Annotated in this window: 32 protein-coding genes and 7 pseudogenes; 12 read left to right on the top strand and 27 right to left on the bottom strand. The window is 67.1% G+C overall.

What is annotated here, in order from left to right; all coding sequences use genetic code 11:
* The first annotated feature begins 598 nt into the window (after nt 1-598).
* From Ae717Ps2_RS37650 to Ae717Ps2_RS36850, 3 genes are all read left to right on the top strand, one after another.
* A complete protein-coding gene (locus Ae717Ps2_RS37650) occupies nt 599-877 on the top strand; it encodes a hypothetical protein (RefSeq protein WP_158071606.1) in 279 nt (92 codons plus the stop codon).
* Between the two features lie 14 nt (nt 878-891).
* Nucleotides 892-1,071 carry a replication initiation protein gene (locus Ae717Ps2_RS37645; protein WP_158071605.1) on the top strand — a complete coding sequence of 60 codons (180 nt, stop codon included), beginning with the start codon at nt 892-894 and terminating at the stop codon, nt 1,069-1,071.
* Between the two features lie 213 nt (nt 1,072-1,284).
* A complete protein-coding gene (locus Ae717Ps2_RS36850) occupies nt 1,285-1,860 on the top strand; it encodes a hypothetical protein (RefSeq protein ID WP_143510821.1) in 576 nt (191 codons plus the stop codon).
* A gap of 229 nt (nt 1,861-2,089) precedes the next feature.
* On the opposite strand, the pseudogene Ae717Ps2_RS40685 reads toward Ae717Ps2_RS36850, so the two are convergent.
* A pseudogene (locus tag Ae717Ps2_RS40685) lies at nt 2,090-2,702 on the bottom strand (DUF3631 domain-containing protein).
* Between Ae717Ps2_RS40685 and Ae717Ps2_RS39665 the strand changes: the two are divergent.
* A complete protein-coding gene (locus tag Ae717Ps2_RS39665) occupies nt 2,658-2,951 on the top strand; it encodes a hypothetical protein (protein WP_233147874.1) in 294 nt (97 codons plus the stop codon). The pseudogene Ae717Ps2_RS40685 and the gene Ae717Ps2_RS39665 overlap by 45 nt on opposite strands.
* Nucleotides 2,952-3,723: 772 nt before the next feature.
* Here Ae717Ps2_RS39665 and Ae717Ps2_RS32160 read toward each other — a convergent pair.
* From Ae717Ps2_RS32160 to Ae717Ps2_RS32145, 5 genes are all read right to left on the bottom strand, one after another.
* Nucleotides 3,724-4,161: a hypothetical protein gene (locus Ae717Ps2_RS32160; RefSeq protein WP_075334744.1), complete on the bottom strand. Its 438-nt coding sequence runs from the start codon at nt 4,159-4,161 to the stop codon at nt 3,724-3,726.
* 134 nt (nt 4,162-4,295) lie between these two features.
* Nucleotides 4,296-4,898, bottom strand: a complete 603-nt coding sequence (locus Ae717Ps2_RS36845; protein WP_143510819.1) for a hypothetical protein — start codon at nt 4,896-4,898, stop codon at nt 4,296-4,298.
* 609 nt (nt 4,899-5,507) lie between these two features.
* Entirely contained in the window at nt 5,508-6,761 is a 1,254-nt protein-coding gene (locus Ae717Ps2_RS32155) for a hypothetical protein (RefSeq protein ID WP_075334743.1), read from the bottom strand.
* Entirely contained in the window at nt 6,758-8,044 is a 1,287-nt protein-coding gene (locus tag Ae717Ps2_RS32150; RefSeq protein WP_075334730.1) for a hypothetical protein, read from the bottom strand. Before Ae717Ps2_RS32150 ends, Ae717Ps2_RS32155 begins: the two co-directional genes overlap by 4 nt.
* Nucleotides 8,045-8,098: 54 nt before the next feature.
* Nucleotides 8,099-8,341, bottom strand: coding sequence for a hypothetical protein (locus Ae717Ps2_RS32145; RefSeq protein ID WP_075334729.1), 243 nt, complete (start codon nt 8,339-8,341; stop codon nt 8,099-8,101).
* 3,674 nt (nt 8,342-12,015) lie between these two features.
* Here Ae717Ps2_RS32145 and Ae717Ps2_RS32135 point away from each other — a divergent pair.
* Together Ae717Ps2_RS32135 and Ae717Ps2_RS40680 are read left to right on the top strand one after the other, a co-directional pair.
* Nucleotides 12,016-13,032, top strand: a complete 1,017-nt coding sequence (locus Ae717Ps2_RS32135) for a replication initiation protein (RefSeq protein WP_158071604.1) — start codon at nt 12,016-12,018, stop codon at nt 13,030-13,032.
* An 83-nt stretch (nt 13,033-13,115) separates the two neighbouring features.
* Entirely contained in the window at nt 13,116-13,400 is a 285-nt protein-coding gene (locus Ae717Ps2_RS40680; RefSeq protein WP_369804894.1) for a helix-turn-helix domain-containing protein, read from the top strand.
* A gap of 108 nt (nt 13,401-13,508) precedes the next feature.
* Here Ae717Ps2_RS40680 and Ae717Ps2_RS39660 read toward each other — a convergent pair whose 3' ends face one another.
* From Ae717Ps2_RS39660 to Ae717Ps2_RS32105, 7 genes are all read right to left on the bottom strand, one after another.
* Nucleotides 13,509-14,048: a DUF3631 domain-containing protein gene (locus tag Ae717Ps2_RS39660; protein WP_075334741.1), complete on the bottom strand. Its 540-nt coding sequence runs from the start codon at nt 14,046-14,048 to the stop codon at nt 13,509-13,511.
* Nucleotides 14,041-14,805 carry a DUF3631 domain-containing protein gene (locus Ae717Ps2_RS39955; RefSeq protein ID WP_255407985.1) on the bottom strand — a complete coding sequence of 255 codons (765 nt, stop codon included), beginning with the start codon at nt 14,803-14,805 and terminating at the stop codon, nt 14,041-14,043. Before Ae717Ps2_RS39955 ends, Ae717Ps2_RS39660 begins: the two co-directional genes overlap by 8 nt.
* Before the next feature lie 34 nt (nt 14,806-14,839).
* Complete coding sequence (locus Ae717Ps2_RS37640; RefSeq protein WP_158071603.1) at nt 14,840-14,989, bottom strand: hypothetical protein; 150 nt, start codon at nt 14,987-14,989, stop codon at nt 14,840-14,842.
* Between the two features lie 184 nt (nt 14,990-15,173).
* On the bottom strand, nt 15,174-15,539 hold the full coding sequence (locus Ae717Ps2_RS32120; RefSeq protein WP_075334738.1) for a hypothetical protein: 366 nt from the start codon (nt 15,537-15,539) through the stop codon (nt 15,174-15,176).
* 363 nt (nt 15,540-15,902) lie between these two features.
* A complete protein-coding gene (locus tag Ae717Ps2_RS32115) occupies nt 15,903-18,227 on the bottom strand; it encodes an FtsK/SpoIIIE domain-containing protein (protein WP_075334731.1) in 2,325 nt (774 codons plus the stop codon).
* A complete protein-coding gene (locus Ae717Ps2_RS32110) occupies nt 18,224-19,510 on the bottom strand; it encodes a hypothetical protein (RefSeq protein WP_075334730.1) in 1,287 nt (428 codons plus the stop codon). Before Ae717Ps2_RS32110 ends, Ae717Ps2_RS32115 begins: the two co-directional genes overlap by 4 nt.
* Nucleotides 19,511-19,564: 54 nt before the next feature.
* A complete protein-coding gene (locus Ae717Ps2_RS32105; protein ID WP_075334729.1) occupies nt 19,565-19,807 on the bottom strand; it encodes a hypothetical protein in 243 nt (80 codons plus the stop codon).
* Nucleotides 19,808-23,694: 3,887 nt separating this feature from the next.
* Here Ae717Ps2_RS32105 and Ae717Ps2_RS32095 point away from each other — a divergent pair.
* Both Ae717Ps2_RS32095 and Ae717Ps2_RS40675 read left to right on the top strand, forming a co-directional pair.
* Nucleotides 23,695-24,501: a replication initiation protein gene (locus Ae717Ps2_RS32095; protein ID WP_233147877.1), complete on the top strand. Its 807-nt coding sequence runs from the start codon at nt 23,695-23,697 to the stop codon at nt 24,499-24,501.
* A gap of 135 nt (nt 24,502-24,636) precedes the next feature.
* Nucleotides 24,637-24,906: pseudogene (locus tag Ae717Ps2_RS40675) on the top strand (helix-turn-helix domain-containing protein); the annotation flags it as partial.
* A 112-nt stretch (nt 24,907-25,018) separates the two neighbouring features.
* Here the strand turns inward: Ae717Ps2_RS40675 and Ae717Ps2_RS32090 are convergent.
* From Ae717Ps2_RS32090 to Ae717Ps2_RS32065, 5 genes are all read right to left on the bottom strand, one after another.
* Nucleotides 25,019-26,272, bottom strand: a complete 1,254-nt coding sequence (locus Ae717Ps2_RS32090) for a DUF3631 domain-containing protein (protein WP_083702707.1) — start codon at nt 26,270-26,272, stop codon at nt 25,019-25,021.
* 370 nt (nt 26,273-26,642) lie between these two features.
* Nucleotides 26,643-27,008 (bottom strand): hypothetical protein, encoded by a 366-nt coding sequence (locus tag Ae717Ps2_RS32085; protein WP_075334738.1) that lies wholly within the window; start codon nt 27,006-27,008, stop codon nt 26,643-26,645.
* 363 nt (nt 27,009-27,371) lie between these two features.
* On the bottom strand, nt 27,372-28,649 hold the full coding sequence (locus Ae717Ps2_RS36840; RefSeq protein WP_075334737.1) for an FtsK/SpoIIIE domain-containing protein: 1,278 nt from the start codon (nt 28,647-28,649) through the stop codon (nt 27,372-27,374).
* Nucleotides 28,650-29,691: 1,042 nt separating this feature from the next.
* Complete coding sequence (locus Ae717Ps2_RS32070) at nt 29,692-30,978, bottom strand: hypothetical protein (protein WP_075334730.1); 1,287 nt, start codon at nt 30,976-30,978, stop codon at nt 29,692-29,694.
* 54 nt (nt 30,979-31,032) lie between these two features.
* The gene (locus tag Ae717Ps2_RS32065) at nt 31,033-31,275 is read right to left on the bottom strand and encodes a hypothetical protein (protein WP_075334729.1); all 243 of its coding nucleotides are present in this window, start codon (nt 31,273-31,275) and stop codon (nt 31,033-31,035) included.
* A 3,870-nt stretch (nt 31,276-35,145) separates the two neighbouring features.
* On the opposite strand from Ae717Ps2_RS32065, the gene Ae717Ps2_RS32055 reads away from it, so the two are divergent.
* On the top strand, nt 35,146-35,628 hold the full coding sequence (locus Ae717Ps2_RS32055) for a replication initiation protein (protein WP_075334735.1): 483 nt from the start codon (nt 35,146-35,148) through the stop codon (nt 35,626-35,628).
* Between the two features lie 480 nt (nt 35,629-36,108).
* Nucleotides 36,109-36,240, top strand: a pseudogene (locus Ae717Ps2_RS40670) (helix-turn-helix domain-containing protein); the annotation flags it as partial.
* A gap of 211 nt (nt 36,241-36,451) precedes the next feature.
* On the opposite strand, the pseudogene Ae717Ps2_RS39950 reads toward Ae717Ps2_RS40670, so the two are convergent.
* The 7 genes and pseudogenes from Ae717Ps2_RS39950 to Ae717Ps2_RS32025 form a co-directional block, all read right to left on the bottom strand.
* Nucleotides 36,452-36,834 (bottom strand): annotated as a pseudogene (locus tag Ae717Ps2_RS39950) (DUF3631 domain-containing protein); the annotation flags it as partial.
* Between the two features lie 76 nt (nt 36,835-36,910).
* Nucleotides 36,911-37,060, bottom strand: a pseudogene (locus Ae717Ps2_RS39945) (DUF3631 domain-containing protein); the annotation flags it as partial.
* On the bottom strand, nt 37,000-37,305 hold the full coding sequence (locus tag Ae717Ps2_RS39645) for a hypothetical protein (RefSeq protein WP_233147873.1): 306 nt from the start codon (nt 37,303-37,305) through the stop codon (nt 37,000-37,002). The pseudogene Ae717Ps2_RS39945 and the gene Ae717Ps2_RS39645, both read right to left, overlap by 61 nt.
* 135 nt (nt 37,306-37,440) lie before the next feature.
* On the bottom strand, nt 37,441-38,481 hold the full coding sequence (locus Ae717Ps2_RS39640) for a hypothetical protein (protein ID WP_075334732.1): 1,041 nt from the start codon (nt 38,479-38,481) through the stop codon (nt 37,441-37,443).
* Between the two features lie 363 nt (nt 38,482-38,844).
* Nucleotides 38,845-41,169, bottom strand: a complete 2,325-nt coding sequence (locus Ae717Ps2_RS32035) for an FtsK/SpoIIIE domain-containing protein (RefSeq protein WP_075334731.1) — start codon at nt 41,167-41,169, stop codon at nt 38,845-38,847.
* Nucleotides 41,166-42,452, bottom strand: coding sequence for a hypothetical protein (locus Ae717Ps2_RS32030; protein WP_075334730.1), 1,287 nt, complete (start codon nt 42,450-42,452; stop codon nt 41,166-41,168). Before Ae717Ps2_RS32030 ends, Ae717Ps2_RS32035 begins: the two co-directional genes overlap by 4 nt.
* A gap of 54 nt (nt 42,453-42,506) precedes the next feature.
* Nucleotides 42,507-42,749, bottom strand: a complete 243-nt coding sequence (locus tag Ae717Ps2_RS32025) for a hypothetical protein (protein WP_075334729.1) — start codon at nt 42,747-42,749, stop codon at nt 42,507-42,509.
* Between the two features lie 3,613 nt (nt 42,750-46,362).
* On the opposite strand from Ae717Ps2_RS32025, the gene Ae717Ps2_RS40665 reads away from it, so the two are divergent.
* A complete protein-coding gene (locus Ae717Ps2_RS40665) occupies nt 46,363-46,869 on the top strand; it encodes a replication initiation protein (protein WP_369804893.1) in 507 nt (168 codons plus the stop codon).
* Nucleotides 46,803-47,435: pseudogene (locus Ae717Ps2_RS40660) on the top strand (replication initiation protein); the annotation flags it as partial. The gene Ae717Ps2_RS40665 and the pseudogene Ae717Ps2_RS40660, both read left to right, overlap by 67 nt.
* A 476-nt stretch (nt 47,436-47,911) precedes the next feature.
* Here Ae717Ps2_RS40660 and Ae717Ps2_RS39635 read toward each other — a convergent pair.
* Together Ae717Ps2_RS39635 and Ae717Ps2_RS39630 are read right to left on the bottom strand one after the other, a co-directional pair.
* The gene (locus Ae717Ps2_RS39635) at nt 47,912-48,547 is read right to left on the bottom strand and encodes a DUF3631 domain-containing protein (RefSeq protein WP_233147875.1); all 636 of its coding nucleotides are present in this window, start codon (nt 48,545-48,547) and stop codon (nt 47,912-47,914) included.
* A pseudogene (locus Ae717Ps2_RS39630) lies at nt 48,468-49,172 on the bottom strand (hypothetical protein); the annotation flags it as partial. The pseudogene Ae717Ps2_RS39630 and the gene Ae717Ps2_RS39635, both read right to left, overlap by 80 nt.

Below are 49,172 nucleotides of genomic sequence, written 5' to 3'. Positions count from 1 at the left end.
TGTCTGGTCCGGACACCGCCAGGCTCAGCCGGACCAGACACAGTGCGTCCGCCGGTGCGTCCGTCGCCGTTCAAGATCAAGACCCACAGGACCTATGCATCATCTGATGATCTTCGGTGCGGGTGCCGGTCTGGGGTCTGGTGGTGGGCTCGGTCCGGGGCGGGGGGTGGTCTGGGTGCCGCCGCCTGCGGCGGAGCAAGTTAGGTGTTTTCTCGGAGAAAACACTCGGCCCGTCCGCCCGTCCGCCCGTCCGGCTGGTACTGGAAGGTGCGCTGGTCGAGTCCCCGGGGTGGGGTGGTGTCGGGGTGGGTGACACGCCCGGCTGACCTGGGAGTTCGAGACAGCCGGCCTGCGACCTGGAATGATTCGAGTGCCACAGCAGCAGCAACAACCAAGTCAGTGTTTCGCCCGAGCGCCCGCGAGGGCGGGCCGTTCGCGGCTAGCCGCGAACCATCAGACACAGGGCGAAGCTCAATGCCTTGAAGCCTTGAACCGGCACCCCTCCGAAGGTGCCTCGGACCCCCCTGGGAGGGGCCTCGTGCCCGCACCGCCGCTACTCGCTCCTCCCACGGCCAGCCAAGAAGCCCTCAGAGGCTCTGTGAGCGACGAAAATCTGGGCCCGGGCTACCTAGTCGGGGGTCTGCCGTTTGAGGCGGCTACGGCGATCTGGGAGCGTTTGTGGACGTCGCGGTACCCGCTGGCCGCGGACGCCTTCGACGACGGCGTGTGGCGGCAGACGAGGGGCGAGGCGATGACCCGTCAGCACGTCGAGCTGCACCCGAAACACGTGTGGGGTCTGATCGGTGTCGATGTCGATCACCCCGACGCGGTCCTGCGGATGGTCTCCACCGTCGACAACCACCCGCCACGAACGTGATCATCGAGAACCCCGTGAACGGTCACGCACACGCCGCCTGGGCCATCACGACCCCCATCAAGGTCACCAACTACGGATCCCGCCGATCGGTCCGCTACGGCCTGTCCATCGAAGAAGCACTACGCCGCGCCGTCGGTGGTGACCCGCACTACCCGGCCCGGCTGATCAAAAACCCGTTCCCCCCCGCTGGATGACCCACTTCATCCACGCAGACACCTCCACCCTCGACCGATTCGGCGGAACCCTCACCCCGGCGGGCACATGCCCGGACGTGGCTGGCACAACCAACGCCGCCGCACCCCCGTCGGGCACTCCGCAACGAAACCCTCTTCCACGGCGTCCGGCATTTCGCCTACCGGGAGATGCGCCACCACTGGGCCCTGAGGGCTACCGCGCCGCGATCGCCCGTGAAAGTCGCCATCCGCAACGCCGACTTCGACACCCCCCTCGGCGTCACCGAACTCGGCCACATCTCCACATCCATCACCGACTGGACCATCCGCTACTCCCGAATGTGGAACGACGGACCCGCCGCCTACGACCAAGCATTCCGAGCCATCCAAGCCGCCCGCGGACGAAAAGGATCAGGACGCAACGGCGGACTCGCCGGAAACAGCCGACCCGGCGGACTTGCCGGAAACAGCCGACCCGGCGGACTCGTGCGGGAGGGAACAGCACGCAGAGTCTCTGTGTCGCCAGGCGGCGATGGCGAGGGCGGCCTACTGACCGCGCGAATTGCGAAACGACGAACAAAAACCGGCCGTGAGCTGGCCGAGCAGTTCGGGGTCACTCGCGCCACCGTTGTGCGAATGATGGCCGAGCCTCGTGAGGAGTTCCTTGCCCGCGCCCGGGATCGTCGTGCCACCGTCGTGCGCCTCAAGCTCCAGGGCTCACCTGCGCCGCGATCGCCGTACAGACCGGCTTCCTCGTGGGACGGTCTGCCGACTCCTCTACGACGCCCGCCGCAACGGCGAATGGACTGAAGCCCTGACGAGGTGCGGCGCGCCTCATCGGGCCGCCCAAGCAGCCACGCGAGTGAGATTTCGGGGGATGTCCCAAGACGGCCCCTATCCGTGACGAGCCGTGACATCCGTGACGATCCAGCATCCATGCAGGTCAGATAAGGATTCTCCTGTCACGGATAGAGGGGGGTGGCACGGATCGATCCGTGCCACCCCCCTCAGCGACGACCTTGTCTACGCGCCCCGAAGATCATCCCGTGGCGTTCTGACCAGTGTTAATGCTGGTTCTCTGGGGGCCCACCAGGACTGTTACTGTCGGTGACAATTCAGGTGTAGCGAGCCCAAGCGTCGTCGAACGAATCGCGCGGTAGCCCTTGGCTCGGCCTTGAGTGAAGCGGACGGTTCCTGACTGGATGCCGTACTCGCTCAGGAGTTTCCCGAGCTGTCGTGCGGTGAGTCCGTCTCCGCGTGGTCCGTAGTCGGCCCACGGGGCCTCGGGGTCGGCTCGGAGGTGTCGGAGGAGCTGCTGGGTGGGCAGCGCCTGTTCCGAGCCGAAGGCGGTGTGGCAGTCGGCGAGGAGGCGGATGCGTTCGGACTGGTCGTCGTCGCTTTCGTCTTGGAGGTCGAGGAGTGCGGTGCGTGCGCGTGGGGCCAGTTGGCTCCGGCGTGTCGGCGATGGCGATCAAGGGTTCCCAGGTGTCGGCGGCGCCGGTCTTCGACGGGCATGACCGGCTCGGCCGCCTCCAAGGCAGACAGTCGTCACGCAACCATCCGTTCAGGCGCTCAGAGAGCTTCTGAAGGCGTGGACGGTCGCGCCGGTGCCGATACGGCGCCACCTGCTCTGTGGGTGTTCTGCGGCGCATCTGGACGACCACGGCGCGGTCTTCGATGGTGTCGGGCATGCGTCCGATCCCGGCGAGGGCTGCCATGGCGAAGGTGGAGATCGTTTCGACTCGGTTCTTGTGCGGGTCGTAGCGTTTGGCGGGCCGGTTGCGTTGGTGTCCGGCGTTGAGGAGGCCGCGGAGGTCTTCGTGTCCGTCGCTTTGGGTCCGAAGATGGTGTCGGCTTCGTCGACCAGCATCGTCGGCGGATCTTGCGTGATGGAGCGGTAGACCGCTGCTGCGGTGGCGTTGACGGTGATGAACGGCTGGTGGCAGGCGCCTTCGACGACGTCGAGGAGCCTTGATTTGCCGCAGCGCTTCTCCGGCGCCCGGATCACCAGCCGCGGTGCGTGCGCCCACGCGGGCTGAGCATGCGTGGCGGCGATCCAGAGTGTGACCGCGACCCCGGCCGCCTCCGACGGCAGGGAGACGTAGCGGCGCAGCGCCGCCTCCAGGTCGTCGAGCAGGACGGCCCCGTCCGGGCCAGGGTCGGTGCCGCCGGGCGGTGCCAGGGCGTGGTGTCGGTCTTGGTGCCGGTTTCGGCACCTAGATGCTGACCTGCGGGTTCGTGGTGGTCGTGGGTGTTCACGGGTTCCTCCAGATGGTTGCCGATGGTGCGGGTCTCGGGTGTGTCGCCATGCGCGGCCTTCGGTGTCGGTTCGTGCGGATGGGTCACGAACTGCCCGGTGGCTGGTAGGTGCGTAGTTCCGCTGCGGGATGGCCGTGCGGGTAGCGGTGTGCGGCGGCCTGCATGGCGTCGAGGTCGGCCCGCCAGTACCAGCGCCCCCGCCACGGGCCGTCGATCAGGACGGCGAGTTCACGGCCGTCGGTGACCTGGACAGCGAGCCGCGCTGAGGGCGGTGTGGGGCTGAGGGGCGGGCTGCCGCGTCGCTTCCGGTCCTCGCCCGCTGGGGCGGGCTGTGGTCCGGGTCGACTTGCCCACGACCACCGGGTGGCGCCGGATTCGGGTGTCGGGGTGACCAGCGGAAATGCTGCTGGGCGGTCATGCGGCGGTCCGGGCGGTGGGTGTGTGGATCCATTCGTCGATGTCGCCGTTCGGTGGGTAGCGGCGCCGCATCAACTCGGTGAGGGAGGGCTGCCGGGCGAGCCCGGCCTCGGCGTAGGCGACGGACATGGCCTTGCTGGCGTCACGCAGGGCGATCCAGTGGGCGTGCCGCAGGTCGGCGACCTCGACCCCGACCCTCGCTGCGACCAGGAGCGGCGCGGTGGGCTGGGAGCGGCCGAGGACGGAGGCGAGGACGGCTGGGTCGACGAAGGCGATGACTTCCAGCGCCTCGGCGCGGTCGGCCAGGGCCGTGTTGCGGGCGGTCTGGTCGGGGTCGGACAGGTGTGGAGCGGGTGCGGCAACGCTGACCGCCTCACCGATATCGGTGACTGTGTGTGACTGTGTGTGGGCATGGTTGTCTCCTGTTGTGGGCATGCGAAAGGGAGGGAGGGAGGCACGGGGTGTCTTCTCCCTGGTCAGATGAGGGTTTAGAGGGGAGGGTGGGTTGCCTCCCTGGCCTCCCTGAGACTCCCTGGGTGACTGTCTGTGCAGTTCAGGCGGGGAGGGAGTCAGGGAGGGAGGTCAGGGAGGCGGTCAGGGAGTTCTCCCTGCCTCCCTGACGCCTCCCTGACGCCTCCCTGACGCCTCCCTGACGCCTCCCTGACGCCTCCCTGACGCCTCCCTGTCAGAACTGGGGCTTCTGGGGCCTTCGCATCCATCACTGTCGGTGATGGGTTCGGTGGTGGGTTCGGTGTGGTGGTGGGTGTGGGCGTCGTGGATGCGGTGGGTGCTGAGGACCATGACGCCGTCGGATTTGTAGGGGCGTGCGTGGTGGGGAGTTCGTCGGTGAGGCGGGCGAAGGTCCAGGCCTGGTAGTGGGCGCGGTCGAGGGCGGCGAGCGCGGCGAGTGCTTCCTGGGTGCGCATCCGGGTGTGGCCGGCCATGACGTGGAGCAGGTCGTCGAGGAGGTCCCGACGTGGTGCCGGTGGTGTCGCTGTGCTGGTGTCGCTGTGCTGGTGTCGCTGTGCTGGTGTCGAGTCCGGTGCCGAGTCCGGTGTCGTGCGGAGGGTGAGGGCTCGTTCGATGATCGGGGTGAGCTGGTCGACGCCGTCGCCGCGGGGAATGTGGTAGCAGCGGATGAGTCCGTCGTGGGTGGTGAATCCGGTGGTCATGGCGGTGCCGATGTCGCCGGGTCGAGGCTGCCGTCGGGGTTGGTGGTGGCGGGCGGAGGCTGGTGGCGGTGATGCCTGCGGTGTGTTTCCCGGTGCCGAGGATGGCGTCGTTGCCGTGGTGGTCGCCGATGGCGAAGCAGGCCCGGTTGGACTGGACTTTCGCTACTGCCCGGGGTAGGGACTCCGCTGAGGGGACGGGTGTGGCGAACAGGAGTGTGACTCCGTACTTACGGCCCTTGGCGACGATCTTCGTGACCAGCTCGGCGGCTTGCTCTCCGATGTCGGAGAGGAACAGTTCTTGGCATTCGTCGATGACCACGACGCGGGGGCGCATGGTCGGGTCGGCTGCGGCGAGGCGGCGGGTGAGTTTCGGTTCGCCGGCTGCGGACAGTTTCCGTCCTCGTTGGGACAGTTCGGAGAGCAGTGTGGTGAGGCTGTCGAGGACGGTGGGAGGGCGTCGGGTCGTCGGAGACGTGCAGGGTCCGCGCGATGGGCCGGAAGGGGTCGTAGTCGGCGTTGTGGCCATGCAGTAGATGTCGATCTCGACGAGTGGGTCGAGGATGGCGCCGGCGAGGGTGGTGATGATCAGGGCGGATTTCCCGGAGCCCATCATCCCGGCCACGCCCCAGTTGGTGGCGAAGAGTCGTCCGGTGACGAGGTTGGCGCGGTGTCGAGGGCGATCGGGACGCCGGTGAAGTAGTCGGTGGTGCCGTCGGTGAGTAGCGGCCACGGCGGGACCGGTTTCGTGAGGCTGCCTTGGTCGGCGACCCAGAGGTCGAGGACGCCGGGGTGGTTGCGGGGTTCGGTGGGCCACACCTCGACAGGCAACCTGAGCAGGTTGTGGGCGAGGACGTCTTTGCGTCGGTTGAGCATGTCGACGGTGACGCCTTCGGGGAGCAGGAACTGGCAGTGCCAGCCCTTGCCGTCGTGGACCGGGGGCAGGATCCAGCGCGGCTGCCAGCCTTGCTTGAACTTGCTGTTGAGGGCGGGCAGGGCGAGGTGGCGCAGGGCGTTGACCACGGCTCGTTCGTCGGGGATCACGTCCCGGCCGCCGGGCTCGTCCTCGTCGGCGGCGGCGGGTGCGACCCAGGTGGGTGGCTCGGTGCGGGCGTGGCCGAGCGCCCACAACCCGGCCACCAGCCCGGTCAGGGCGAGCGTGCCCAGGGCGGTGGCGTAGACGGTTACGAAGGTGACGGTCCAGGCGACCGCGTCGATCACCCCGGTGATGGGGGCGATGACCTGGGTGATGTCTCGGGTGGCGAGGGCGAGGACGACCCCGAGGCCGACCAGCAGGCCGAGCACGCCGAGGACAGCGGCCCCGGCGGCGCGCAGCCAGGCCAGGGGTGCGTTGATCCAGTCCATGACCCGCCCATGCCGACGCTGTTTTTCGGCGGTGTCGCGGGCTTCCCATTCCAGGAGCCGGTCGTGGTCGCACGCGGCTTCGGCGGCGCGCATCTGGCGTTCGTAGCGGGTGGTGCCGTGGGTGTCGCGCCACCGGTTCACGAGGACACCAGCCCCGGACAGCACGTAGAAGCTGTGTCTGACCAGCGCCTTCGATGTCGATACCGCTGTCGTCGAGGTGGCGACAGCGACGGTGTGACGGTGTGCCGTCGTGACGTCACAGCGGTAGAGCTCCCGCCGTGATCGCACGAGCGTCCCGCTGGTGGTCTCGGTAGAAGTACTGACGACCTCGCCGTCGATGACCTCGCCCTCGACCACGACCGGCCGGTCGGTGCCGGTGCCGGTGTCGGTGCTGGTGGTGTTGGTGTGGTGGTGCAGGGTGATGACCGGCGCCAGCGCGTCGTCTCTGTCGTGGTGGGTCGGGCTGGCGCCACCAGATCCTTGACCGTCGTCGTGGTTCATCGCTGGTCACCGCCGCTCTCGTCGCGGTGTTCGTCGCGGTGTTCGTTGCGGAGGTGGCGGGCGCGTGCGGCGGAGCAGCGCAGCACCCGGCGGATCGACTCGGCCGAGGACGGGTCGACCCGGCCGTGGCCGACGGCTGCCCGGAGCTGACGACGAAGATCGTTCAGGGACCGTGGAGTCGACCCGGTTTCAAGATCATGGTCGGGGTCGACCCCGGCCCTCGACGATGATCTTGTCGACCTCGACTGTTGCAGGTCAGGCCTCGACTCCCCACCCAGCTCCGGCGCCGGTGGGTCGAGGAGGTCGACTCCGCCGCCAAGATCATCGTCGAGGTGGGAGTCGACCCACGGGTCGACCCGTGAGGCAAGGTCGGGATCGGTCCACGGGTCGTAGAGGTGGCCGCGGGTGAGCGCGGTCAGGGCGGCATCCCAGTCACCGTCCCCGTCGCTGTCCTGGCCTTCGGCGGCTGCGGTCGCGGTCGCGGTCATCGGGCCGGTCGGGGCGAGGGCGCGTCGGGCGATTCGGTAGGTGCCGGGCCGGTAGGCCAGGGTCGCGGTGCCGTCCGGGCCGATGACCGCGGTGGCGTCGGCGACGGCGAGGCGGCGGGCGCGGTCGGTCTTCACCTCGACCAGCCGGTCCAGGCGCCCGGCCCGGTGCGCGGCCCGCCGCTCGGTCCGGGACCGGGGTGTCCCGGCGAGGGTGAGTTGGTGGGCGGCGACGCCGGCGATGGACACGACCGCCATCACGACTCCGGCGGTGGGGCCCTGTTCGAGGCCGTGGGCCAGGTTCATCCCGGCTGCGACCAGGGCGAACACCACGACCCCGACCTGCAACCCGACGACCGAGCGGGTCGGGTGCTGGTGGCGTGAGGCGAGAACGGCCAGAGCGAACGCCCACATGCCGAGTTCGGTGATCCCGGCCAGCAGCACACCGAGTGGGCCGTAGATGGTCTGGCCGTAGGCGGCCATGGCCGGTGCGGCCAGGGCGAAGGACAGGAGCGCGATCGGGTAGATCAGCAGCTCCACCACATGGGCGGAAGCCCAGGTCAGAGCTCGGGCCCGGCGGGCGGCTCGTGCTGCTGACCGTGCTGCGGCCCGTTCGGCGCGGCGCTGGTCGGCGTGGTCGCGGTCGGCTCGGGCCTTGTCCCCGCGAGCGGTTTCGACCTCGATACGACGCCGCGCGGCGGCGTCAGCGTCCTCACGAGCGAGACGCGCCTCCAGGGCGCGCGCCTCGCGGCGTTCCGCAGCGCGGCTTGAGGCCCAGGAAGAGTCCGTGGTGGTCATGCCCCGGCCCTCCCCGCACCCTGCTGACCAGCCGAAACCGCCGCAGAAGACGACTCAGCGGGCGGTGAAACGACGGCTGCGGCAGCCCGCCCCGGCCTGACTAGCCGAGGCCGGGGCGGCACGGTGGGCGCGCCACAGACGCACCTCGACCGCTACCCACCACGCCGCAGCGAGGACGGTCGGGATGGTGAACCACCAGGTCAGACACATGGTCGCGACGCCGAGGGCGCCGACGATGATGATCTCGACAGCCCGGTCGGTCAGGCCGCGGGCGGCGGTGCGGAGTAGGGCGTTCATGCCGCCTCACCACCCGCGACACGGGCCTGACCAGCAAGAACCCGCGGAGGAAAGAACACGACCAGCCCAGCCGCGTCACCGGACGCCTCAGCGCTCGACTCGTCGTGGTCGTGGAGGAGGTCGCCGTAGCGGCGGTCAATCACCGGTTCGGTCAACCCGTCCGGACACCACCCAGACCCGGGAAACCCCAGGTCAAGACCGGTATCGAAGAGTTCCGAGGAGGGACCGTCGGCGGGAGAGGGAAGGAACCTTCCACCCACCAGTAGATGCGCGGACGTGCTCAGGGCAGCATGGCCCATAGCCAACCACCTATTCGTGTAGGTCGTTTGGTTAGGCCACCACGCCGGTTCTCTACGCCGGAGTGATGGCCGCAGCCCCGCCGGGCGGCGGAGTCGCCTATCCAGGAAGACACGCCCCCGGCGGGCCTGTCAAGCCTCCGCCTTGCACCGAACTCGCCGACCCCTCCCCGCCCCGGATTCAGTCACAGAACGTGACGGACAGATTGAGATAGTGGGTCGGGAACTATTATCGCTGTTCAGGCCGCCACAGGGTGATCTTCGGGGCGCGTAGACAGGGTCGTCGCTGAGGGGGTGGCACGGATCGATCCGTGCCACCCCCCTCTATCCGTGACAGGAGAATCCTTATCTGACCTGCATGGATGCTGGATCGTCACGGATGTCACGGCTCGTCACGGATAGGGGCCCGTCTTGGGACATCCCCCGAAATTTCACTCTGCGTGACTGTTCGGGTGGTGTTCCACGGCCGCGGGTCATGCGCTGTGGCGGAGGGGGATTTCCGGATGGCACATGAAAGGTTCTTCGTCGTGTTGTGACCAGTGCGTCGGTCGTTTCCTGGGGTGTTTTTTCTGGATATCGGGTTGTTGTTGAGGGCGTCGAGGACATCCGCTGGATGGGGGGACCCGCTGGGTCCTGCTGACCGGAGTTCATCGTTCCCTTTATGGCGTCATGGGAGGACTCTTTCTGTGGCGGTTTCTTGAATCTGGTGAGTGGATTTTCGCCGTGGTGGTCAGGTGTCTGGTGGTCGGGTCGGCGGAGCTGGAGGTGTCCCGGATTAGCTCATTATCGTCCCGGATTTCCCCGGATTCACGTAGATCATCTCCGGGGGAGGATCGGCGGCCGGTGGTGTCCTCGTGGCTCTTTGAGGGGGCTGTCCGTCGGTGGGCTCGGGGGTGTGCGGGTGGTGGTCTGATGGGGTCTGGGTGCCCCGAGAGCCCAGGTAAAAGCAGAGAAAAAGCCCGAGAGAGCCCGTGAGGGGTGCTCGGGTCTGGTCGTGGGAGCTGGGAGGGGGTGTAGAAGGCCGATGGTGGGGTGTGACCTGGGGTATGGCTGGTGCCGCTGGCTGCTGCTGCGCGCCGGACACCCCGATCACGCAGCGAAGCGGAGGGATCGGGGTGTCCGGCGCGCAGCAGCAGCCAGCGGTGTGGGGGGTGGCGTGGGATTGGAAGATTCAGTACGAAGTTCAATGGGTTAAAAAAGCAAGGTCAAAGAGGGGTAAGGTCAAAAGAAAAGTGATGTGTGGGGTTGATGTGGTGCGTGGTGGAGTGGTCGTGGTGTAGTTATTTGTGAGTGTGCGTTGGTGGGTTTTATTTTTGTTGTGCCGTGTGTGGTGTCGCGGTGAGGTGGTTTTCCGGTTTGGGTGAATTGCCGTGTTAGGTGGAGTACTGAGGCTCCCACGTGTCGAGCACCAAGTGTGGCCACATGATTGCGTCTGGTAGTGGTTCTTGACCGGTGGGGAGTGTGCGTGTTCGGATGCGCTCGTGAGTGCAAAGAGGTATGCGTGCCGCGGTATCAGTGCGGTGTTGGTCGTGGCGGTTTCAATGGGTTCGGCTACGGGGATTGCTGCGGCCGACGTCTCGGCGGTAGGGGGTGCATCTGCCTCGCATTCTACTTCGCTCGCCATGCAAGGCAGGCTGTCCAGCCCAGGCTCGGATAGTAGATTTGATGATCTCGTCGAGAAGCTTCGCTCAGTCCCGGCAGGGGCGTCTCCTGAGGAGGCAGCCAAGATTATTTATCCAAATGATCCAGAGGGGCGAGCTGAATATATCCGACTTGTGATGGAGTTCGCGGATCATAAGAATCCTTCTAGCCGCGCAATTCCGGCGGCACTGGCCATGCTGGGCCCGCCCTTGGCTCTCTGCGTAGCAGGGGGTCTTGGGAGCGCAGCTGTCAATGAGCTCATCGTACTAGTCAGGACTGGCGAATCAGAAACAGCTTACGGCCGCGTTAATTCTGCGGTTGGTGGTTGCATTACTACGGTTGTTCCACCAGCGCTGAGGCCTGCGGCGAACGCCGCAAAGCCTCAAATTGTTGCGATGATCACGGCACTGATTATTCGATTTACACCGAAGGCGGCTTAGCTAGAGCTGCTTACCAGATCTCATGAAGATAGTCCGCGCCCGCTTCTGGCAGATACTGATCCAGGCAGTCGTTACAACAATTCTAGCTGAGCTTAGCATTAGAGATATTGGAGGGCTGTACCACTCTCCTGGGGGCACTTTTCGAGTTGCAGCCACTTTTCTGGCCGCTTTTCTGTTCTGGTGTTTATTTCACCTGGTGGTAATTCGTGATAGGTGGGGGTCGGGTGGTCGTTAATGCCGCCCCGCGCTGTTTGTGAAATGTCCCGGATGAGATTTAGGGCCAGGCTCAACTTATGCGGGGCCGAGAGCCGAGCTGCAAGCAACGGCTGATGCATGGAGCGTCGCCGCATCGAACCTCCACCGAGCCGGGAACGAGCCCAGCCCCGACCAGGGCGCGGCCGGTGTGTGGCGGCAGACGAGGGCGGCGGCGATGACCTGTCAGGCCGGTGTCGTCGTGTTCGCCCTGGCAGGTGCTCTTCGATCGGTGCGATTTGTGCTCACTTGCCAGCGCCAGGGCCGCAGCTCGCGGCGCGGCCCGCCGGTTTTGCGATACCCGCTTAGCCGGGCTATGTCTATAGCTGCTCCGCCGCAGGCGGCTGCGAAGCGACCCTCGGGCCCGCGGCCCGGACCCCGCTGCCGGGCGCGCCCGCACCGGAGGTCGTCGGTGGGTGCATGGGTGTTGGCGGTGTCTGGTGGCGATGTCTGGTCCGGACACCGCCAGGCTCAGCCGGACCAGACACAGTGCGTCCGCCGGTGCGTCCGTCGCCGTTCAAGATCAAGACCCACAGGACCTATGCATCATCTGATGATCTTCGGTGCGGGTGCCGGTCTGGGGTCTGGTGGTGGGCTCGGTCCGGGGCGGGGTGTGGTCTGGGTGCCGCCGCCTGCGGCGGAGCAAGTTAGGTGTTTTCTCGGAGAAAACACTCGGCCCGTCCGCCCGTCCGCCCGTCCGGCTGGTACTGGAAGGTGCGCTGGTCGAGTCCCGGGGTGGGGTGGTGTCGGGGTGGGTGACACGCCCGGCTGACCTGGGAGTTCGAGACAGCCGGGCCTGCGACCTGGAATGATTCGAGTGCCACAGCAGCAGCAACAACCAAGTCAGTGTTTCGCCCGAGCGCCCGCGAGGGCGGGCCGTTCGCGGCTAGCCGCGAACCATCAGACACAGGGCGAAGCTCAATGCCTTGAAGCCTTGAACCGGCACCCCTCCGAAGGTGCCTCGGACCCCCCTGGGAGGGGCCTCGTGCCCGCACCGCCGCTACTCGCTCCTCCCACGGCCAGCCAAGAAGCCCTCAGAGGCTCTGTGAGCGACGAAAATCTGGGCCCGGGCTACCTAGTCGGGGGTCTGCCGTTTGAGGCGGCTACGGCGATCTGGGAGCGTTTGTGGACGTCGCGGTACCCGCTGGCCGCGGACGCCTTCGACGACGGCGTGTGGCGGCAGACGAGGGGCGAGGCGATGACCCGTCAGCACGTCGAGCTGCACCCGAAACACGTGTGGGGTCTGATCGGTGTCGATGTCGATCACCCCGACGCGGTCCTGCGGATGGTCTCCACCGTCGACAACCACCCGCCACCGAACGTGATCATCGAGAACCCCGTGAACGGTCACGCACACGCCGCCTGGGCCATCACGACCCCCATCAAGGTCACCAACTACGGATCCCGCCGATCGGTCCGCTACGGCCTGTCCATCGAAGAAGCACTACGCCGCGCCGTCGGTGGTGACCCGCACTACCCGGCCCGGCTGATCAAAAACCCGTTCCACCCCCGCTGGATGACCCACTTCATCCACGCAGACACCTCCACCCTCGACCGATTCGGCGGAACCCTCACCCCGGCCGGGCACATGCCCGGACGTGGCTGGCACAACCAACGCCGCCGCACCCCCGTCGGGCACTCCCGCAACGAAACCCTCTTCCACGGCGTCCGGCATTTCGCCTACCGGGAGATGCGCCACCACTGGGGCGACCCTGAGGGCTACCGCGCCGCGATCGCCCGTGAAGTCGCCATCCGCAACGCCGACTTCGACACCCCCCTCGGCGTCACCGAACTCGGCCACATCTCCACATCCATCACCGACTGGACCATCCGCTACTCCCGAATGTGGAACGACGGACCCGCCGCCTACGACCAAGCATTCCGAGCCATCCAAGCCGCCCGCGGACGAAAAGGATCAGGACGCAACGGCGGACTCGCCGGAAACAGCCGACCCGGCGGACTTGCCGGAAACAGCCGACCCGGCGGACTCGTGCGCGGGAGGGAACAGCACGCAGAGTCTCTGTGTCGCCAGGCGGCGATGGCGAGGGCGGCCTACTCGTGACCGCGCGAATTGCGAAACGACGAACAAAAACCGGCCGTGAGCTGGCCGAGCAGTTCGGGGTCACTCGCGCCACCGTTGTGCGAATGATGGCCGAGCCTCGTGAGGAGTTCCTTGCCCGCGCCCGGGATCGTCGTGCCACCGTCGTGCGCCTCAAGCTCCAGGGGCTCACCTGCGCCGCGATCGCCGTACAGACCGGCTTCCCTCGTGGGACGGTCTGCCGACTCCTCTACGACGCCCGCCGCAACGGCGAATGGACTGAAGCCCTGACGAGGTGCGGCGCGCCTCATCGGGCCGCCGCCCAAGCAGCCACGCAGAGTGAGATTTCGGGGGATGTCCCAAGACGGGCCCCTATCCGTGACGAGCCGTGACATCCGTGACGATCCAGCATCCATGCAGGTCAGATAAGGATTCTCCTGTCACGGATAGAGGGGGTGGCACGGATCGATCCGTGCCACCCCCCTCAGCGACGACCTTGTCTACGCGCCCCGAAGATCATCCCGTGGCGTTCTGACCAGTGTTAATGCTGGTTCTCTGGGGGGCCCACCAGGACTGTTACTGTCGGTGACAAGTTCAGGTGTGTAGCGAGCCCAAGCGTCGTCGAACGAATCGCGGCGGTAGCCCTTGGCTCGGCCTTGAGTGAAGCGGACGGTTCCTGACTGGATGCCGTACTCGCTCAGGAGTTTCCCGAGCTGTCGTGCGGTGAGTCCGTCTCCGCGTGGTCCGTAGTCGGCCCACGGGGCCTCGGGGTCGGCTCGGAGGTGTCGGAGGAGCTGCTGGGTGGGCAGCGCCTGTTCCGAGCCGAAGGCGGTGTGGCAGTCGGCGAGGAGGCGGATGCGTTCGGACTGGTCGTCGTCGCTTTCGTCTTGGAGGTCGAGGAGTGCGGTGCGTGCGCGGTGGGGCCAGTTGGCTCCGGCGTGGTCGGCGATGGCGATCAAGGGTTCCCAGGTGTCGGCGGCGCGGTCTTCGACGGGCATGACCGGCTCGGCCGCCTCCAAGGCAGACAGGTCGTCACGCAACCATCCGTTTCAGGCGCTCAGAGAGCTTCTGAAGGCGTGGACGGTCGCGCCGGTGCCGATACGGCGCCACCTGCTCTGTGGGTGTTCTGCGGCGCATCTGGACGACCACGGCGCGGTCTTCGATGGTGTCGGGCATGCGTCCGATCCCGGCGAGGGCTGCCATGGCGAAGGTGGAGATCGTTTCGACTCGGTTCTTGTGCGGGTCGTAGCGTTTGGCGGGCCGGTTGCGTTGGTGTCCGGCGTTGAGGAGGCCGCGGAGGTCTTCGTGTCCGTCGGCTTTGGGTCCGAAGATGGTGTCGGCTTCGTCGACCAGCATCGTCGGCGGATCTTGCGTGATGGAGCGGTAGACCGCTGCTGCGGTGGCGTTGACGGTGATGAACGGCTGGTGGCAGGCGCCTTCGACGACGTCGAGGAGCCTTGATTTGCCGCAGCGCTTCTCCGGCGCCCGGATCACCAGCCGCGGTGCGTGCGCCCACGCGGGCTGAGCATGCGTGGCGGCGATCCAGAGTGTGACGCGACCCCGGCCGCCTCCGACGGCAGGGAGACGTAGCGGCGCAGCGCCGCCTCCAGGTCGTCGAGCAGGACGGCCCCGTCCGGGCCAGGGTCGGTGCCGCCGGGCGGTGGCCAGGGGCGTGGTGTCGGTCTTGGTGCCGGTTTCGGCACCTAGATGCTGACCTGCGGGTTCGTGGTGGTCGTGGGTGTTCACGGGTTCCTCCAGATGGTTGCCGATGGTGCGGGTCTCGGGTGGTGTCGCCATGCGCGGCCTTCGGTGTCGGGTTCGTGCGGATGGGTCACGAACTGCCCGGTGGGCTGGTAGGTGCGTAGTTCGCTGCGGGATGGCCGTGCGGGTAGCGGTGTGCGGCGGCCTGCATGGCGTCGAGGTCGGCCCGCCAGTACCAGCGCCCCCGCCACGGGCCGTCGATCAGGACGGCGAGTTCCACGGCCGTCGGTGACCTGGACAGCGAGCCGCGCTGAGGGCGGTGTGGGGCTGAGGGGCGGGGCTGCCGCGTCGCTTCCGGTCCTCGCCCGCTGGGGCGGGCTGTGGTCCGGGTCGACTTGCCCACGACCACCGGGGTGGCGCCGGATTCGGGTGTCGGGGGTGACCAGCGGAAATGCTGCTGGCGGTCATGCGGCGGTCCGGGCGGTGGGTGTGTGGATCCATTCGTCGATGTCGCCGTTCGGTGGGTAGCGGCGCCGCATCAACTCGGTGAGGGAGGGCTGCCGGGCGAGCCCGGCCTCGGCGTAGGCGACGGACATGGCCTTGCTGGCGTCACGCAGGGCGATCCAGTGGGCGTGCCGCAGGTCGGCGACCTCGACCCCGACCCTCGCTGCGACCAGGAGCGGCGCGGTGGGCTGGGAGCGGCCGAGGACGGAGGCGAGGACGGCTGGGTCGACGAAGGCGATGACTTCCAGCGCCTCGGCGCGGTCGGCCAGGGCCGTGTTGCGGGCGGTCTGGTCGGGGTCGGACAGGTGTGGGAGCGGGTGCGGCAACGCTGACCGCCTCACCGATATCGGTGACTGTGTGTGACTGTGTGTGGGCATGGTTGTCTCCTGTTGTGGGCATGCGAAAGGGGAGGGAGGGAGGCACGGGGGTGTCTTCTCCCTGGTCAGATGAGGGGTTTAGAGGGGGAGGGGTGGGTTGCCTCCCTGGCCTCCCTGAGACTCCCTGGGTGACTGTCTGTGCAGTTCAGGGCGGGGAGGGAGTCAGGGAGGGAGGTCAGGGAGGCGGTCAGGGAGTTCTCCCTGCCTCCCTGACGCCTCCCTGACGCCTCCCTGACGCCTCCCTGACGCCTCCCTGACGCCTCCCTGACGCCTCCCTGTCAGAACTGGGGCTTCTGGGGGCCTTCGCATCCATCACTGTCGGTGATGGGTTCGGTGGTGGGTTCGGTGTGGTGGTGGGTGTGGGCGTCGTGGATGCGGTGGGTGCTGAGGACCATGACGCCGTCGGATTTGTAGGGGCGTGCGGTGGTGGGGAGTTCGTCGGTGAGGCGGGCGAAGGTCCAGGCCTGGTAGTGGGCGCGGTCGAGGGCGGCGAGCGCGGCGAGTGCTTCCTGGGTGCGCATCCGGGTGTGGCCGGCCATGACGTGGAGCAGGTCGTCGAGGAGGTCCCGACGTGGTGCCGGTGGTGTCGCTGTGCTGGTGTCGCTGTGCTGGTGTCGCTGTGCTGGTGTCGAGTCCGGTGCCGAGTCCGGTGTCGTGGCGGAGGGTGAGGGCTCGTTCGATGATCGGGGTGAGCTGGTCGACGCCGTCGCCGCGGGGAATGTGGTAGCAGCGGATGAGTCCGTCGTGGGTGGTGAATCCGGTGGTCATGGCGGTGCCGATGTCGCCGGGGTCGAGGCTGCCGTCGGGGTTGGTGGTGGCGGGGCGGAGGCTGGTGGCGGTGATGCCTGCGGTGTGTTTCCCGGTGCCGAGGATGGCGTCGTTGCCGTGGTGGTCGCCGATGGCGAAGCAGGCCCGGTTGGACTGGACTTTCGCTACTGCCCGGGGTAGGGACTCCGCTGAGGGGACGGGTGTGGCGAACAGGAGTGTGACTCCGTACTTACGGCCCTTGGCGACGATCTTCGTGACCAGCTCGGCGGCTTGCTCTCCGATGTCGGAGAGGAACAGTTCTTGGCATTCGTCGATGACCACGACGCGGGGGCGCATGGTCGGGTCGGCTGCGGCGAGGCGGCGGGTGAGTTTCGGTTCGCCGGCTGCGGACAGTTTCCGTCCTCGTTGGGACAGTTCGGAGAGCAGTGTGGTGAGGCTGTCGAGGACGGTGGGGAGGGCGTCGGGGTCGTCGGAGACGTGCAGGGTCCGCGCGATGGGCCGGAAGGGGTCGTAGTCGGCGTTGTGGGCCATGCAGTAGATGTCGATCTCGACGAGTGGGTCGAGGATGGCGCCGGCGAGGGTGGTGATGATCAGGGCGGATTTCCCGGAGCCCATCATCCCGGCCACGCCCCAGTTGGTGGCGAAGAGTCGTCCGGTGACGAGGTTGGCGCGGGTGTCGAGGGCGATCGGGACGCCGGTGAAGTAGTCGGTGGTGCCGTCGGTGAGTAGCGGCCACGGCGGGACCGGTTTCGTGAGGCTGCCTTGGTCGGCGACCCAGAGGTCGAGGACGCCGGGGTGGTTGCGGGGTTCGGTGGGCCACACCTCGACAGGCAACCTGAGCAGGTTGTGGGCGAGGACGTCTTTGCGTCGGTTGAGCATGTCGACGGTGACGCCTTCGGGGAGCAGGAACTGGCAGTGCCAGCCCTTGCCGTCGTGGACCGGGGGCAGGATCCAGCGCGGCTGCCAGCCTTGCTTGAACTTGCTGTTGAGGGCGGGCAGGGCGAGGTGGCGCAGGGCGTTGACCACGGCTCGTTCGTCGGGGATCACGTCCCGGCCGCCGGGCTCGTCCTCGTCGGCGGCGGCGGGTGCGACCCAGGTGGGTGGCTCGGTGCGGGCGTGGCCGAGCGCCCACAACCCGGCCACCAGCCCGGTCAGGGCGAGCGTGCCCAGGGCGGTGGCGTAGACGGTTACGAAGGTGACGGTCCAGGCGACCGCGTCGATCACCCCGGTGATGGGGGCGATGACCTGGGTGATGTCTCGGGTGGCGAGGGCGAGGACGACCCCGAGGCCGACCAGCAGGCCGAGCACGCCGAGGACAGCGGCCCCGGCGGCGCGCAGCCAGGCCAGGGGTGCGTTGATCCAGTCCATGACCCGCCCATGCCGACGCTGTTTTTCGGCGGTGTCGCGGGCTTCCCATTCCAGGAGCCGGTCGTGGTCGCACGCGGCTTCGGCGGCGCGCATCTGGCGTTCGTAGCGGGTGGTGCCGTGGGTGTCGCGCCACCGGTTCACGAGGACACCAGCCCCGGACAGCACGTAGAAGCTGTGTCTGACCAGCGCCTTCGATGTCGATACCGCTGTCGTCGAGGTGGCGACAGCGACGGTGTGACGGTGTGCCGTCGTGACGTCACAGCGGTAGAGCTCCCGCCGTGATCGCACGAGCGTCCCGCTGGTGGTCTCGGTAGAAGTACTGACGACCTCGCCGTCGATGACCTCGCCCTCGACCACGACCGGCCGGTCGGTGCCGGTGCCGGTGTCGGTGCTGGTGGTGTTGGTGTGGTGGTGCAGGGTGATGACCGGCGCCAGCGCGTCGTCTCTGTCGTGGTGGGTCGGGCTGGCGCCACCAGATCCTTGACCGTCGTCGTGGTTCATCGCTGGTCACCGCCGCTCTCGTCGCGGTGTTCGTCGCGGTGTTCGTTGCGGAGGTGGCGGGCGCGTGCGGCGGAGCAGCGCAGCACCCGGCGGATCGACTCGGCCGAGGACGGGTCGACCCGGCCGTGGCCGACGGCTGCCCGGAGCTGACGACGAAGATCGTTCAGGGACCGTGGAGTCGACCCGGTTTCAAGATCATGGTCGGGGTCGACCCCGGCCCTCGACGATGATCTTGTCGACCTCGACTGTTGCAGGTCAGGCCTCGACTCCCCACCCAGCTCCGGCGCCGGTGGGTCGAGGAGGTCGACTCCGCCGCCAAGATCATCGTCGAGGTGGGAGTCGACCCACGGGTCGACCCGTGAGGCAAGGTCGGGATCGGTCCACGGGTCGTAGAGGTGGCCGCGGGTGAGCGCGGTCAGGGCGGCATCCCAGTCACCGTCCCCGTCGCTGTCCTGGCCTTCGGCGGCTGCGGTCGCGGTCGCGGTCATCGGGCCGGTCGGGGCGAGGGCGCGTCGGGCGATTCGGTAGGTGCCGGGCCGGTAGGCCAGGGTCGCGGTGCCGTCCGGGCCGATGACCGCGGTGGCGTCGGCGACGGCGAGGCGGCGGGCGCGGTCGGTCTTCACCTCGACCAGCCGGTCCAGGCGCCCGGCCCGGTGCGCGGCCCGCCGCTCGGTCCGGGACCGGGGTGTCCCGGCGAGGGTGAGTTGGTGGGCGGCGACGCCGGCGATGGACACGACCGCCATCACGACTCCGGCGGTGGGGCCCTGTTCGAGGCCGTGGGCCAGGTTCATCCCGGCTGCGACCAGGGCGAACACCACGACCCCGACCTGCAACCCGACGACCGAGCGGGTCGGGTGCTGGTGGCGTGAGGCGAGAACGGCCAGAGCGAACGCCCACATGCCGAGTTCGGTGATCCCGGCCAGCAGCACACCGAGTGGGCCGTAGATGGTCTGGCCGTAGGCGGCCATGGCCGGTGCGGCCAGGGCGAAGGACAGGAGCGCGATCGGGTAGATCAGCAGCTCCACCACATGGGCGGAAGCCCAGGTCAGAGCTCGGGCCCGGCGGGCGGCTCGTGCTGCTGACCGTGCTGCGGCCCGTTCGGCGCGGCGCTGGTCGGCGTGGTCGCGGTCGGCTCGGGCCTTGTCCCCGCGAGCGGTTTCGACCTCGATACGACGCCGCGCGGCGGCGTCAGCGTCCTCACGAGCGAGACGCGCCTCCAGGGCGCGCGCCTCGCGGCGTTCCGCAGCGCGGCTTGAGGCCCAGGAAGAGTCCGTGGTGGTCATGCCCCGGCCCTCCCCGCACCCTGCTGACCAGCCGAAACCGCCGCAGAAGACGACTCAGCGGGCGGTGAAACGACGGCTGCGGCAGCCCGCCCCGGCCTGACTAGCCGAGGCCGGGGCGGCACGGTGGGCGCGCCACAGACGCACCTCGACCGCTACCCACCACGCCGCAGCGAGGACGGTCGGGATGGTGAACCACCAGGTCAGACACATGGTCGCGACGCCGAGGGCGCCGACGATGATGATCTCGACAGCCCGGTCGGTCAGGCCGCGGGCGGCGGTGCGGAGTAGGGCGTTCATGCCGCCTCACCACCCGCGACACGGGCCTGACCAGCAAGAACCCGCGGAGGAAAGAACACGACCAGCCCAGCCGCGTCACCGGACGCCTCAGCGCTCGACTCGTCGTGGTCGTGGAGGAGGTCGCCGTAGCGGCGGTCAATCACCGGTTCGGTCAACCCGTCCGGACACCACCCAGACCCGGGAAACCCCAGGTCAAGACCGGTATCGAAGAGTTCCGAGGAGGGACCGTCGGCGGGAGAGGGAAGGAACCTTCCACCCACCAGTAGATGCGCGGACGTGCTCAGGGCAGCATGGCCCATAGCCAACCACCTATTCGTGTAGGTCGTTTGGTTAGGCCACCACGCCGGTTCTCTACGCCGGAGTGATGGCCGCAGCCCCGCCGGGCGGCGGAGTCGCCTATCCAGGAAGACACGCCCCCGGCGGGCCTGTCAAGCCTCCGCCTTGCACCGAACTCGCCGACCCCTCCCCGCCCCGGATTCAGTCACAGAACGTGACGGACAGATTGAGATAGTGGGTCGGGAACTATTATCGCTGTTCAGGCCGCCACAGGGTGATCTTCGGGGCGCGTAGACAGGGTCGTCGCTGAGGGGGGTGGCACGGATCGATCCGTGCCACCCCCCTCTATCCGTGACAGGAGAATCCTTATCTGACCTGCATGGATGCTGGATCGTCACGGATGTCACGGCTCGTCACGGATAGGGGCCCGTCTTGGGACATCCCCCGAAATTTCACTCTGCGTGACTGTTCGGGTGGTGTTCCACGGCCGCGGGTCATGCGCTGTGGCGGAGGGGGATTTCCGGATGGCACATGAAAGGTTCTTCGTCGTGTTGTGACCAGTGCGTCGGTCGTTTCCTGGGGTGTTTTTTCTGGATATCGGGTTGTTGTTGAGGGCGTCGAGGACATCCGCTGGATGGGGGGACCCGCTGGGTCCTGCTGACCGGAGTTCATCGTTCCCTTTATGGCGTCATGGGAGGACTCTTTCTGTGGCGGTTTCTTGAATCTGGTGAGTGGATTTTCGCCGTGGTGGTCAGGTGTCTGGTGGTCGGGTCGGCGGAGCTGGAGGTGTCCCGGATTAGCTCATTATCGTCCCGGATTTCCCCGGATTCACGTAGATCATCTCCGGGGGGAGGATCGGCGGCCGGTGGTGTCCTCGTGGCTCTTTGAGGGGGCTGTCCGTCGGTGGGCTCGGGGGTGTGCGGGTGGTGGTCTGATGGGGTCTGGGTGCCCCGAGAGCCCAGGTAAAAGCAGAGAAAAAGCCCGAGAGAGCCCGTGAGGGGTGCTCGGGTCTGGTCGTGGGAGCTGGGAGGGGGTGTAGAAGGCCGATGGTGGGGTGTGACCTGGGGTATGGCTGGTGCCGCTGGCTGCTGCTGCGCGCCGGACACCCCGATCACGCAGCGAAGCGGAGGGATCGGGGTGTCCGGCGCGCAGCAGCAGCCAGCGGTGTGGGGGGTGGCGTGGGATTGGAAGATTCAGTACGAAGTTCAATGGGTTAAAAAAGCAAGGTCAAGAGGGGTAAGGTCAAAAGAAAAGTGATGTGTGGGGTTGATGTGGTGCGTGGTGGAGTGGTCGTGGGTTTAGTTATTTTGAGTGTGCGTTGGTGGGTTTTATTTTTGTTGTGCCGTGTGTGGTGTCGCGGTGAGGTGGTTTTCCGGTTTGGGTGAATTGCCGTGTTAGGTGGAGTACTGAGGCTCCCACGTGTCGAGCACCAAGTGTGGCCACATGATTGCGTCTGGTAGTGGTTCTTGACCGGTGGGGAGTGTGCGTGTTCGGATGCGCTCGTGAGTGCAAAGAGGTATGCGTGCCGCGGTATCAGTGCGGTGTTGGTCGTGGCGGTTTCAATGGGTTCGGCTACGGGGATTGCTGCGGCCGACGTCTCGGCGGTAGGGGTGCATCTGCCTCGCATTCTACTTCGCTCGCCATGCAAGGCAGGCTGTCCAGCCCAGGCTCGGATAGTAGATTTGATGATCTCGTCGAGAAGCTTCGCTCAGTCCCGGCAGGGGCGTCTCCTGAGGAGGCAGCCAAGATTATTTATCCAAATGATCCAGAGGGGCGAGCTGAATATATCCGACTTGTGATGGAGTTCGCGGATCATAAGAATCCTTCTAGCCGCGCAATTCCGGCGGCACTGGCCATGCTGGGCCCGCCCTTGGCTCTCTGCGTAGCAGGGGGTCTTGGGAGCGCAGCTGTCAATGAGCTCATCGTACTAGTCAGGACTGGCGAATCAGAAACAGCTTACGGCCGCGTTAATTCTGCGGTTGGTGGTTGCATTACTACGGTTGTTCCACCAGCGCTGAGGCCTGCGGCGAACGCCGCAAAGCCTCAAATTGTTGCGATGATCACGGCACTGATTATTCGATTTACACCGAAGGCGGCTTAGCTAGAGCTGCTTACCAGATCTCATGAAGATAGTCCGCGCCCGCTTCTGGCAGATACTGATCCAGGCAGTCGTTACAACAATTCTAGCTGAGCTTAGCATTAGAGATATTGGAGGGCTGTACCACTCTCCTGGGGGCACTTTTCGAGTTGCAGCCACTTTTCTGGCCGCTTTTCTGTTCTGGTGTTTATTTCACCTGGTGGTAATTCGTGATAGGTGGGGTCGGGTGGTCGTTAATGCCGCCCCGCGCTGTTTGTGAAATGTCCCGGATGAGATTTAGGGCCAGGCTCAACTTATGCGGGGCCGAGAGCCGAGCTGCAAGCAACGGCTGATGCATGGAGCGTCGCCGCATCGAACCTCCACCGAGCCGGGAACGAGCCCAGCCCCGACCAGGGCGCGGCCGGTGTGTGGCGGCAGACGAGGGCGGCGGCGATGACCTGTCAGGCCGGTGTCGTCGTGTTCGCCCTGGCAGGTGCTCTTCGATCGGTGCGATTTGTGCTCACTTGCCAGCGCCAGGGCCGCAGCTCGCGGCGGCGGCCCGCCGGTTTTGCGATACCCGCTTAGCCGGGCTATGTCTATAGCTGCTCCGCCGCAGGCGGCTGCGAAGCGACCCTCGGGCCCGCGGCCCGGACCCCGCTGCCGGGCGCGCCCGCACCGGAGGTCGTCGGTGGGTGCATGGGTGTTGGCGGTGTCTGGTGGCGATGTCTGGTCCGGACACCGCCAGGCTCAGCCGGACCAGACACAGTGCGTCCGCCGGTGCGTCCGTCGCCGTTCAAGATCAAGACCCACAGGACCTATGCATCATCTGATGATCTTCGGTGCGGGTGCCCGGTCTGGGGTCTGGTGGTGGGCTCGGTCCGGGGCGGGGTGTGGTCTGGGTGCCGCCGCCTGCGGCGGAGCAAGTTAGGTGTTTTTCTCGGAGAAAACACTCGGCCCGTCCGCCCGTCCGCCCGTCCGGCTGGTACTGGAAGGTGCGCTGGTCGAGTCCCGGGGTGGGGTGGTGTCGGGGTGGGTGACACGCCCGGCTGACCTGGGAGTTCGAGACAGCCGGGCCTGCGACCTGGAATGATTCGAGTGCCACAGCAGCAGCAACAACCAAGTCAGTGTTTCGCCCGAGCGCCCGCGAGGGCGGGGCCGTTCGCGGCTAGCCGCGAACCATCAGACACAGGGCGAAGCTCAATGCCTTGAAGCCTTGAACCGGCACCCCTCCGAAGGTGCCTCGGACCCCCCTGGGAGGGGGCCTCGTGCCCGCACCGCCGCTACTCGCTCCTCCCACGGCCAGCCAAGAAGCCCTCAGAGGCTCTGTGAGCGACGAAATCTGGGCCCGGGCTACCTAGTCGGGGGTCTGCCGTTTGAGGCGGCTACGGCGATCTGGGAGCGTTTGTGGACGTCGCGGTACCCGCTGCCGCGGACGCCTTCGACGACGGCGTGTGGCGGCAGACGAGGGGCGAGGCGATGACCCGTCAGCACGTCGAGCTGCACCCGAAACACGTGTGGGGTCTGATCGGTGTCGATGTCGATCACCCCGACGCCGGTCCTGCGGATGGTCTCCACCGTCGACAACCACCCGCCACCGAACGTGATCATCGAGAACCCCGTGAACGGTCACGCACACGCCGCCTGGGCCATCACGACCCCCATCAAGGTCACCAACTACGGATCCCGCCGATCGGTCCGCTACGGCCTGTCCATCGAAGAAGCACTACGCCGCGCCGTCGGGTGTGACCCGCACTACCCGGCCCGGCTGATCAAAAACCCGTTCCACCCCCGCTGGATGACCCACTTCATCCACGCAGACACCTCCACCCTCGACCGATTCGGCGGAACCCTCACCCCGGCCGGGCACATGCCCGGACGTGGCTGGCACAACCAACGCCGCCGCACCCCCGTCGGGCACTCCCGCAACGAAACCCTCTTCCACGGCGTCCGGCATTTCGCCTACCGGGAGATGCGCCACCACTGGGGCGACCCTGAGGGCTACCGCGCCGCGATCGCCCGTGAAGTCGCCATCCGCAACGCCGACTTCGACACCCCCCTCGGCGTCACCGAACTCGGCCACATCTCCACATCCATCACCGACTGGACCATCCGCTACTCCCGAATGTGGAACGACGGACCCGCCGCCTACGACCAAGCATTCCGAGCCATCCAAGCCGCCCGCGGACGAAAAGGATCAGGACGCAACGGCGGACTCGCCGGAAACAGCCGACCCGGCGGACTTGCCGGAAACAGCCGACCCGGCGGACTCGTGCGCGGGAGGGAACAGCACGCAGAGTCTCTGTGTCGCCAGGCGGCGATGGCGAGGGCGGCCTACTCGTGACCGCGCGAATTGCGAAAACGACGAACCAAAAACCGGCCGTGAGCTGGCCGAGCAGTTCGGGGTCACTCGCGCCACCGTTGTGCGAATGATGCCGAGCCTCGTGAGGAGTTCCTTGCCCGCGCCCGGGATCGTCGTGCCACCGTCGTGCGCCTCAAGCTCCAGGGGCTCACCTGCGCCGCGATCGCCGTACAGACCGGCTTCCCTCGTGGGACGGTCTGCCGACTCCTCTACGACGCCCGCCGCAACGGCGAATGGACTGAAGCCCTGACGAGGTGCGGCGCGCCTCATCGGGCCGCCGCCCAAGCAGCCACGCAGAGTGAGATTTCGGGGATGTCCCAAGACGGGCCCCTATCCGTGACGAGCCGTGACATCCGTGACGATCCAGCATCCATGCAGGTCAGATAAGGATTCTCCTGTCACGGATAGAGGGGGTGGCACGGATCGATCCGTGCCACCCCCCTCAGCGACGACCTTGTCTACGCGCCCCGAAGATCATCCCGTGGCGTTCTGACCAGTGTTAATGCTGGTTCTCTGGGGGCCCACCAGGACTGTTACTGTCGGTGACAAGTTCAGGTGTGTAGCGAGCCCAAGCGTCGTCGAACGAATCGCGGCGGTAGCCCTTGGCTCGGCCTTGAGTGAAGCGGACGGTTCCTGACTGGATGCCGTACTCGCTCAGGAGTTTCCCGAGCTGTCGTGCGGTGAGTCCGTCTCCGCGTGGTCCGTAGTCGGCCCACGGGGCCTCGGGGTCGGCTCGGAGGTGTCGGAGGAGCTGCTGGGTGGGCAGCGCCTGTTCCGAGCCGAAGGCGGTGTGGCAGTCGGCGAGGAGGCGGATGCGTTCGGACTGGTCGTCGTCGCTTTCGTCTTGGAGGTCGAGGAGTGCGGTGCGTGCGCGGTGGGGCCAGTTGGCTCCGGCGTGGTCGGCGATGGCGATCAAGGGTTCCCAGGTGTCGGCGGCGCGGTCTTCGACGGGCATGACCGGCTCGGCCGCCTCCAAGGCAGACAGGTCGTCACGCAACCATCCGTTCAGGCGCTCAGAGAGCTTCTGAAGGCGTGGACGGTCGCGCCGGTGCCGATACGGCGCCACCTGCTCTGTGGGTGTTCTGCGGCGCATCTGGACGACCACGGCGCGGTCTTCGATGGTGTCGGGCATGCGTCCGATCCCGGCGAGGGCTGCCATGGCGAAGGTGGAGATCGTTTCGACTCGGTTCTTGTGCGGGTCGTAGCGTTTGGCGGGCCGGTTGCGTTGGTGTCCGGCGTTGAGGAGGCCGCGGAGGTCTTCGTGTCCGTCGGCTTTGGGTCCGAAGATGGTGTCGGCTTCGTCGACCAGCATCGTCGGCGGATCTTGCGTGATGGAGCGGTAGACCGCTGCTGCGGTGGCGTTGACGGTGATGAACGGCTGGTGGCAGGCGCCTTCGACGACGTCGAGGAGCCTTGATTTGCCGCAGCGCTTCTCCGGCGCCCGGATCACCAGCCGCGGTGCGTGCGCCCACGCGGGCTGAGCATGCGTGGCGGCGATCCAGAGTGTGACCGCGACCCCGGCCGCCTCCGACGGCAGGGAGACGTAGCGGCGCAGCGCCGCCTCCAGGTCGTCGAGCAGGACGGCCCCGTCCGGGCCAGGGTCGGTGCCGCCGGGCGGTGCCAGGGGCGTGGTGTCGGTCTTGGTGCCGGTTTCGGCACCTAGATGCTGACCTGCGGGTTCGTGGTGGTCGTGGGTGTTCACGGGTTCCTCCAGATGGTTGCCGATGGTGCGGGTCTCGGGTGGTGTCGCCATGCGCGGCCTTCGGTGTCGGGTTCGTGCGGATGGGTCACGAACTGCCCGGTGGGCTGGTAGGTGCGTAGTTCCGCTGCGGGATGGCCGTGCGGGTAGCGGTGTGCGGCGGCCTGCATGGCGTCGAGGTCGGCCCGCCAGTACCAGCGCCCCCGCCACGGGCCGTCGATCAGGACGGCGAGTTCACGGCCGTCGGTGACCTGGACAGCGAGCCGCGCTGAGGGGCGGTGTGGGGCTGAGGGGCGGGGCTGCCGCGTCGCTTCCGGTCCTCGCCCGCTGGGGCGGGCTGTGGTCCGGGTCGACTTGCCCACGACCACCGGGGTGGCGCCGGATTCGGGTGTCGGGGGTGACCAGCGGAAATGCTGCTGGGCGGTCATGCGGCGGTCCGGGCGGTGGGTGTGTGGATCCATTCGTCGATGTCGCCGTTCGGTGGGTAGCGGCGCCGCATCAACTCGGTGAGGGAGGGCTGCCGGGCGAGCCCGGCCTCGGCGTAGGCGACGGACATGGCCTTGCTGGCGTCACGCAGGGCGATCCAGTGGGCGTGCCGCAGGTCGGCGACCTCGACCCCGACCCTCGCTGCGACCAGGAGCGGCGCGGTGGGCTGGGAGCGGCCGAGGACGGAGGCGAGGACGGCTGGGTCGACGAAGGCGATGACTTCCAGCGCCTCGGCGCGGTCGGCCAGGGCCGTGTTGCGGGCGGTCTGGTCGGGGTCGGACAGGTGTGGGAGCGGGTGCGGCAACGCTGACCGCCTCACCGATATCGGTGACTGTGTGTGACTGTGTGTGGGCATGGTTGTCTCCTGTTGTGGGCATGCGAAAGGGGAGGGAGGGAGGCACGGGGGTGTCTTCTCCCTGGTCAGATGAGGGGTTTAGAGGGGGAGGGGTGGGTTGCCTCCCTGGCCTCCCTGAGACTCCCTGGGTGACTGTCTGTGCAGTTCAGGGCGGGGAGGGAGTCAGGGAGGGAGGTCAGGGAGGCGGTCAGGGAGTTCTCCCTGCCTCCCTGACGCCTCCCTGACGCCTCCCTGACGCCTCCCTGACGCCTCCCTGACGCCTCCCTGACGCCTCCCTGTCAGAACTGGGGCTTCTGGGGGCCTTCGCATCCATCACTGTCGGTGATGGGTTCGGTGGTGGGTTCGGTGTGGTGGTGGGTGTGGGCGTCGTGGATGCGGTGGGTGCTGAGGACCATGACGCCGTCGGATTTGTAGGGGCGTGCGGTGGTGGGGAGTTCGTCGGTGAGGCGGGCGAAGGTCCAGGCCTGGTAGTGGGCGCGGTCGAGGGCGGCGAGCGCGGCGAGTGCTTCCTGGGTGCGCATCCGGGTGTGGCCGGCCATGACGTGGAGCAGGTCGTCGAGGAGGTCCCGACGTGGTGCCGGTGGTGTCGCTGTGCTGGTGTCGCTGTGCTGGTGTCGCTGTGCTGGTGTCGAGTCCGGTGCCGAGTCCGGTGTCGTGGCGGAGGGTGAGGGCTCGTTCGATGATCGGGGTGAGCTGGTCGACGCCGTCGCCGCGGGGAATGTGGTAGCAGCGGATGAGTCCGTCGTGGGTGGTGAATCCGGTGGTCATGGCGGTGCCGATGTCGCCGGGGTCGAGGCTGCCGTCGGGGTTGGTGGTGGCGGGGCGGAGGCTGGTGGCGGTGATGCCTGCGGTGTGTTTCCCGGTGCCGAGGATGGCGTCGTTGCCGTGGTGGTCGCCGATGGCGAAGCAGGCCCGGTTGGACTGGACTTTCGCTACTGCCCGGGGTAGGGACTCCGCTGAGGGGACGGGTGTGGCGAACAGGAGTGTGACTCCGTACTTACGGCCCTTGGCGACGATCTTCGTGACCAGCTCGGCGGCTTGCTCTCCGATGTCGGAGAGGAACAGTTCTTGGCATTCGTCGATGACCACGACGCGGGGGCGCATGGTCGGGTCGGCTGCGGCGAGGCGGCGGGTGAGTTTCGGTTCGCCGGCTGCGGACAGTTTCCGTCCTCGTTGGGACAGTTCGGAGAGCAGTGTGGTGAGGCTGTCGAGGACGGTGGGGAGGGCGTCGGGGTCGTCGGAGACGTGCAGGGTCCGCGCGATGGGCCGGAAGGGGTCGTAGTCGGCGTTGTGGGCCATGCAGTAGATGTCGATCTCGACGAGTGGGTCGAGGATGGCGCCGGCGAGGGTGGTGATGATCAGGGCGGATTTCCCGGAGCCCATCATCCCGGCCACGCCCCAGTTGGTGGCGAAGAGTCGTCCGGTGACGAGGTTGGCGCGGGTGTCGAGGGCGATCGGGACGCCGGTGAAGTAGTCGGTGGTGCCGTCGGTGAGTAGCGGCCACGGCGGGACCGGTTTCGTGAGGCTGCCTTGGTCGGCGACCCAGAGGTCGAGGACGCCGGGGTGGTTGCGGGGTTCGGTGGGCCACACCTCGACAGGCAACCTGAGCAGGTTGTGGGCGAGGACGTCTTTGCGTCGGTTGAGCATGTCGACGGTGACGCCTTCGGGAGCAGGAACTGGCAGTGCCAGCCCTTGCCGTCGTGGACCGGGGGCAGGATCCAGCGCGGCTGCCAGCCTTGCTTGAACTTGCTGTTGAGGGCGGGCAGGGCGAGGTGGCGCAGGGCGTTGACCACGGCTCGTTCGTCGGGGATCACGTCCCGGCCGCCGGGCTCGTCCTCGTCGGCGGCGGCGGGTGCGACCCAGGTGGGTGGCTCGGTGCGGGCGTGGCCGAGCGCCCACAACCCGGCCACCAGCCCGGTCAGGGCGAGCGTGCCCAGGGCGGTGGCGTAGACGGTTACGAAGGTGACGGTCCAGGCGACCGCGTCGATCACCCCGGTGATGGGGGCGATGACCTGGGTGATGTCTCGGGTGGCGAGGGCGAGGACGACCCCGAGGCCGACCAGCAGGCCGAGCACGCCGAGGACAGCGGCCCCGGCGGCGCGCAGCCAGGCCAGGGGTGCGTTGATCCAGTCCATGACCCGCCCATGCCGACGCTGTTTTTCGGCGGTGTCGCGGGCTTCCCATTCCAGGAGCCGGTCGTGGTCGCACGCGGCTTCGGCGGCGCGCATCTGGCGTTCGTAGCGGGTGGTGCCGTGGGTGTCGCGCCACCGGTTCACGAGGACACCAGCCCCGGACAGCACGTAGAAGCTGTGTCTGACCAGCGCCTTCGATGTCGATACCGCTGTCGTCGAGGTGGCGACAGCGACGGTGTGACGGTGTGCCGTCGTGACGTCACAGCGGTAGAGCTCCCGCCGTGATCGCACGAGCGTCCCGCTGGTGGTCTCGGTAGAAGTACTGACGACCTCGCCGTCGATGACCTCGCCCTCGACCACGACCGGCCGGTCGGTGCCGGTGCCGGTGTCGGTGCTGGTGGTGTTGGTGTGGTGGTGCAGGGTGATGACCGGCGCCAGCGCGTCGTCTCTGTCGTGGTGGGTCGGGCTGGCGCCACCAGATCCTTGACCGTCGTCGTGGTTCATCGCTGGTCACCGCCGCTCTCGTCGCGGTGTTCGTCGCGGTGTTCGTTGCGGAGGTGGCGGGCGCGTGCGGCGGAGCAGCGCAGCACCCGGCGGATCGACTCGGCCGAGGACGGGTCGACCCGGCCGTGGCCGACGGCTGCCCGGAGCTGACGACGAAGATCGTTCAGGGACCGTGGAGTCGACCCGGTTTCAAGATCATGGTCGGGGTCGACCCCGGCCCTCGACGATGATCTTGTCGACCTCGACTGTTGCAGGTCAGGCCTCGACTCCCCACCCAGCTCCGGCGCCGGTGGGTCGAGGAGGTCGACTCCGCCGCCAAGATCATCGTCGAGGTGGGAGTCGACCCACGGGTCGACCCGTGAGGCAAGGTCGGGATCGGTCCACGGGTCGTAGAGGTGGCCGCGGGTGAGCGCGGTCAGGGCGGCATCCCAGTCACCGTCCCCGTCGCTGTCCTGGCCTTCGGCGGCTGCGGTCGCGGTCGCGGTCATCGGGCCGGTCGGGGCGAGGGCGCGTCGGGCGATTCGGTAGGTGCCGGGCCGGTAGGCCAGGGTCGCGGTGCCGTCCGGGCCGATGACCGCGGTGGCGTCGGCGACGGCGAGGCGGCGGGCGCGGTCGGTCTTCACCTCGACCAGCCGGTCCAGGCGCCCGGCCCGGTGCGCGGCCCGCCGCTCGGTCCGGGACCGGGGTGTCCCGGCGAGGGTGAGTTGGTGGGCGGCGACGCCGGCGATGGACACGACCGCCATCACGACTCCGGCGGTGGGGCCCTGTTCGAGGCCGTGGGCCAGGTTCATCCCGGCTGCGACCAGGGCGAACACCACGACCCCGACCTGCAACCCGACGACCGAGCGGGTCGGGTGCTGGTGGCGTGAGGCGAGAACGGCCAGAGCGAACGCCCACATGCCGAGTTCGGTGATCCCGGCCAGCAGCACACCGAGTGGGCCGTAGATGGTCTGGCCGTAGGCGGCCATGGCCGGTGCGGCCAGGGCGAAGGACAGGAGCGCGATCGGGTAGATCAGCAGCTCCACCACATGGGCGGAAGCCCAGGTCAGAGCTCGGGCCCGGCGGGCGGCTCGTGCTGCTGACCGTGCTGCGGCCCGTTCGGCGCGGCGCTGGTCGGCGTGGTCGCGGTCGGCTCGGGCCTTGTCCCCGCGAGCGGTTTCGACCTCGATACGACGCCGCGCGGCGGCGTCAGCGTCCTCACGAGCGAGACGCGCCTCCAGGGCGCGCGCCTCGCGGCGTTCCGCAGCGCGGCTTGAGGCCCAGGAAGAGTCCGTGGTGGTCATGCCCCGGCCCTCCCCGCACCCTGCTGACCAGCCGAAACCGCCGCAGAAGACGACTCAGCGGGCGGTGAAACGACGGCTGCGGCAGCCCGCCCCGGCCTGACTAGCCGAGGCCGGGGCGGCACGGTGGGCGCGCCACAGACGCACCTCGACCGCTACCCACCACGCCGCAGCGAGGACGGTCGGGATGGTGAACCACCAGGTCAGACACATGGTCGCGACGCCGAGGGCGCCGACGATGATGATCTCGACAGCCCGGTCGGTCAGGCCGCGGGCGGCGGTGCGGAGTAGGGCGTTCATGCCGCCTCACCACCCGCGACACGGGCCTGACCAGCAAGAACCCGCGGAGGAAAGAACACGACCAGCCCAGCCGCGTCACCGGACGCCTCAGCGCTCGACTCGTCGTGGTCGTGGAGGAGGTCGCCGTAGCGGCGGTCAATCACCGGTTCGGTCAACCCGTCCGGACACCACCCAGACCCGGGAAACCCCAGGTCAAGACCGGTATCGAAGAGTTCCGAGGAGGGACCGTCGGCGGGAGAGGGAAGGAACCTTCCACCCACCAGTAGATGCGCGGACGTGCTCAGGGCAGCATGGCCCATAGCCAACCACCTATTCGTGTAGGTCGTTTGGTTAGGCCACCACGCCGGTTCTCTACGCCGGAGTGATGGCCGCAGCCCCGCCGGGCGGCGGAGTCGCCTATCCAGGAAGACACGCCCCCGGCGGGCCTGTCAAGCCTCCGCCTTGCACCGAACTCGCCGACCCCTCCCCGCCCCGGATTCAGTCACAGAACGTGACGGACAGATTGAGATAGTGGGTCGGGAACTATTATCGCTGTTCAGGCCGCCACAGGGTGATCTTCGGGGCGCGTAGACAGGGTCGTCGCTGAGGGGGGTGGCACGGATCGATCCGTGCCACCCCCCTCTATCCGTGACAGGAGAATCCTTATCTGACCTGCATGGATGCTGGATCGTCACGGATGTCACGGCTCGTCACGGATAGGGGCCCGTCTTGGGACATCCCCCGAAATTTCACTCTGCGTGACTGTTCGGGTGGTGTTCCACGGCCGCGGGTCATGCGCTGTGGCGGAGGGGGATTTCCGGATGGCACATGAAAGGTTCTTCGTCGTGTTGTGACCAGTGCGTCGGTCGTTTCCTGGGGTGTTTTTTCTGGATATCGGGTTGTTGTTGAGGGCGTCGAGGACATCCGCTGGATGGGGGGACCCGCTGGGTCCTGCTGACCGGAGTTCATCGTTCCCTTTATGGCGTCATGGGAGGACTCTTTCTGTGGCGGTTTCTTGAATCTGGTGAGTGGATTTTCGCCGTGGTGGTCAGGTGTCTGGTGGTCGGGTCGGCGGAGCTGGAGGTGTCCCGGATTAGCTCATTATCGTCCCGGATTTCCCCGGATTCACGTAGATCATCTCCGGGGGGAGGATCGGCGGCCGGTGGTGTCCTCGTGGCTCTTTGAGGGGGCTGTCCGTCGGTGGGCTCGGGGGTGTGCGGGTGGTGGTCTGATGGGGTCTGGGTGCCCCGAGAGCCCAGGTAAAAGCAGAGAAAAAGCCCGAGAGAGCCCGTGAGGGGTGCTCGGGTCTGGTCGTGGGAGCTGGGAGGGGGTGTAGAAGGCCGATGGTGGGGTGTGACCTGGGGTATGGCTGGTGCCGCTGGCTGCTGCTGCGCGCCGGACACCCCGATCACGCAGCGAAGCGGAGGGATCGGGGTGTCCGGCGCGCAGCAGCAGCCAGCGGTGTGGGGGGTGGCGTGGGATTGGAAGATTCAGTACGAAGTTCAATGGGTTAAAAAAGCAAGGTCAAAGAGGGGTAAGGTCAAAAGAAAAGTGATGTGTGGGGTTGATGTGGTGCGTGGTGGAGTGGTCGTGGTGTAGTTATTTGTGAGTGTGCGTTGGTGGGTTTTATTTTTGTTGTGCCGTGTGTGGTGTCGCGGTGAGGTGGTTTTCCGGTTTGGGTGAATTGCCGTGTTAGGTGGAGTACTGAGGCTCCCACGTGTCGAGCACCAAGTGTGGCCACATGATTGCGTCTGGTAGTGGTTCTTGACCGGTGGGGAGTGTGCGTGTTCGGATGCGCTCGTGAGTGCAAAGAGGTATGCGTGCCGCGGTATCAGTGCGGTGTTGGTCGTGGCGGTTTCAATGGGTTCGGCTACGGGGATTGCTGCGGCCGACGTCTCGGCGGTAGGGGGTGCATCTGCCTCGCATTCTACTTCGCTCGCCATGCAAGGCAGGCTGTCCAGCCCAGGCTCGGATAGTAGATTTGATGATCTCGTCGAGAAGCTTCGCTCAGTCCCGGCAGGGGCGTCTCCTGAGGAGGCAGCCAAGATTATTTATCCAAATGATCCAGAGGGGCGAGCTGAATATATCCGACTTGTGATGGAGTTCGCGGATCATAAGAATCCTTCTAGCCGCGCAATTCCGGCGGCACTGGCCATGCTGGGCCCGCCCTTGGCTCTCTGCGTAGCAGGGGGTCTTGGGAGCGCAGCTGTCAATGAGCTCATCGTACTAGTCAGGACTGGCGAATCAGAAACAGCTTACGGCCGCGTTAATTCTGCGGTTGGTGGTTGCATTACTACGGTTGTTCCACCAGCGCTGAGGCCTGCGGCGAACGCCGCAAAGCCTCAAATTGTTGCGATGATCACGGCACTGATTATTCGATTTACACCGAAGGCGGCTTAGCTAGAGCTGCTTACCAGATCTCATGAAGATAGTCCGCGCCCGCTTCTGGCAGATACTGATCCAGGCAGTCGTTACAACAATTCTAGCTGAGCTTAGCATTAGAGATATTGGGAGGGCTGTACCACTCTCCTGGGGGCACTTTTCGAGTTGCAGCCACTTTTCTGGCCGCTTTTCTGTTCTGGTGTTTATTTCACCTGGTGGTAATTCGTGATAGGTGGGGGTCGGGTGGTCGTTAATGCCGCCCCGCGCTGTTTGTGAAATGTCCCGGATGAGATTTAGGGCCAGGCTCAACTTATGCGGGGCCGAGAGCCGAGCTGCAAGCAACGGCTGATGCATGGAGCGTCGCCGCATCGAACCTCCACCGAGCCGGGAACGAGCCCAGCCCCGACCAGGGCGCGGCCGGTGTGTGGCGGCAGACGAGGGCGGCGGCGATGACCTGTCAGGCCGGTGTCGTCGTGTTCGCCCTGGCAGGTGCTCTTCGATCGGTGCGATTTGTGCTCACTTGCCAGCGCCAGGGCCGCAGCTCGCGGCGCGGCCCGCCGGTTTTGCGATACCCGCTTAGCCGGGCTATGTCTATAGCTGCTCCGCCGCAGGCGGCTGCGAAGCGACCCTCGGGCCCGCGGCCCGGACCCCGCTGCCGGGCGCGCCCGCACCGGAGGTCGTCGGTGGGTGCATGGGTGTTGGCGGTGTCTGGTGGCGATGTCTGGTCCGGACACCGCCAGGCTCAGCCGGACCAGACACAGTGCGTCCGCCGGTGCGTCCGTCGCCGTTCAAGATCAAGACCCACAGGACCTATGCATCATCTGATGATCTTCGGTGCGGGTGCCGGTCTGGGGTCTGGTGGTGGGCTCGGTCCGGGGCGGGGTGTGGTCTGGGTGCCGCCGCCTGCGGCGGAGCAAGTTAGGTGTTTTCTCGGAGAAAACACTCGGCCCGTCCGCCCGTCCGCCCGTCCGGCTGGTACTGGAAGGTGCGCTGGTCGGAGTCCCGGGGTGGGGTGGTGTCGGGGTGGGTGACACGCCCGGCTGACCTGGGAGTTCGAGACAGCCGGGCCTGCGACCTGGAATGATTCGAGTGCCACAGCAGCAGCAACAACCAAGTCAGTGTTTCGCCCGAGCGCCCGCGAGGGCGGGCCGTTCGCGGCTAGCCGCGAACCATCAGACACAGGGCGAAGCTCAATGCCTTGAAGCCTTGAACCGGCACCCCTCCGAAGGTGCCTCGGACCCCCCTGGGAGGGGGCCTCGTGCCCGCACCGCCGCTACTCGCTCCTCCCACGGCCAGCCAAGAAGCCCTCAGAGGCTCTGTGAGCGACGAAAATCTGGGCCCGGGCTACCTAGTCGGGGGGTCTGCCGTTTGAGGCGGCTACGGCGATCTGGGAGCGTTTGTGGACGTCGCGGTACCCGCTGGCCGCGGACGCCTTCGACGACGGCGTGTGGCGGCAGACGAGGGGCGAGGCGATGACCCGTCAGCACGTCGAGGCTGCACCCGAAACACGTGTGGGGTCTGATCGGTGTCGATGTCGATCACCCCGACGCGGTCCTGCGGATGGTCTCCACCGTCGACAACCACCCGCCACCGAACGTGATCATCGAGAACCCCGTGAACGGTCACGCACACGCCGCCTGGGCCATCACGACCCCCATCAAGGTCACCAACTACGGATCCCGCCGATCGGTCCGCTACGGCCTGTCCATCGAAGAAGCACTACGCCGCGCCGTCGGTGGTGACCCGCACTACCCGGCCCGGCTGATCAAAAACCCGTTCCACCCCCGCTGGATGACCCACTTCATCCACGCAGACACCTCCACCCTCGACCGATTCGGCGGAACCCTCACCCCGGCCGGGCACATGCCCGGACGTGGCTGGCACAACCAACGCCGCCGCACCCCCCGTCGGGCACTCCCGCAACGAAACCCTCTTCCACGGCGTCCGGCATTTCGCCTACCGGGAGATGCGCCACCACTGGGGCGACCCTGAGGGCTACCGCGCCGCGATCGCCCGTGAAGTCGCCATCCGCAACGCCGACTTCGACACCCCCCTCGGCGTCACCGAACTCGGCCACATCTCCACATCCATCACCGACTGGACCATCCGCTACTCCCGAATGTGGAACGACGGACCCGCCGCCTACGACCAAGCATTCCGAGCCATCCAAGCCGCCCGCGGACGAAAAGGATCAGGACGCAACGGCGGACTCGCCGGAAACAGCCGACCCGGCGGACTTGCCGGAAACAGCCGACCCGGCGGGACTCGTGCGCGGGAGGGAACAGCACGCAGAGTCTCTGTGTCGCCAGGCGGCGATGGCGAGGGCGGCCTACTCGTGACCGCGCGAATTGCGAAACGACGAACAAAAACCGGCCGTGAGCTGGCCGAGCAGTTCGGGGTCACTCGCGCCACCGTTGTGCGAATGATGGCCGAGCCTCGTGGGAGTTCCTTGCCCGCGCCCGGGATCGTCGTGCCACCGTCGTGCGCCTCAAGCTCCAGGGGCTCACCTGCGCCGCGATCGCCGTACAGACCGGCTTCCCTCGTGGGACGGTCTGCCGACCCTCTACGACGCCCGCCGCAACGGCGAATGGACTGAAGCCCTGACGAGGTGCGGCGCGCCTCATCGGGGCCGCCGCCCAAGCAGCCACGCAGAGTGAGATTTCGGGGGATGTCCCAAGACGGGCCCCTATCCGTGACGAGCCGTGACATCCGTGACGATCCAGCATCCATGCAGGTCAGATAAGGATTCTCCTGTCACGGATAGAGGGGGGTGGCACGGATCGATCCGTGCCACCCCCCTCAGCGACGACCTTGTCTACGCGCCCCGAAGATCATCCCGTGGCGTTCTGACCAGTGTTAATGCTGGTTCTCTGGGGGCCCACCAGGGACTGTTACTGTCGGTGACAAGTTCAGGTGTGTAGCGAGCCCAAGCGTCGTCGAACGAATCGCGGCGGTAGCCCTTGGCTCGGCCTTGAGTGAAGCGGACGGTTCCTGACTGGATGCCGTACTCGCTCAGGAGTTCCCGAGCTGTCGTGCGGTGAGTCCGTCTCCGCGTGGTCCGTAGTCGGCCCACGGGGCCTCGGGGTCGGCTCGGAGGTGTCGGAGGAGCTGCTGGGTGGGCAGCGCCTGTTCCGAGCCGAAGGCGGTGTGGCAGTCGGCGAGGAGGCGGATGCGTTCGGACTGGTCGTCGTCGCTTTCGTCTTGGAGGTCGAGGGAGTGCGGTGCGTGCGCGGTGGGGCCAGTTGGCTCCGGCGTGGTCGGCGATGGCGATCAAGGGTTCCCAGGTGTCGGCGGCGCGGTCTTCGACGGGCATGACCGGCTCGGCCGCCTCCAAGGCAGACAGGTCGTCACGCAACCATCCGTTCAGGCGCTCAGAGAGCTTCTGAAGGCGTGGACGGTCGCGCCGGTGCCGATACGGCGCCACCTGCTCTGTGGTGTTCTGCGGCGCATCTGGACGACCACGGCGCGGTCTTCGATGGTGTCGGGCATGCGTCCGATCCCGGCGAGGGCTGCCATGGCGAAGGTGGAGATCGTTTCGACTCGGTTCTTGTGCGGGTCGTAGCGTTTGGCGGGCCGGTTGCGTTGGTGTCCGGCGTTGAGGAGGCCGCGGAGGTCTTCGTGTCCGTCGGCTTTGGGTCCGAAGATGGTGTCGGCTTCGTCGACCAGCATCGTCGGCGGATCTTGCGTGATGGGAGCGGTAGACCGCTGCTGCGGTGGCGTTGACGGTGATGAACGGCTGGTGGCAGGCGCCTTCGACGACGTCGAGGAGCCTTGATTTGCCGCAGCGCTTCTCCGGCGCCCGGATCACCAGCCGCGGTGCGTGCGCCCACGCGGCTGAGCATGCGTGGCGGCGATCCAGAGTGTGACCGCGACCCCGGCCGCCTCCGACGGCAGGGAGACGTAGCGGCGCAGCGCCGCCTCCAGGTCGTCGAGCAGGACGGCCCCGTCCGGGCCAGGGTCGGTGCCGCCGGGCGGTGCCAGGGGCGTGGTGTCGGTCTTGGTGCGGTTTCGGCACCTAGATGCTGACCTGCGGGTTCGTGGTGGTCGTGGGTGTTCACGGGTTCCTCCAGATGGTTGCCGATGGTGCGGGTCTCGGGTGGTGTCGCCATGCGCGGCCTTCGGTGTCGGGGTTCGTGCGGATGGGTCACGAACTGGCCCGGTGGGCTGGTAGGTGCGTAGTTCCGCTGCGGGATGGCCGTGCGGGTAGCGGTGTGCGGCGGCCTGCATGGCGTCGAGGTCGGCCCGCCAGTACCAGCGCCCCCGCCACGGGCCGTCGATCAGGACGGCGAGTTCACGGCCGTCGGTGACCTGGACAGCGAGCCGCGCTGAGGGCGGTGTGGGGCTGAGGGGCGGGGGCTGCCGCGTCGCTTCCGGTCCTCGCCCGCTGGGGCGGGCTGTGGTCCGGGTCGACTTGCCCACGACCACCGGGGTGGCGCCGGATTCGGGTGTCGGGGGTGACCAGCGGAAATGCTGCTGGGCGGTCATGCGGCGGTCCGGGCGGGGGTGTGTGGATCCATCGTCGATGTCGCCGTTCGGTGGGTAGCGGCGCCGCATCAACTCGGTGAGGGAGGGCTGCCGGGCGAGCCCGGCCTCGGCGTAGGCGACGGACATGGCCTTGCTGGCGTCACGCAGGGCGATCCAGTGGGCGTGCCGCAGGTCGGCGACCTCGACCCCGACCCTCGCTGCGACCAGGAGCGGCGCGGTGGGCTGGGAGCGGCCGAGGACGGAGGCGAGGACGGCTGGGTCGACGAAGGCGATGACTTCCAGCGCCTCGGCGCGGTCGGCCAGGGCCGTGTTGCGGGCGGTCTGGTCGGGGTCGGACAGGTGTGGGAGCGGGTGCGGCAACGCTGACCGCCTCACCGATATCGGTGACTGTGTGTGACTGTGTGTGGGCATGGTTGTCTCCTGTTGTGGGCATGCGAAAGGGGAGGGAGGGAGGCACGGGGGTGTCTTCTCCCTGGTCAGATGAGGGGTTTAGAGGGGGAGGGGTGGGTTGCCTCCCTGGCCTCCCTGAGACTCCCTGGGTGACTGTCTGTGCAGTTCAGGGCGGGGAGGGAGTCAGGGAGGGAGGTCAGGGAGGCGGTCAGGGAGTTCTCCCTGCCTCCCTGACGCCTCCCTGACGCCTCCCTGACGCCTCCCTGACGCCTCCCTGACGCCTCCCTGACGCCTCCCTGTCAGAACTGGGGCTTCTGGGGGCCTTCGCATCCATCACTGTCGGTGATGGGTTCGGTGGTGGGTTCGGTGTGGTGGTGGGTGTGGGCGTCGTGGATGCGGTGGGTGCTGAGGACCATGACGCCGTCGGATTTGTAGGGGCGTGCGGTGGTGGGGAGTTCGTCGGTGAGGCGGGCGAAGGTCCAGGCCTGGTAGTGGGCGCGGTCGAGGGCGGCGAGCGCGGCGAGTGCTTCCTGGGTGCGCATCCGGGTGTGGCCGGCCATGACGTGGAGCAGGTCGTCGAGGAGGTCCCGACGTGGTGCCGGTGGTGTCGCTGTGCTGGTGTCGCTGTGCTGGTGTCGCTGTGCTGGTGTCGAGTCCGGTGCCGAGTCCGGTGTCGTGGCGGAGGGTGAGGGCTCGTTCGATGATCGGGGTGAGCTGGTCGACGCCGTCGCCGCGGGGAATGTGGTAGCAGCGGATGAGTCCGTCGTGGGTGGTGAATCCGGTGGTCATGGCGGTGCCGATGTCGCCGGGGTCGAGGCTGCCGTCGGGGTTGGTGGTGGCGGGGCGGAGGCTGGTGGCGGTGATGCCTGCGGTGTGTTTCCCGGTGCCGAGGATGGCGTCGTTGCCGTGGTGGTCGCCGATGGCGAAGCAGGCCCGGTTGGACTGGACTTTCGCTACTGCCCGGGGTAGGGACTCCGCTGAGGGGACGGGTGTGGCGAACAGGAGTGTGACTCCGTACTTACGGCCCTTGGCGACGATCTTCGTGACCAGCTCGGCGGCTTGCTCTCCGATGTCGGAGAGGAACAGTTCTTGGCATTCGTCGATGACCACGACGCGGGGGCGCATGGTCGGGTCGGCTGCGGCGAGGCGGCGGGTGAGTTTCGGTTCGCCGGCTGCGGACAGTTTCCGTCCTCGTTGGGACAGTTCGGAGAGCAGTGTGGTGAGGCTGTCGAGGACGGTGGGGAGGGCGTCGGGGTCGTCGGAGACGTGCAGGGTCCGCGCGATGGGCCGGAAGGGGTCGTAGTCGGCGTTGTGGGCCATGCAGTAGATGTCGATCTCGACGAGTGGGTCGAGGATGGCGCCGGCGAGGGTGGTGATGATCAGGGCGGATTTCCCGGAGCCCATCATCCCGGCCACGCCCCAGTTGGTGGCGAAGAGTCGTCCGGTGACGAGGTTGGCGCGGGTGTCGAGGGCGATCGGGACGCCGGTGAAGTAGTCGGTGGTGCCGTCGGTGAGTAGCGGCCACGGCGGGACCGGTTTCGTGAGGCTGCCTTGGTCGGCGACCCAGAGGTCGAGGACGCCGGGGTGGTTGCGGGGTTCGGTGGGCCACACCTCGACAGGCAACCTGAGCAGGTTGTGGGCGAGGACGTCTTTGCGTCGGTTGAGCATGTCGACGGTGACGCCTTCGGGGAGCAGGAACTGGCAGTGCCAGCCCTTGCCGTCGTGGACCGGGGGCAGGATCCAGCGCGGCTGCCAGCCTTGCTTGAACTTGCTGTTGAGGGCGGGCAGGGCGAGGTGGCGCAGGGCGTTGACCACGGCTCGTTCGTCGGGGATCACGTCCCGGCCGCCGGGCTCGTCCTCGTCGGCGGCGGCGGGTGCGACCCAGGTGGGTGGCTCGGTGCGGGCGTGGCCGAGCGCCCACAACCCGGCCACCAGCCCGGTCAGGGCGAGCGTGCCCAGGGCGGTGGCGTAGACGGTTACGAAGGTGACGGTCCAGGCGACCGCGTCGATCACCCCGGTGATGGGGGCGATGACCTGGGTGATGTCTCGGGTGGCGAGGGCGAGGACGACCCCGAGGCCGACCAGCAGGCCGAGCACGCCGAGGACAGCGGCCCCGGCGGCGCGCAGCCAGGCCAGGGGTGCGTTGATCCAGTCCATGACCCGCCCATGCCGACGCTGTTTTTCGGCGGTGTCGCGGGCTTCCCATTCCAGGAGCCGGTCGTGGTCGCACGCGGCTTCGGCGGCGCGCATCTGGCGTTCGTAGCGGGTGGTGCCGTGGGTGTCGCGCCACCGGTTCACGAGGACACCAGCCCCGGACAGCACGTAGAAGCTGTGTCTGACCAGCGCCTTCGATGTCGATACCGCTGTCGTCGAGGTGGCGACAGCGACGGTGTGACGGTGTGCCGTCGTGACGTCACAGCGGTAGAGCTCCCGCCGTGATCGCACGAGCGTCCCGCTGGTGGTCTCGGTAGAAGTACTGACGACCTCGCCGTCGATGACCTCGCCCTCGACCACGACCGGCCGGTCGGTGCCGGTGCCGGTGTCGGTGCTGGTGGTGTTGGTGTGGTGGTGCAGGGTGATGACCGGCGCCAGCGCGTCGTCTCTGTCGTGGTGGGTCGGGCTGGCGCCACCAGATCCTTGACCGTCGTCGTGGTTCATCGCTGGTCACCGCCGCTCTCGTCGCGGTGTTCGTCGCGGTGTTCGTTGCGGAGGTGGCGGGCGCGTGCGGCGGAGCAGCGCAGCACCCGGCGGATCGACTCGGCCGAGGACGGGTCGACCCGGCCGTGGCCGACGGCTGCCCGGAGCTGACGACGAAGATCGTTCAGGGACCGTGGAGTCGACCCGGTTTCAAGATCATGGTCGGGGTCGACCCCGGCCCTCGACGATGATCTTGTCGACCTCGACTGTTGCAGGTCAGGCCTCGACTCCCCACCCAGCTCCGGCGCCGGTGGGTCGAGGAGGTCGACTCCGCCGCCAAGATCATCGTCGAGGTGGGAGTCGACCCACGGGTCGACCCGTGAGGCAAGGTCGGGATCGGTCCACGGGTCGTAGAGGTGGCCGCGGGTGAGCGCGGTCAGGGCGGCATCCCAGTCACCGTCCCCGTCGCTGTCCTGGCCTTCGGCGGCTGCGGTCGCGGTCGCGGTCATCGGGCCGGTCGGGGCGAGGGCGCGTCGGGCGATTCGGTAGGTGCCGGGCCGGTAGGCCAGGGTCGCGGTGCCGTCCGGGCCGATGACCGCGGTGGCGTCGGCGACGGCGAGGCGGCGGGCGCGGTCGGTCTTCACCTCGACCAGCCGGTCCAGGCGCCCGGCCCGGTGCGCGGCCCGCCGCTCGGTCCGGGACCGGGGTGTCCCGGCGAGGGTGAGTTGGTGGGCGGCGACGCCGGCGATGGACACGACCGCCATCACGACTCCGGCGGTGGGGCCCTGTTCGAGGCCGTGGGCCAGGTTCATCCCGGCTGCGACCAGGGCGAACACCACGACCCCGACCTGCAACCCGACGACCGAGCGGGTCGGGTGCTGGTGGCGTGAGGCGAGAACGGCCAGAGCGAACGCCCACATGCCGAGTTCGGTGATCCCGGCCAGCAGCACACCGAGTGGGCCGTAGATGGTCTGGCCGTAGGCGGCCATGGCCGGTGCGGCCAGGGCGAAGGACAGGAGCGCGATCGGGTAGATCAGCAGCTCCACCACATGGGCGGAAGCCCAGGTCAGAGCTCGGGCCCGGCGGGCGGCTCGTGCTGCTGACCGTGCTGCGGCCCGTTCGGCGCGGCGCTGGTCGGCGTGGTCGCGGTCGGCTCGGGCCTTGTCCCCGCGAGCGGTTTCGACCTCGATACGACGCCGCGCGGCGGCGTCAGCGTCCTCACGAGCGAGACGCGCCTCCAGGGCGCGCGCCTCGCGGCGTTCCGCAGCGCGGCTTGAGGCCCAGGAAGAGTCCGTGGTGGTCATGCCCCGGCCCTCCCCGCACCCTGCTGACCAGCCGAAACCGCCGCAGAAGACGACTCAGCGGGCGGTGAAACGACGGCTGCGGCAGCCCGCCCCGGCCTGACTAGCCGAGGCCGGGGCGGCACGGTGGGCGCGCCACAGACGCACCTCGACCGCTACCCACCACGCCGCAGCGAGGACGGTCGGGATGGTGAACCACCAGGTCAGACACATGGTCGCGACGCCGAGGGCGCCGACGATGATGATCTCGACAGCCCGGTCGGTCAGGCCGCGGGCGGCGGTGCGGAGTAGGGCGTTCATGCCGCCTCACCACCCGCGACACGGGCCTGACCAGCAAGAACCCGCGGAGGAAAGAACACGACCAGCCCAGCCGCGTCACCGGACGCCTCAGCGCTCGACTCGTCGTGGTCGTGGAGGAGGTCGCCGTAGCGGCGGTCAATCACCGGTTCGGTCAACCCGTCCGGACACCACCCAGACCCGGGAAACCCCAGGTCAAGACCGGTATCGAAGAGTTCCGAGGAGGGACCGTCGGCGGGAGAGGGAAGGAACCTTCCACCCACCAGTAGATGCGCGGACGTGCTCAGGGCAGCATGGCCCATAGCCAACCACCTATTCGTGTAGGTCGTTTGGTTAGGCCACCACGCCGGTTCTCTACGCCGGAGTGATGGCCGCAGCCCCGCCGGGCGGCGGAGTCGCCTATCCAGGAAGACACGCCCCCGGCGGGCCTGTCAAGCCTCCGCCTTGCACCGAACTCGCCGACCCCTCCCCGCCCCGGATTCAGTCACAGAACGTGACGGACAGATTGAGATAGTGGGTCGGGAACTATTATCGCTGTTCAGGCCGCCACAGGGTGATCTTCGGGGCGCGTAGACAGGGTCGTCGCTGAGGGGGGTGGCACGGATCGATCCGTGCCACCCCCCTCTATCCGTGACAGGAGAATCCTTATCTGACCTGCATGGATGCTGGATCGTCACGGATGTCACGGCTCGTCACGGATAGGGGCCCGTCTTGGGACATCCCCCGAAATTTCACTCTGCGTGACTGTTCGGGTGGTGTTCCACGGCCGCGGGTCATGCGCTGTGGCGGAGGGGGATTTCCGGATGGCACATGAAAGGTTCTTCGTCGTGTTGTGACCAGTGCGTCGGTCGTTTCCTGGGGTGTTTTTTCTGGATATCGGGTTGTTGTTGAGGGCGTCGAGGACATCCGCTGGATGGGGGGACCCGCTGGGTCCTGCTGACCGGAGTTCATCGTTCCCTTTATGGCGTCATGGGAGGACTCTTTCTGTGGCGGTTTCTTGAATCTGGTGAGTGGATTTTCGCCGTGGTGGTCAGGTGTCTGGTGGTCGGGTCGGCGGAGCTGGAGGTGTCCCGGATTAGCTCATTATCGTCCCGGATTTCCCCGGATTCACGTAGATCATCTCCGGGGGGAGGATCGGCGGCCGGTGGTGTCCTCGTGGCTCTTTGAGGGGGCTGTCCGTCGGTGGGCTCGGGGGTGTGCGGGTGGTGGTCTGATGGGGTCTGGGTGCCCCGAGAGCCCAGGTAAAAGCAGAGAAAAAGCCCGAGAGAGCCCGTGAGGGGTGCTCGGGTCTGGTCGTGGGAGCTGGGAGGGGGTGTAGAAGGCCGATGGTGGGGTGTGACCTGGGGTATGGCTGGTGCCGCTGGCTGCTGCTGCGCGCCGGACACCCCGATCACGCAGCGAAGCGGAGGGATCGGGGTGTCCGGCGCGCAGCAGCAGCCAGCGGTGTGGGGGGTGGCGTGGGATTGGAAGATTCAGTACGAAGTTCAATGGGTTAAAAAAGCAAGGTCAAAGAGGGGTAAGGTCAAAAGAAAAGTGATGTGTGGGGTTGATGTGGTGCGTGGTGGAGTGGTCGTGGTGTAGTTATTTGTGAGTGTGCGTTGGTGGGTTTTATTTTTGTTGTGCCGTGTGTGGTGTCGCGGTGAGGTGGTTTTCCGGTTTGGGTGAATTGCCGTGTTAGGTGGAGTACTGAGGCTCCCACGTGTCGAGCACCAAGTGTGGCCACATGATTGCGTCTGGTAGTGGTTCTTGACCGGTGGGGAGTGTGCGTGTTCGGATGCGCTCGTGAGTGCAAAGAGGTATGCGTGCCGCGGTATCAGTGCGGTGTTGGTCGTGGCGGTTTCAATGGGTTCGGCTACGGGGATTGCTGCGGCCGACGTCTCGGCGGTAGGGGGTGCATCTGCCTCGCATTCTACTTCGCTCGCCATGCAAGGCAGGCTGTCCAGCCCAGGCTCGGATAGTAGATTTGATGATCTCGTCGAGAAGCTTCGCTCAGTCCCGGCAGGGGCGTCTCCTGAGGAGGCAGCCAAGATTATTTATCCAAATGATCCAGAGGGGCGAGCTGAATATATCCGACTTGTGATGGAGTTCGCGGATCATAAGAATCCTTCTAGCCGCGCAATTCCGGCGGCACTGGCCATGCTGGGCCCGCCCTTGGCTCTCTGCGTAGCAGGGGGTCTTGGGAGCGCAGCTGTCAATGAGCTCATCGTACTAGTCAGGACTGGCGAATCAGAAACAGCTTACGGCCGCGTTAATTCTGCGGTTGGTGGTTGCATTACTACGGTTGTTCCACCAGCGCTGAGGCCTGCGGCGAACGCCGCAAAGCCTCAAATTGTTGCGATGATCACGGCACTGATTATTCGATTTACACCGAAGGCGGCTTAGCTAGAGCTGCTTACCAGATCTCATGAAGATAGTCCGCGCCCGCTTCTGGCAGATACTGATCCAGGCAGTCGTTACAACAATTCTAGCTGAGCTTAGCATTAGAGATATTGGAGGGCTGTACCACTCTCCTGGGGGCACTTTTCGAGTTGCAGCCACTTTTCTGGCCGCTTTTCTGTTCTGGTGTTTATTTCACCTGGTGGTAATTCGTGATAGGTGGGGGTCGGGTGGTCGTTAATGCCGCCCCGCGCTGTTTGTGAAATGTCCCGGATGAGATTTAGGGCCAGGCTCAACTTATGCGGGGCCGAGAGCCGAGCTGCAAGCAACGGCTGATGCATGGAGCGTCGCCGCATCGAACCTCCACCGAGCCGGGAACGAGCCCAGCCCCGACCAGGGCGCGGCCGTGTGTGGCGGCAGACGAGGGCGGCGGCGATGACCTGTCAGGCCGGTGTCCGTCGTGTTCGCCCTGGCAGGTGCTCTTCGATCGGTGCGATTTGTGCTCACCTTGCCAGGCCAGGGCCGAGCTCGCGGCGCGGCCCCGCCGGTTTTGCGATACCCGCTTAGCCGGGCTATGTCTATAGCTGCTCCGCCGCAGGCGGCTGCGAAGCGACCCTCGGGCCCGCGGCCCGGACCCCGCTGCCGGGCGCGCCCGCACCGGAGGTCGTCGGTGGGTGCATGGGTGTTGGCGGTGTCTGGTGGCGATGTCTGGTCCGGCACCGCAGGCTCAGCCGGACCAGACACAGTGCGTCCGCCGGTGCGTCCGTCGCCGTTCAAGATCAAGACCCACAGGACCTATGCATCATCTGATGATCTTCGGTGCGGGTGCCGGTCTGGGGTCTGGTGGTGGGCTCGGTCCGGGGCGGGGTGTGGTCTGGGTGCCGCCGCCTGCGGCGGAGCAAGTTAGGTGTTTTCCTCGGAGAAAACACTCGGCCCGTCCGCCCGTCCGCCCGTCCGGCTGGTACTGGAAGGTGCGCTGGTCGAGTCCCGGGGTGGGGTGGTGTCGGGGTGGGTGACACGCCGGCTGACCTGGGAGTTCGAGACAGCCGGGCCTGCGACCTGGAATGATTCGAGTGCCACAGCAGCAGCAACAACCAAGTCAGTGTTTCGCCCGAGCGCCCGCGAGGGGCGGCCGTTCGCGGCTAGCCGCGAACCATCAGACACAGGGCGAAGCTCAATGGCCTTGAAGCCTTGAACCGGCACCTCCGAAGGTGCCTCGGACCCCCCTGGGAGGGGCCTCGTGCCGCACCGCCGCTACTCGCTCTCCCACGGCCAGCCAAGAAGCCCTCAGAGGCTCTGTGAGCGACGAAAATCTGGGCCCGGGCTACCTAGTCGGGGGTCTTGCCGTTTGAGGCGGCTACGCGATCTGGGAGCGTTTTGTGGACGTCGCGGTACCCGCTGGCCGCGGGACGCCTTCGACGACGGCGTGTGGCGGCAGACGAGGGGCGAGGCGATGACCCGTCAGCACGTCGAGCTGCACCCGAAACACGTGTGGGGTCTGATCGGTGTCGATGTCGATCACCCCGACGCGGTCCTGCGGATGGTCTCCACCGTCGACAACCACCCGCCACCGAACGTGATCATCGAGAACCCCCGTGAACGGTCACGCACACGCCGCCTGGGCCATCACGACCCCCATCAAGGTCACCAACTACGGATCCCGCCGAATCGGTCCGCTACGGCCTGTCCATCGAAGAAGCACTACGCCGCGCCGTCGGTGGTGACCCGCACTACCCGGCCCGGCTGATCAAAAACCCGTTCCACCCCCGCTGGATGACCCACTTCATCCACGCAGACACCTCCACCCTCGACCGATTCGGCGGAACCCTCACCCCGGCCGGGCACATGCCCGGACGTGGCTGGCACAACCAACGCCGCCGCACCCCCGTCGGGCACTCCCGCAACGAAACCCTCTTCCACGGCGTCCGGCATTTCGCCTACCGGGAGATGCGCCACCACTGGGCGACCCTGAGGGCTACCGCGCCGCGATCGCCCGTGAAGTCGCCATCCGCAACGCCGACTTCGACACCCCCTCGGCGTCACCGAACTCGGCCACATCTCCACATCCATCACCGACTGGACCATCCGCTACTCCGAATGTGGAACGACGGACCCGCCGCCTACGACCAAGCATTCCGAGCCATCCAAGCCGCCCGCGGACGAAAGGATCAGGACGCAACGGCGGACTCGCCGGAAACAGCCGACCCGGCGGACTTGCCGGAAACAGCCGACCGGCGACTCGTGCCGCGGGAGGGAACAGCACGCAGAGTCTCTGTGTCGCCAGGCGGCGATGGCGAGGCGGCCTACTCGTGACCGCGCGAATTGCGAAACGACGAACAAAACCGGCCGTGAGCTGGCCGAGCAGTTCGGGGTCACTCGCGCCACCGTTGTGCGAATGATGGCCGAGCCTCGTGAGGAGTTCCTTGCCCGGCGCCCGGGATCGTCGTGCCACCGTCGTGCGCCTCAAGCTCCAGGGGCTCACCTGGCCGCGATCGCCGTACAGACCGGCTTCCCTCGTGGGACGGTCTGCCGACTCCTCTACGACGCCCGCCGCAACGGCGAATGGACTGAAGCCCTGACGAGGTGCGGCGCGCCTCATCGGGCCGCCGCCCAAGCAGCCACGCAGAGTGAGATTTCGGGGGATGTCCCAAGACGGGCCCCTATCCGTGACGAGCCGTGACATCCGTGACGATCCAGCATCCATGCAGGTCAGATAAGGATTCTCCTGTCACGGATAGAGGGGGGTGGCACGGATCGATCCGTGCCACCCCCCTCAGCGACGACCTTGTCTACGCGCCCCGAAGATCATCCCGTGGCGTTCTGACCAGTGTTAATGCTGGTTCTCTGGGGGGCCCACCAGGACTGTTACTGTCGGTGACAAGTTCAGGTGTGTAGCGAGCCCAAGCGTCGTCGAACGAATCGCGGCGGTAGCCCTTGGCTCGGCCTTGAGTGAAGCGGACGGTTCCTGACTGGATGCCGTACTCGCTCAGGAGTTTCCCGAGCTGTCGTGCGGTGAGTCCGTCTCCGCGTGGTCCGTAGTCGGCCCACGGGGCCTCGGGGTCGGCTCGGAGGTGTCGGAGGAGCTGCTGGGTGGGCAGCGCCTGTTCCGAGCCGAAGGCGGTGTGGCAGTCGGCGAGGAGGCGGATGCGTTCGGACTGGTCGTCGTCGCTTTCGTCTTGGAGGTCGAGGAGTGCGGTGCGTGCGCGGTGGGGCCAGTTGGCTCCGGCGTGGTCGGCGATGGCGATCAAGGGTTCCCAGGTGTCGGCGGCGCGGTCTTCGACGGGCATGACCGGCTCGGCCGCCTCCAAGGCAGACAGGTCGTCACGCAACCATCCGTTCAGGCGCTCAGAGAGCTTCTGAAGGCGTGGACGGTCGCGCCGGTGCCGATACGGCGCCACCTGCTCTGTGGGTGTTCTGCGGCGCATCTGGACGACCACGGCGCGGTCTTCGATGGTGTCGGGCATGCGTCCGATCCCGGCGAGGGCTGCCATGGCGAAGGTGGAGATCGTTTCGACTCGGTTCTTGTGCGGGTCGTAGCGTTTGGCGGGCCGGTTGCGTTGGTGTCCCGGCGTTGAGGAGGCCGCGGAGGTCTTCGTGTCCGTCGGCTTTGGGTCCGAAGATGGTGTCGGCTTCGTCGACCAGCATCGTCGGCGGATCTTGCGTGATGGAGCGGTAGACCGCTGCTGCGGTGGCGTTGACGGTGATGAACGGCTGGTGGCAGGCGCCTTCGACGACGTCGAGGAGCCTTGATTTGCCGCAGCGCTTCTCCGGCGCCCGGATCACCAGCCGCGGTGCGTGCGCCCACGCGGGCTGAGCATGCGTGGCGGCGATCCAGAGTGTGACCGCGACCCCGGCCGCCTCCGACGGCAGGGAGACGTAGCGGCGCAGCGCCGCCTCCAGGTCGTCGAGCAGGACGGCCCCGTCCGGGCCAGGGTCGGTGCCGCCGGGCGGTGCCAGGGGCGTGGTGTCGGTCTTGGTGCCGGTTTCGGCACCTAGATGCTGACCTGCGGGTTCGTGGTGGTCGTGGGTGTTCACGGGTTCCTCCAGATG

The sequence above is a fragment of the Pseudonocardia sp. Ae717_Ps2 genome, from assembly GCF_001932475.1.
Taxonomy (GTDB): domain Bacteria; phylum Actinomycetota; class Actinomycetes; order Mycobacteriales; family Pseudonocardiaceae; genus Pseudonocardia.
Note: the sequence above shows the minus strand (reverse complement) of the source record. Positions and strands in the feature narration are given on the sequence as shown.

Excerpts from the sequence above, each read along its gene's own strand:
- Ae717Ps2_RS36845 (WP_143510819.1), bottom strand. The coding sequence starts at position 4,898 with ATGACCACCGGATTCACCACCCACGACGGACTCATCCGCTGCTACCAC.
- Ae717Ps2_RS39635 (WP_233147875.1), bottom strand. The coding sequence starts at position 48,547 with ATGCGCCGCAGAACACCCACAGAGCAGGTGGCGCCGTATCGGCACCGG.
- Ae717Ps2_RS32025 (WP_075334729.1), bottom strand. The coding sequence starts at position 42,749 with ATGAACGCCCTACTCCGCACCGCCGCCCGCGGCCTGACCGACCGGGCT.
- Ae717Ps2_RS32110 (WP_075334730.1), bottom strand. The coding sequence starts at position 19,510 with ATGACCACCACGGACTCTTCCTGGGCCTCAAGCCGCGCTGCGGAACGC.
- Ae717Ps2_RS32065 (WP_075334729.1), bottom strand. The coding sequence starts at position 31,275 with ATGAACGCCCTACTCCGCACCGCCGCCCGCGGCCTGACCGACCGGGCT.
- Ae717Ps2_RS32035 (WP_075334731.1), bottom strand. The coding sequence starts at position 41,169 with ATGAACCACGACGACGGTCAAGGATCTGGTGGCGCCAGCCCGACCCAC.
- Ae717Ps2_RS32145 (WP_075334729.1), bottom strand. The coding sequence starts at position 8,341 with ATGAACGCCCTACTCCGCACCGCCGCCCGCGGCCTGACCGACCGGGCT.
- Ae717Ps2_RS32070 (WP_075334730.1), bottom strand. The coding sequence starts at position 30,978 with ATGACCACCACGGACTCTTCCTGGGCCTCAAGCCGCGCTGCGGAACGC.
- Ae717Ps2_RS32155 (WP_075334743.1), bottom strand. The coding sequence starts at position 6,761 with ATGAACCACGACGACGGTCAAGGATCTGGTGGCGCCAGCCCGACCCAC.
- Ae717Ps2_RS32150 (WP_075334730.1), bottom strand. The coding sequence starts at position 8,044 with ATGACCACCACGGACTCTTCCTGGGCCTCAAGCCGCGCTGCGGAACGC.
- Ae717Ps2_RS32090 (WP_083702707.1), bottom strand. The coding sequence starts at position 26,272 with ATGGCGACACCACCCGAGACCCGCACCATCGGCAACCATCTGGAGGAA.
- Ae717Ps2_RS39955 (WP_255407985.1), bottom strand. The coding sequence starts at position 14,805 with ATGGCGACACCACCCGAGACCCGCACCATCGGCAACCATCTGGAGGAA.
- Ae717Ps2_RS32095 (WP_233147877.1), top strand. The coding sequence starts at position 23,695 with ATGTCGATCACCCCGACGCCGGTCCTGCGGATGGTCTCCACCGTCGAC.
- Ae717Ps2_RS40680 (WP_369804894.1), top strand. The coding sequence starts at position 13,116 with ATGATGGCCGAGCCTCGTGAGGAGTTCCTTGCCCGCGCCCGGGATCGT.
- Ae717Ps2_RS32115 (WP_075334731.1), bottom strand. The coding sequence starts at position 18,227 with ATGAACCACGACGACGGTCAAGGATCTGGTGGCGCCAGCCCGACCCAC.
- Ae717Ps2_RS32105 (WP_075334729.1), bottom strand. The coding sequence starts at position 19,807 with ATGAACGCCCTACTCCGCACCGCCGCCCGCGGCCTGACCGACCGGGCT.
- Ae717Ps2_RS32030 (WP_075334730.1), bottom strand. The coding sequence starts at position 42,452 with ATGACCACCACGGACTCTTCCTGGGCCTCAAGCCGCGCTGCGGAACGC.
- Ae717Ps2_RS39645 (WP_233147873.1), bottom strand. The coding sequence starts at position 37,305 with ATGCTGGTCGACGAAGCCGACACCATCTTCGGACCCAAAGCCGACGGA.
- Ae717Ps2_RS32160 (WP_075334744.1), bottom strand. The coding sequence starts at position 4,161 with ATGCCCACAACAGGAGACAACCATGCCCACACACAGTCACACACAGTC.